This window comes from Pseudomonas helmanticensis (assembly GCF_900182985.1).
Lineage (GTDB): Bacteria > Pseudomonadota > Gammaproteobacteria > Pseudomonadales > Pseudomonadaceae > Aquipseudomonas > Aquipseudomonas helmanticensis.
On the sequence record NZ_FXUY01000001.1, the window covers coordinates 3,667,798 to 3,725,468 of the forward strand.

A 57,671-nucleotide genomic window follows, 5' to 3' on the forward strand; every position below is an offset into this window, starting at 1 on the left:
CTTCACACCGGCATCCGGCTTGATGAACTTGCCGCGCACATACAGCGGCGAGCGCAGGGAGATCAAACGCCAGCCCTTGGATTCCGGCGTCACGGTCAGATCAAGTTGCTCGGTGGCCATGTTCGCCGTGCCATCGATATAGATGATCGCGTTCTCGGTATCGAAGACGAACAGCTGCGTGGTCGCCAGGCCGGTCTTGATGTCGAAGTCGGCCGCCGCACAATTGATCTTCACTTCCTTGTCGCCAAAGATCTTGCCGACCACATAGTTGCCGACGTTGAGCCCGGCCAGTTCCATCAGCTCGCGACTGATGGCGCCGTCATTGATCAGCATCTTCAGCTTGCCGTTGGCGCCGCCCAGCAGCTTGGCGACCGAGTTGCCGCGCCCGCTGATGTCGGCGTCGCCATTGAGCTCGCCGAAACTGGTTTTCATCGGTTCAAAAGTCGGGAACAACTCTTTGAGCTTGAAGCCACGGGCGGTCAGTTTCGCCCGGCCTTCGAGCGGCTCGGTGCGGCCGTTGAGGCGGATCTGCGCATCAAGGTTGCCGCCGGCCACGCCGAAGCGCAGTGGTTCGAGACTGAGTTCGCCATCGTTGAGTTTGAGGTGGGTATAAAGGTCGGTGAACGGCAGCTTCTCGCTATGCACTATACGTTTGCCGGTGAATTCGACGTCGGCATCCATCGCCCGCCAACGGTCGGTCTTGAACTCCTCGACCGGCAGGACTTTGTCGGCCGGTTGTTTGCTCTCGCCGCCGCGAGCCTTTTGCTTATCGTTGGAGTCGGCACCGATCAACGGCGCGAGGTCAGCGAACAGCAGTTGATTGGAGAGCAGCGCGCCGCTGAGCTTGGGTCGCGGCTGACTGGCAACGTAAGTCAGATCGCCATGGATGTCGCTGCCGCCGATCTTGCCGTTGAACTGTTCATAGGTGAATTTCGCGCCGCCAGCATCATGCAGCTTGGCGATCAGATGGCCGTCGGTGGAGTACGGCGGGGTGTCCGGCAGGGTCACGCCGGTCAGCGGATAGAGATTGCCAAGGCTGGCGCCCGCCAGCTTCAGGCGCAGGTCAAGGGCGCCGAGGTTGAGCGGATCGGTCAACGTACCGGCGAGTTCGATGCTGGTGTCGCCGATCTTGGCCTGCGCCTGCAACGGGAACGGCTTGCTGGCGTCCTGCAACGCGAGCAGGCCGCCGATCTTGCCTTGGCCGCTGAGGTTCTGCGCGTGATATTGGCCTTTGACCTTCAGCGCAAAGGCGTAGTCCTGCGGTGCGGCGCCCTTGTCCTGTGCGGTTTTCGCCGCTTTGTCGCCGACGATGTCGCTGTACGGGATTGGCTTGCCCAGCGGATCGATCAATACATCGAGATTGGTCTTCAGTGTCTGATCGTCGAGCGTCACATGGCCCTTGTCGAAACCGATGGCGCCGATGTCGACCACCCAGTTCGACGGCTCGGCATTCGGATCCTTGGGATCGAACTTGAACGTCCAGTTGGCGCGGCCATCGGCCAGGCGCTGCAGCTCGGCATTGGGTTCGGTCAGGTCAATACGCGGGATCACCACGCGCTGTGCCAATAGCGCCAGTGGCGAGATGCGCAGTTCAACGCGCTTGAGCGTGACCATCTGCGGCTTTTTGGACCAGTCCGGGTTGCCCAGGCTCAAGTCCTCGGCCACCACATGCGGCCACGGCACCCAGGCACGCCAGCCACCTTCGTCCGGCTCGCGTTGCCAGATCACCGCGAGGTTGCCATTGATGGCGAACGGTCGGTGCAGTTCTTCCGAGACTTTGGCGTTGATCGGCGGTTTGATCCGGTTCCAGTCGAAGAACACGATGATCAAGACCAGCACGGCGAGTAGCAGCACGAGGATGGCGAAGGTCCAGCTGAATATTTTTCCAGTGCGCGTCATGCACAAAGCTCCTGATCACGTGCGCCCGGACATCGCGGCGCACGGCTGAAACGGCGGGCCAATGCGGCCCCTCTGAATTCTGTGACTGGCAAAAGGCCCGCAGGTTTAATCAAAAGGTTGATCAAAGCGCAAAAAAACCAGCTGAACCTGACTGATCGGTCGAACAGCGTTACCGCGACCCGCACATTTGCGAGGCGCGAGTGAGTCGAAAATACCCACCTCGGTGCAAAACCGTCGCCCTGAAAGGCCTGATCTAGAGCCTTGCGCCAGAACAATCAATTCTGTTGATTATTACCATTGCGTTTATGAACTTTTATATCGACTTATCGAGAGTAGCATTGCCCTCGTACCCACTTTATCGCCCTCCCAAGGAGCAACCCATCATGAAACGCCAATTACTGCTCAGTCTTACCCTGTCGATGCTAGCCAGCACTGCTTTCGCCCTGCCTGCTGCCGACCAAGCGACTCCGCAAGTGAAATCCAGCCATTCGGCATTCAGCCAGACCGTTGCTGCTGACGGCGGCGACCGCACCCCACAAGGCCAGACCCTGGCTGAAAACGGCCGCAACCGCCTGGAAGAAAAAGGCCTGGTGCAAGATGGCTATGACAAGACTCCACAAGGTCAGACCGTAGCCGAAGGTGGCCGTGATCGCCTCGAAGAGAAAGGTCTGGTGCAAGACGGTTCCGATCGCACTCCACAGGGTCAAACCCTGGCGTCTGATGGCAGCGACCGCACTCCACAAGGTCAAACCCTGGCTTCTGACGGCAGCGACCGTACCCCACAAGGTCAAACCCTGGCTTCCGATGGCAGCGATCGCACTCCACAAGGTCAAACCCTGGCCTCCGATGGCAGCGACCGTACCCCACAAGGCCAAACCCTCGCTGAAGGCGGTGGTGACCGTGTGATCGAACGCAACAGCGCTTTGAGCTAAGCCCATGGCGGCCTCGAAAAAAAGCCCAATCAGCGGATTGGGCTTTTGACTTTTCAGCCCCACTGAAATCCTTCGCTGCACCTCCTCCCGTTCGACGCCGACAAAGCCGATTTGCTAGAGTGCGGCGCTTGTCCTGCCGAAGAACACACCCTGCGATGCTGCCCCGCGCCGAACAGAAACAACAGACCCGCAACGCCCTCATGGACGCTGCCCGCCACTTGATGGAAAGCGGCCGAGGATTCGGCAGCCTGAGCCTGCGCGAAGTGACCAAAACCGCCGGGATCGTGCCGACCGGTTTCTACCGGCATTTTGCCGATATGGATGAGCTGGGCCTGGTGCTGGTCAGTGAAGTCGGCCAGACCTTTCGCGAAACCATCCGTTTGGTACGCCACAACGAGTTCGTCATGGGCGGCATTATCGATGCCTCGGTGCGAATCTTCCTTGATGTGGTCAGCGCCAACCGTTCGCAATTTCTCTTTCTCGCCCGCGAGCAGTACGGCGGTTCGCAGCCGGTGCGCCAGGCAATCGGACGTTTGCGCGAGAACATCAGCGCCGACCTTGCGGCGGATTTGACGTTGATGCCCAAGCTCCAGCATCTGGACGCTGCGGGGCTGAGCGTGATGGCTGACCTGATCGTCAAATCGGTGTTTGCCACCCTGCCGGACATTATTGATCCACCCGCCGAAGCACTGCCGGAGCATCTGACGCCGCAGGCGAAGATCACCCAGCAACTGCGTTTCATCTTTATCGGACTCAAGCATTGGCAGGGGCTCGGCAGTACCGAATAAAAGATCAACGGATCGCAGCCTTCGGCAGCTCCTACAGGGATTGATGTAGGAGCTGCCGAAGGCTGCGATCTTTTTTATGCGCCGCAAATTGGTGCATTAAAAAATCTTCACGCACCAAAACCTCTCATATCTCCGCAACATCCTGAAACATCCGCTAGTCTCCGACAGGGATTTCCTACATCTCGTCCGATTGGCAAGGCCCTTGCTCTAGTCTGAGTATTGTCCATAAGCTGGAAGCTTACCGATGCTGGTGATTCACCGCAGAATCGACCCTCAACCCGTCTGGGCCGCTGAGTTGCTCCTGACTTTCGAAGCGCGGAGCAAGAGCCGCCTGCGCTGTTTCAGTGCCGAAGGCGAAGACGTCGGGCTGTTTCTGGAGCGCGGCCAACCGCCGCTGTATGACGGCGAATGCCTGCAAGCCGAAGACGGCCGCATCGTTCGCGTTTGTGCCCGCCCCGAACAACTGCTGCACGTCACCTGCGCCAACGCTTTCGAATTGACCCGCGCCGCCTATCACCTGGGCAATCGCCACGTTGCCCTGCAAGTCGGCGATGGCTGGCTGCGCTTGCTCGATGACTACGTGCTCAAAGCCATGCTCGAGCAATTGGGCGCGCAGGTTGAAGCCATCGAAGCACCGTTCCAGCCGGAACACGGCGCCTATGGCGGCGGTCATCACCATTCCCGCCACGGCGACGAAGACTTCAACTACGCGCCGAAACTCCATCAGTTCGGCGTACGCCTGTGAATCCGGCCTGGGCGCTGCTGCGCCTGGCCAGTCCGCAACTGCCGATTGGCGGCTACAGCTATTCGCAAGGCCTGGAAATGGCGGTGGATAACGGCCGGGTGAAAAACCCGGACGACGCCCGCCGCTGGATCAGCGATCAGTTGCTGCTCAATCTGGCGCGCTTCGAAGCGCCGTTGTTGCTCGCGCATTGCCAGGCGGCGGCGGATCAGCGATGGCCCGAGTTGCTGATTCTCTGCGAAAGCCATCGCGCCAGCCGCGAGACACGCGAGCTGCATCTGGAAAGTCGGCAGATGGGCTATTCGTTGCAGCAATTACTCAACGGTTTGCCGGAACTCGACACGCCCGCGCGCGACTTTCTCGATCAATGCACAGAACCGCATCTGGCCCTGTGCTGGGCGCTGGCCGCGCGCGCTTGGGGCATCAGCCCGCAAGACGCACTCGCCGCGTGGCTGTGGAGCTGGCTGGAAAACCAGCTCGCCGTATTGATGAAAACCCTGCCGCTGGGCCAGCAAGCGGCGCAACGCCTGACCAGCGAACTGCTGCCACTGCTGCAACAGGCGCAGCAGGACGCCAGCCGAATCAATCCCGAACACATCGGCAGCGCCGCGTTCGGCCTGTCCCTGGCGTGCATGGCCCACGAGCGCCAGTACAGCCGCCTCTTTCGCTCCTAGGAGAAACATTTATGAACACACAACCTCTGCGCGTCGGCATCGGCGGCCCGGTCGGTTCCGGCAAAACCGCGTTGACCCTGGCCCTGTGCCTGGCCCTGCGCGAGCGCTACAACCTCGCCGTGGTCACCAACGATATCTACACCCGCGAAGACGCCGATTTCCTCGTGCGCAATGAAGCTCTCGCGCCGGAACGGATCATCGGCGTGGAAACCGGCGGCTGCCCGCACACCGCGATTCGCGAAGACGCCTCGATCAACCTCGAAGCGGTCGATCAACTGAATCGACGCTTTCCGGGACTCGACCTGATTCTGGTGGAGTCCGGCGGCGACAACCTGTCGGCGACCTTTAGCCCGGAATTGTCCGACCTGACCATCTACGTGATCGACGTTTCGGCCGGCGACAAGCTGCCGCGCAAGGGCGGGCCGGGGATCTGCAAATCCGATCTGCTGGTGATCAACAAGATCGACCTTGCGCCACTGGTGGGCGCCTCACTGGAGATGATGGACAGCGACACCAAACGCATGCGCAACGGCAAGCCGTTCGTCTTCAGCAACCAGAAAACCGGTCAGGGTCTGGAAGCCATCATCGCCTTCATCGAACGCCAGGGCCTGCTGACCGCAGCCTGATTCACTTTTCAACAAGGAAGCTTTTCCATGACTCTCAAACGCATTCTTGGCGCGGTTGCGCTACTGCTGACCCCGGCATTGGCCTTTGCTCATCCGGGGCATGGCGACAGTGGCTTGATCGCCGGTATCAGCCACCCGATAGGCGGCCTCGACCACTTGCTGGCGATGGTTGCCGTTGGGTTGTGGGCAGCGCAGCAACAAGGCGCCGCGCGATGGGCGCTGCCGTGCACGTTTGTCGGCACCATGCTGATTGGCGGCCTGCTCGGTTTTGAAGGCCTGCAATTGCCGGCGCTGGAAAGCGGGATTGCTGCCTCGGTGCTGGCGCTGGGCCTGGCGGTGGCGTTGGCTGTGCGTCCGCCGCTGGTGATGGCGGTGGTGGCAACGGCGGTGTTTGCGTTGTTCCACGGTGTGGCGCATGGGCTGGAATTGCCGGACATGAGCAGCCCTTGGGCGTATGCCGCTGGTTTCGTCGCCGCGACAGCTGCACTGCATGCCGCTGGTTATGCCGTAGTGCGTTTCCTGCCTCAGGCTGCTGCACCGTTGGTGCGCCTCGCTGGCGCTGCCTCAGCCATCACCGGCGCCTGGCTGCTGGCTGGCTAAACGGCACATCCCCTGTAGGAGCTGCCGAAGGCTGCGATCTTTTGATTTTGATTAATAAAAGCAAGATCAAAAGATCGCAGCCTTCGGCAGCTACAGGGTTCGTCACCCACCCGGTGCTCTCTGCTACCATGTCGCGCAATCGCCCCAGCCCGTGACGACGTCCGCCCATGCCCCACGCTTCCCGCTCCACCGCCCTGCCTGAATTGACCGCCCTGTTCGGCGCTGTGCAACAGCACTTCGTCAATGTGATCGTGCCCCTCTGGCAAGGCCCGGGCTGGAACGCCGACATGGCGTTGCCCTATGAGGCGCTGGACGCTGCGCACCAACCTTTGACGGCGCAGCGCTATCGCGCGATGGCCTGTGCACGCCAGCTGTATCTGTTTTCCAGTCTGATCGGGGTTGTGGATAACGCTGAGGCTCGCGCAGCGACGCTGTTTCGTTCCCTGCAACGGCACTTCCACGATGCCGAGCACGGTGGCTGGTTCTACAGCATCGATGCGCAGGGCAAGCCGCTGGATCAGCGCAAGGATCTCTACACCCACGCCTTCATTCTGTTCGCCTGCGCGCATTACTGGGCCAGGTCCGGTGATCCGCTGGTCGAGTCGACCTTGAACGCGGCGCTGGAAATCATCGGTCGGCGCTTTGCCACCGGTGATGGCTTGTACGAGGCGTGCCTGGATCGCGACTGGATCACCCTTGAAACCGGTCCGTTGCAGAATCCATTGATGCACCTGGCCGAAGCCTTCCTCGCCACCCTGGCCGTGCGCAAAGATGCACAGACGCAGACAGCGTTGCTGGAGTTATGCACAGCCATGCACAAGCGCTTCATCGATCCGCAACACGGCGTATTGATGGAGAAGCCGCTTGGGGCTGTGGATAACTGGTACGAACCGGGGCATCAGTTCGAGTGGTATTTCCTGCTGGAGTCGTCGCCGCTGTTGCGTGGTTCGAAACTGCATGCGGCACTGGACCGGGCGTTCGCGTTCACCGAGCAATACGGTGTGGTGCAACCGTCTGGCGCGGTGCGGGCGATGCTGGATCTGGAGCTGGATGGAAGGCCGAAGGATTCGACTCAGCGGATTTGGGCTCAGGCGGAATATCTGCGGGCGCTGACGTTGCGTCAGGGCAGCGAAGCCGTGGTGCTGCGCCAGTTACAGGCGTTGCAACAACGCTTTCTGCATGCCGGTGGCTGGCATGAATGCCGGGATGAACAAGGCGAAGTCAGTCGCAAGGACATGCCTTCTACTACGCCTTATCACCTTGCGACCTGCTATCACGGTCTGGCTGAATATTTACGCTGATCTCATGGAAAATGAGATCCAGTGTGCTGAGGAGATCTACTGTGGCGAGGGGATTTATCCCCGTTGGGCTGCGCAGCGGCCCCGCTCTTTTTAGGGCCGCTTCGCGCCCCAACGGGGATAAATCCCCTCGCCACAATAAATCTCCTTCTCCACAAATGTGTTCTCAACAGGAATCAGGGTTACATCAGGCGATCCACTTCTTGTCCCCGGTGAAGCTGATAGTCAACCAGCGCGCCGCATCCGGAGTGCCCAGCTTCGCCGAAATCTCCTCACGTAACGCATCCAGTTGCCCGACATTGCTCAGCGCATAATCGGCCGGCAACACCACATGAATCTCGATAAACCGCGCCCGCCCGTGCTTCTGTACGTACGACACGTAATCATCGAAACCATGCTCGACCTTCGCCGCGTCCATCACCTGGCGCACCTGGTCATCCAGCGTGTCCGGCGCGATCCCCAACACGTCACGCAGTGCCGGCCGAAGTATCTTGAACGCTGGCGGCAACATGGTCAGCGCCAGCACGATCAGGATCAGCGGGTCAACGTACGCCGCCCACTGGCCATAGCCCTGCGACTTGAGCAGCAGCGCTGCGAGGAAACTGATCAACAGGCCCACGGACAGCATCGCGTCCACCAGCCAACTGATGTTGTCGAACTGGATCAGACTGGATTTCAGTTTGCGGTTACGCCGACGCACGTAGAAGAAATAGGCGAACTCGACCACGGTGAACACGCCTGCATAGATGATCACCAGACCCAGTTCGATCTCGCGGCCACCGTTGATAATGCCGAACACACCGTTGAGAAATGCATAGATCGCAATCAACAGGAGAAAACTGCCTTCAATCAGCAGCACCATCGGTTCGAGATGCCAGAAACCGAACTGGAAACGGTGGTTGCTTTCCTTGGCGATCAACTTGGCAGTGATCAGCATCAGGACTTTGATGAAGGTTGCGATCAGCGAGAAAAAACCATCAAAAAGGATGGATTGGGAACCTGAAACAAAACCGGTAACGATCCCGGCGATCGCCACGGCAAACATCAGAATGGTCGATTGTTTGAGCAGCGCCTGCTCACCTCGGTTACTCACTTTAACTCCTCGAAAAACCCTGAAAACCGCGGGATGCGGTGGGGTTGTTGAGAGAGGAGTTTACCTTATCACTGATTTCCACCCGATTTTGTGGCGAGGGCGCTTGCTCCCGCTGGGGTGCGAAGCGCCCCTGCTCTTCAGCTAAAAGCAGGGGCCTGCTGCGCAAGCCAGCGGGAGCAAGCTCCCTCGCCACAGGGTTAAGTGTCAGGCCTTGTTACGCTCGATCGCAAACCCAGCCCAGGTCTGGCTCACCGGCATCAACTCCAGGCTGTTGATGTTGATGTGCGCCGGCGCATTCATCACCCAGAAAATCGTCTCGGCAATGTCCTGCGGCTGGATCGGCTCGGCACCGGCATACGTTGCGTTGTAGCGTTCCTGATCGCCAGCGAAACGCACCAGCGAGAACTCGCTTTCGCACAGCCCTGGCTCGATATTGCTGACACGCACGCCGGTTCCCTGCAAGTCGCAACGCAGGTTCAGCGAAAACTGCTTAACAAACGCCTTGGTCGCGCCGTAGATATGGCTGCCCGGATACGGGTAGTTACCAGCGATCGAACCGAGGTTAACGATGCCGGCGCCTCGGCCATGGGCGATCAGGCGCGGCAGCAGCAGGCGGGTTGCGTACATCAGGCCTTTAACGTTGGTGTCGACCATGGTGTCCCAATCGTCCAGATCGCACTTCGGCGCCGGGTCCACGCCCAATGCCAGACCGGCGTTGTTGATCAGGCCGCGTAGCTTGGCGAACGACGGCGGCAAGTTTGCAATCGCCTCCTCCATCGCCTTGCGATCACGCACATCGAGCACCAGGCCATGCACCTCGGTCTGCTTCGACAGCTCGGCGCACAGCGCATTGAGGCGTTCTTCACGACGACCGGTCAGCACCAGTTTCCAGCCAGCCTCGGCAAAACGGCGGGCACAGGCTTCACCAAATCCGGACGTCGCGCCGGTGATAAACAGGGTGTTGGACATCGTGTTCTCCTTGCTTCGGCCACCGTAGCAGCCCTTGGAATAGAAAATCAGCCAGCAGCATGCCCGGCCCACGAATATCGGGCAACTACCGCCTCCGTGTAGGAGCTGCCGAAGGCTGCGATCTTTTGATGTTGTTTCTGAAGGTCAAAAGATCGCAGCCTTCGGCAGCTCCTACACGGAGGTATTTCAGCTCAAAAAATGATCAATCGTCGGAGCGTCATACAGGGCGTGGCCTGTAGCCATGTGCGCGCACGTTATCCACAGTCCCTTCCACAGTTTCCGGGGGCAAGTGGAAACGCGCAAAGCCGCGCCATACAAGGCTTTGCGGGCGAAATAGAAAGTTTTTTGCTTGACCCTGAAGTGACAGATGTGCGGCACATGGCATTTTGCACGACCGAGCGGTCAGTGCAGTGATTGCGCGAGGCCAGTAATTACGGCCCTTAGCGAGGTCTTTCCAGAGTTTAATCACAGACTTATCCACAGGCTTACCCCTCAGCAACCAACCCCTTTGCCGACTGGATAAAAAGGTTGACAAGAGCGACTCCAGCACGCGTAAAAACGCCTGATCAAAAAACAACCACAACGCTGCAAGCCACGGTTCCAGAGGCTTTCAGCCAGCTACTCCCACGTTATTCACAGCCAGCTCCACAGCAAACGGGGACAAGTCAAAACTGTGCAAAAACAGCCATTTGCAGCGTCTATATGTCGCGCTTTGACAGCTTGGTGGATTTGTTTTCCACAATTAGACGGAACAGCTGTTTTCCCTGTAGGAGCTGCCGCAGGCTGCGATCTTTTGATGTGTTTTTAAAGATCAAGAGATCGCAGCCTGCGGCAGCTCCTACAGGGGGATTGCAAGCATTAAAAAGCCCCGGGACTTGCGTCGCCGGGGCTGTGTATAACGTTGCAGCAATCAGTGCCCGCCCAAATAGGCGTTACGCACCTCCTCGTTCACCAGCAGCTCCTTGCCAGTGCCGGTCAGGCGGATCTCGCCGTTGACCATGACATACGCCCGGTCGGACAGTTTCAGCGCATGGTTGGCGTTCTGCTCGACCAGAAAAATGGTCATGCCGGTTTTCGCCAACTCGCGCAGGGTCGCAAAGATCTGCTTCACCACAATCGGCGCCAGGCCCAGGCTCGGCTCATCGAGCAGCAACAACTTCGGCCGGCTCATCAAGGCACGAGCAATCGCCAGCATCTGCTGTTCACCACCGGACATGGTCATCGCCCGTTGGGTACGGCGCTCTTCCAGCCGAGGAAACAGCGCAAACATGCGCTGCATGTCCTCTTTGGCGTACTTGTCGCCAATCGGGATGGTGCCCATCAACAGGTTTTCCTCGACAGTCATGTCGGGGAACACCCGCCGTCCTTCCGGCGATTGCGCAATGCCGTGGGAGGCGATGTAGTGCGATGACTTCTGGGTGATGTCGACGCCCTGATAAATAATCTGCCCGCCGGCCGCTCGTGGCTGGCCGAAGATCGACATCAGCAACGTCGATTTGCCGGCGCCGTTGGAGCCGATCAGGCTGACGGTTTCCCCCTCATTGATCTGCAGCGAAACACCCTTGAGCGCCTGGATCGGTCCGTAGAACACGTCGAGGTCTTTGAGTTCGAGGATCGGTTGCGTCATACCAGCTCCTCTTCGTCGGCGCCCAGATAGGCGGCAATCACTTTCGGATCGTTACGAATCGCTTCAGGTCCGCCTTCGGCGATGACGATGCCGTGGTCCAGCACCACGATGTGGTCGGAAATGCTCATTACCATGCCCATGTCGTGTTCGATCAGCACCACGGTCAGATCGTGCTCATCGCGCAGCAGCCGGATCATCGCGCTCAGCGCTTCGGTTTCCTGTGGATTGAGGCCGGCAGCCGGTTCGTCGAGGCAGATGATCTGCGGCCGCGTGCACATGGCCCGGGCAATCTCCAGACGGCGCTGCTGGCCGTAGGAGAGTTCACCGGCGAGACGGTTGGCGCAGTCGACCAGATCGACCACTTCCAGCCAGTAGAACGCGCAATCGAGCGCATCGCTTTCAGCCTTGCGGTAGCCCTTGGTGTTGAGGATGCCGGCGAGCATGTTGCGGTTGACCCACATGTGCTGGGCCACCAGCAGGTTTTCCAGCACCGACATTTCCTTGAACAGGCGAATGTTCTGGAACGTCCGAGCCAGGCCTGCGCGGTTCACCAGATGCGTGCCGCCGAACATCTTGTAGTACAGACGGCTGAGGAAGGATTTCGGCGAAACAAAATCGGTCGCTTTGAACGATTCGCCCAGCAACTGGATAACGTTGGTCTGCTGGCCGCGCACGTTGAGTTCGATCTTGCCGCCGGAAGCTTTATAGAAACCGGTCAGGCAGTTGAACACCGTGGTCTTGCCGGCGCCGTTAGGGCCGATCAAGGCGAAGATCGAGTTGCGCTTGACCTTCAGGCTGACATCGCTCAGGGCCTTGATGCCACCGAAATGCATCATCAGTTTTTCAACAGAGAGTACGACTTCACTCATGGCGCAGTCCTCTCATAGTGAATGGCACCTTTGCGTGGAGTGACCCCGGTGCGGCTGATGCGGATCAGCCCACGTGGTCGCCAGATCATCATCAACACCATCAGGATGCCGAACAGCAACACGCGATATTCGGCGAAGCCGCGCAGCAGTTCCGGGGCGACGGTCAACACGAATGCGGCGATCACCACGCCGATGGTCGAACCCATGCCGCCGAGTACGACGATGGCCAGAATCAGCGCTGATTCGAAGAAGGTGAACGAGGTCGGGTTGACGAAGCCTTGATAGGTCGCGAAGAACACGCCCGCGAGGCCGGCCGTCGATGCACCGATGGTGAACGCCGACAGCTTGACCAGCACGTGGTTGAGGCCCATCGAGCGGCAGGCGATTTCATCTTCACGCAGGGCTTCCCAGGCGCGGCCGACCGGCATTTTCACCAGACGATGCTTGATGTACAGCACGGCCAATACCACGAGGAACAACACCGCGTAGATGAAGTAGTATTTCACGTCCGGGTTGTAGGCGATGCCGAAAAACTCGTGGAACGGCACCCCGCCGTCCTTCGCGCGCTTGCCGAACTCCAGACCGAAGAAGGTCGGCAGCGGCGCCGGCATGCCGTTCGGGCCACCGGTCAGGGACAACCAGTTGTTGAGGATCAGGCGAATGATTTCACCGAAGCCCAACGTCACGATCGCCAGATAGTCGCCATGCAGGCGCAACACCGGGAAACCGAGGATGCATCCAGCAAGGCCAGCAGTAATTGCCGCCAGCGGCAGCACGGTCCAGAAACCCAGCCCGAGATACTGGTAACCGAGCGCCAGACCGTAGGCACCGATGGCGTAGAACGCCACGTAACCGAGGTCGAGCAGACCGGCCAGGCCGACCACGATGTTCAATCCCAGGCCCAGCAGCACGTAGATCAACCCGAGAATGACCACGCCCAGCAGATAGGAGTTGGAAACGAACGGCACGATGACCGCCAGCACAATCAGCAGCGGGATGATCCAGCGCAGGCTCGATTTGTGATCGCTTGGCAGTACGTGCACACCGGAACCGGTGCTCTCGAATCCGTCGAGAATTTTCAGGCCCTTGGGCGTTTGCAGGAACAGGCTGAGGGCGAAGCGGCCAATCATGACGATGCCGATGATCCACGCCACGCGGGTCGGTTCGAGATTGAAGCTGTACCCCTCAAGGACGACACCGACAATCGGCCCGAAAACGATCAGGGCAATCAGGCCGGCAAGAATCGCCTCAACCAGGCTTTTTTTGACATCAATGCTTTTTTGGGTGGTTGAAGACATCGCTTACACCTTCGACACAAGAGGACGGCCCAACAGGCCCTGCGGCCGGAAGACCAGAACAAGTACGAGCAGCGAGAAGCTGAACACGTCTTTGTAGTCGGAGTTGACCAGGCCGGAGAACAGCGACTCGGAGATACCGAGGATGATCCCGCCCAACATCGCACCCGGCAGCGAACCGATCCCGCCGAGTACCGCAGCGGTAAAGGCTTTAATGCCGATGACGAACCCGGCGTAGAAGTCGAACGTGCCGTAGTTCATGGTGATCAGCACGCCGGCCAGCGCCGCCATGGCTGCACCGATGATGAATACGTAAGAGATAACGCGGTCGGTGTTGATCCCCAGGATCGAGGCCATCTTGCGGTCTTGCTGGGTGGCGCGGCACATGCGGCCGAGCTTGGTGTACTTGATGACATAGGTCAGCAGGCCCATGCCAACGAACGCGGCGACCAGGATGAACACCTTGGTGTAGGTGAGCTGGACAAAACCGGTGCCGATGTCGACGCGCCAGGCACCGGTGAGCAGTGTCGGAACGCCCTGTTGGCGTGCGCCCTGACTGATCTGGGCATAGTTTTGCAGAATCAGCGAGATGCCGATGGCGCTGATCAGCGGAGCCAGTCGGGTGGAGTTGCGCAGGGGTCTGTAAGCGACTCGCTCAATGACCCAGCCATACACCGCCGTGACGACGATGGTGAAGATCAGTGTGCCGAGCATCAGCAGCGGGAAGGATTCGATACCGAAGTAAGCCAGCAGAGCCAGACTGATTGCCGCCAGGTAAGCGGAAATCATGTAAACCTCGCCGTGGGCGAAGTTGATCATGCCGATGATGCCGTAGACCATTGTGTAGCCGATGGCGATCAGGCCATAGACCGACCCGAGGGTCAGGCCGTTGACCAGTTGCTGCAGGAAAATACCATCCATAACGCAATCTCACGCAGTGAGAACCTGCCCACCTGTAGGCGGGCGGCTCTTCTAGGGAAAATACAGATTTACGTCGGAGCAATGTCAGCCACGATTCACCCGTCACCACCGCCCCCTGTAGGAGTGAGCCTACTCGCGATAGCGGATTAACATTCAACACATGTGTTGCCTGTAACTCCGTCATCGCGAGCAGGCTCACTCCTACAAAGGAGCCGTGGGATCAGTTGATCGCGTCAGCCCTTACTTCTGTTTTTCCAGCTGGTGATATTTGCCGCTGGCGTCCCACTGGTACACCACGTAGTCGGAGACCTTCAGGTCGCCCTTCTTGTCCCAGGCCTTCTCACCCATGACGGTTTTCACCGGATTGGCTTTCAGCCACTCGGCAGCTTTCTCGCCACTGTTGGATTTTGCGCCATTGAAGGCTGCAGCCAGGGTTTGCACCGAGGCGTAGGCATACAGGGTGTAGCCTTCAGGTTCGGTGCCGGCCTTGCGGAAGGCATCGACGACGGTTTTACTTTCCGGCAGCAGACGCGGGTCGGCGCCGAAAGTCATCAGCACGCCGTCGACGTATTGCGGGCCGCCAGCGGTGGTCACCAGTTCGTCGGTAACGATGCCGTCGTCGGACATGAATTTCACGTCTTTCAGGCCTTCGGTACGCAGTTGTTTGACCAGTGGACCGGCTTCCGGGTGCAGGCCGCCGAAGTAGACAACGTCGGCACCGGCGGCGCGGATCTTGGTGACCAGGGCGCTGAAGTCTTTCTCGCCACGGGTCAGGCCTTCGTAGATGACCGGGGTCACACCACGCTTGGTCAACTGCGCCTTGGTGGCATCCGCCAGGCCTTGGCCGTAGGTGTCCTTGTCGTGGATGACCGCGACTTTCTTGCCCTTGAGCACGTCGACGATGTAGTCGCCGGCGACGATGCCTTGCTGGTCGTCACGTCCGCACATACGGAACATGGCGCCCAAGCCGCGCTCGGTCACTTGCGGGTTGGTGGAACCCGGGGTGATCGCGATAACGCCGGCCTCGTCGTAGATTTCCGAGGCTGGAATGGTGGAAGAAGAGCAGAAGTGACCGACTACGCCAGCGACTTTCTGGTTGACCAGGTCCTTGGCGACCGTGACCGCTTGTTTCGGTTCGCAGGCGTCATCGCCTTTGACCAGAACGATTTTCTCCCCGTTGACGCCACCTGCCGCGTTGACCGCATCAGCCGCCGCCTGTGCACCCTTCATGTACTGCTCGCCAAATGCCGCGTTGGCGCCAGTCATTGGACCCGCTACACCGATTTTGACGTCGGCTTGAGCAAACGCAGAAACACCCAACGCAGTAGCCACTGCGAGGGCCAGAAAGCCTTTCTTGTAAAACGTCTGGGACATGAGGTGGTGCTCCAAGGTTTTTTTTAGTTGGCACTGCGACTTCACTTCACTGAAAGCTCAGAGCAAGGCCCGTGCCATCGGTTTTTTATTCTTCAAAAAGTCGCTGCTTTCTTGTTATTTCGACTGTTTCGTTCCCATTTTCATTGGGCGTGCAACCGTCTAAACCGCGGAAGGTGAAACCATTTATTTTTTCAGGCGCAACCCGCACGCGCCATCATTGCAACCGCGGCGCCAAACGACGTGCAACCAGCCTGTAACAGCCCGCGTCACCGAACTGCACACTGCTGGTGCGGGACTGCTACAACCCGCACCATTACAGGCTAGTCGCTGCATCGAAAAGCGCCGCTTCCGGCAACATATTTCAACACTCAAATGACGATGCGCAGGCACTGGCCCGCGTGATACAGCGAGAACCCGGCCTCGTACAGGCAACTGCGCAAGCTCACGCCCGCCAAGGGCTGCATCGGTGCAAAGGGTATCGGCAGGGCCTGTGGATTGCCGTTACACAAGTAATCGGCAAAGGCCTTGCCGACCACGGTGCCGGTGGTGACGCCGCGACCGTTGTAGCCAGTGACGGCCACCAGTCCCGGCGCCGGTTCGAACAGACGCATGAGGTGATCGGGCGTGAACGCGATACGCCCGGTCCAGGTGCATTCCCATTCAACCGGTTTCAGGTTGGGGAAATAATGCTGTTGTACCCGGTCGGCCCAAGCCTTGAGAAACCAGGCCGGTTTCTGGTTGCCGTTGCCAAGGCTGCCGAGCAATAAGCGCCCTTCTTTGTCACGGCGGATACTGCTTAACACTTGTCTGGTATCCCACGAACCCTGCCCGCCCGGAAGGATTGCCTGCGCGGCGTCTTCGCTCAGCGGCACCGAGGCGACCTGATAGTAGTAACCGGGGAAGAAGTTGCGCTTGAGTTCGGTCCAGTCGCCTTCGGTATAGGCATTGGAGGCGATGACCACTTGTTCGGCGAGCACCGAACCGTGCTCGGTTTGCACCGACCATTTCGAGCCCTGACGTTCGAGTCGGGTGACCGGCGAATGGTCGAACATCTGCCCGCCGAGGCCGGTTACGGCGTTGGCCAAACCGCTGACGTAAGCCATTGGATTGAGTGTGCCGGCACGACGATCGAGCAGCGCGGCGGCGATTTTTTGCGTGCCGGTGGCTTGCTCGCAGGCCTTGCCGGTGAGCAATTCGACCGGCGCACCACGGCGTTTCCATTGTTGCTCACGACTGCGCAGATCCGCCTCGCCCTTGGCGTTGTGCGCCATGTGCAGGGTACCTTCGCGGCGCAACTGGCAATCGATGTTGTATTTATCCACAAGGCTGAACACCAGCGCCGGCGCCGCCCCGAGCATGCGGTTGAGCTGGCTGCCGACCGCTTCGCCGAAACCGGCTTCGATCTCGTCCGGCGGGATCCACATGCCGGCGTTGACCAGCCCGACATTGCGCCCGGAACCGCCGTGGCCGGCACGATAGGCTTCCAGCACACAGACGCTTTTGCCTTTTTCCAACAGATGCAGCGCCGCCGACAAACCGGTGAACCCGGCGCCGATCACGCAGACATCAACTTTGACTTCGCCCTTCAGCCCGGTGTTATCCGGCCGTTGTGGCGTGAGCTTTTCCCACAGACATTCTTCGCGTAACGGCATTGCCAGACTCCAACAGAAACCTAACAAACACTGCATACCCTGTGGGAGCGAAGCTATCTGTGACGAAAACCTGTGGCGAGGGGATTTATCCCCGTTCGGCTGCGAAGCAGTCATCGCTTTTAGATTTTCAGGGCCGCTGCGCAGCCCAACGGGGATAAATCCCCTCGCCACAAAGGTTCACTCCTGCAGGGGGGATCTCCACCTGTCAGTCGAACGTGATGCCCTGCGCCAGCGGCAACTCCAGCGAATAGTTCACGGTGTTGGTCTGGCGGCGCATGTACCCGCGCCATGCATCGGAACCCGATTCACGACCACCGCCGGTTTCCTTCTCGCCACCAAACGCGCCACCGATCTCGGCACCGCTCGGGCCGATGTTGACGTTGGCGATCCCGCAGTCACTGCCCACCGCCGACATGAACTGCTCGGCCTCGCGCACATCCGTGGTGAAGATGCACGATGACAGACCTTGTGGCACGGCGTTGTTCAGGCGCAGCGCTTCCTGGAAATCGTTGTAACCGACCACGTAGAGAATCGGCGCGAAGGTTTCGCTGCAGACCACATCACTCTGCTCGGGCATTTCCACAATCGCCGGCGAAACGTAGTAGGCGTTGGGGAACTGATCTTCCAGTTGGCGCTTGCCGCCGAACACCCGACCGCCCTCGCTCAACGCCTGCTCCAGCGCATCCTGCATGTTTTCGAAGCTGTGCTTGTCGATCAGCGGACCGACCAGATTGCCTTCCAGCGGGTTGCCGATGCGTACTTTCGAGTACGCAGCCTTGAGGCGGGTGACAATTTCTTCCTTCACCGACTCATGGGCGATCAGACGACGCAGCGTGGTGCAGCGCTGGCCGGCAGTGCCGACGGCACTGAACAGAATCGCACGCACCGCCATGTCGAGGTCGGCGCTCGGGCCGAGGATCATCGCGTTGTTGCCGCCCAGTTCGAGAATGCTGCGGGCAAAACGCGCGGCGACTTTCGGCGCCACTTCGCGGCCCATGCGCGTGCTGCCGGTGGCGCTGATCAGCGCCACACGCGGGTCGTCGACCAGCGCTTCACCCGCGTCGCGACCACCGATAATCACTTGGCAAAGATTCGCCGGCGCATCGCTGAAATTCTTCACCACACGATCAAACAGTGCCTGACAAGCCAGTGCGGTCAGTGGGGTTTTCTCCGACGGTTTCCACACCACCGGGTTGCCGCAGACCAGCGCCAGCGTGGTGTTCCACGCCCACACCGCGACCGGGAAGTTGAACGCACTGATCACACCGACCACGCCCAGCGGATGCCAGGTTTCACGCATGTGGTGGCCCGGACGCTCGGAGGCAATGGTCAAACCGTACAACTGACGAGACAGGCCGACGGCGAAATCGCAGATGTCGATCATCTCCTGCACTTCACCCAAACCTTCCTGGGTGATCTTGCCCGCCTCCCACGAAACCAGTTCGCCGAGGTCGGCCTTGTATTCGCGCAATACTTCACCGAATTGACGCACCAACTCGCCGCGACGCGGGGCCGGGATCTTGCGCCACTGTTCGAACGCATGATCTGCGCGACTGATGTGCTGCTCGACTTCGGCCGCGCCCTCCCAATTGACGGCGGCAATGCGGCTGCCATCGATGGGCGAATGCACCGGCACTTTGCCGTTCTGATAAAGGGCCGGGTTCACACCAAGACGATCAAGCAATGCGGCAACCATGGGTCACTCCTCAAGCAAAAAACTGAATGTGTGCGGCCGCTGTTTGCACGACCGGGCAGGCCTTTAGTTGTAGCGTCACAATGGCAAGGCAACAAACGACCTTTACGCGAGATATCATTCCGTTTATTCATGCTGAGCATAGAAAGACAAGAAAAGGATCGGTCATGCTGAACAAACGCCACTTGCCCTCGATCACCGCCCTGCAGTGCTTCGAAGCCGTGACCCGGCACCTGAGCTTCACCCGCGCGGCCGAAGAACTGAACCTGACCCAGAGCGCGGTCAGCAAGCAGGTCGCGCAACTGGAGGAATTGTTACAGCACTTGTTGTTCCTCCGCGTGCGCCGGCGTTTGCAGATGACTCCGGCCGGGGATCTGTACCTGGTTGAAGTACGAAAAATCCTCACGCAGGTGGAGATGTCGACCCATTACCTGCGTTCCTACGGCGGCGAAACCGAAGTCCTGCGCGTATCGACGCCATCGACCTTCGGCGCGCGCTGGCTGGTGCCGCGCTTGAAAGGCTGGCGTTTGCGTCACCCGTCGATTCATCTGGATTTGTGCAACGAACAGGAAGCCGATGACTTGCTGCAAGGGCGCAGCGATCTGGCGTTTTATTTCGGTCAGGGTTCGCGGCCCGGCACGGAATGCCTGAAATTGTTCGGCGAAGAGCTGGTGCCAGTCTGCGCGCCGGGCAGCCTGCCAGACACACCGTTTACTGACCCGACGCAGCTCACCGATCTGGTCCTGCTGCAAAATGCCTCGCGCCCACAGGCGTGGCACGACTGGTTCGACAGTCAGGGTTACCAAACCGAACACAGCTATCACGGCCCACGCTTTGAAACCTTCTATATGTGCATCCGCGCCGCGCAGGTCGGCTGCGGCGTGGCGTTGTTGCCACGGTTTCTGGTGGAAGAGGAATTGGCCGACGGCAAATTGGTCATTCCCTGGCAGCATGCAATGCCCAGTCCCGACGCCTATTACCTCGCCTACCCGGAGCACGCGGCGGAAGTGCCGAAGGTGCGCGACTTCGTCAAATGGATGCTCGAACAGATCGACAATCCCTGACCGATCTCCCCGTAGGAGCTGTCGAGTGCAACGAGGCTGCGATCTTTTGATCTTGAAAACCAGCATCAAAAGATCGCAGCCTCGTTGCACTCGACAGCTCCTACAGAGGGCGCTCATTGGGCAATAACAAACAAACCATCAACAACGTGAGCCTGGGCGAGTCGTGAACGCAGGTCATCATCGATAGTGCAATCATCCGGCTTGTACAGCCGCACGCGGCGATAGGCTTCGACCCGATTGATTTCCTGCCCGAGATATTCCCAGACAACCCTCGAGCACGACGGCGCACGATGATCCGCAGCAGAGACCCCCATCTTCAAACCATTGAGCCGCGTGATACAGCTTTTGAAACTCGGGATAAGAATGGTTTGGCTGATTTCGTTTGAAGTGAGCGATTCATAATCGATAAAAAACAGGCGATCCCGTAGGTAGTAGGCGACGCCCAAATATCGATATTGTTCAAACCCTGCCTCCTCACCGGCAATTTGCAAGCGCTCGTTTCGCTCATAAACGATGTCTTCACCGTCCTCTCGCACATGCACAAGCGAACACAGAATGGAACCGGGATCGGTCATTGCGTTGTAGTACTCGTAGTAATAACCGACGTGAGTTTTCAGTTCCGGTGAAGACTCCTGGCGCAGATGGTCATGCATTATTCTTGAAGGCGTCGCCTTTTCGGTAGAGTGGCAATTACTGGATTTCATACAAAGCAATGCGCTGAACTTCTCCGCAGGCAAAGCCAGCTCAAACTCATCCACACCAAAAAAATCGCAAATTCGCTTGAGATTAAAAGGTGTAGGGACACTTTTCCCACAAAGATACTTATTGAATTGCCCACGATTAATACGAATTTTCCTACAAACTTCCGCGACAGATCTGTAGTGACTACAAAGTAATTTCAGATTCACGGAAAGAGACTCGCACATACAATAACCCAACGAAAATCAAGAGAACGCAACCATAGCAGCAACTCGCATCATATTTAAGCAACTTGCGAAATTGCATCGAATGAAATATGGCTGGATATTACGCCCCCTGAAAGGCTTCAGGACTGAAGACACCATCGTTTCGCCAGCACTCTAAATAGCTAGGAGCTTTGAATGCTAGATATCATCAACGACTTTCTGTCGGGCAAAATATTAATACCTTTAGTTCTAGGACTGGGAAGCTACTTCACCGCCCGATCAAGATTTGTTCAGCTCAGATACTTCACCCATATGTTCAGCGTTTTACACGGCAGTTGGCGCGCCGGCAGCCATCAATTGAGTTCATTTCAGGCGCTGACACTCAGCCTTGCTGGACGCGTGGGTACTGGCAATATCGTCGGGGTCGGAATTGCCGTCAGCATGGGAGGACCTGGCGCCGTATTCTGGATGTGGATAACCGCTTTTTTGGGCATGTCCAGCAGTCTTTTCGAATGTACGCTGGGTCAACTCTACAAGCGTAGCGATGGGAACGGACTCTATAGAGGTGGCCCGTCCTGGTACATTCAGCACGGCCTGGACAAACGTTGGCTAGGAATGATCGCTGCAGTGCTTTTGCTCGTGACCTTCGGGTTTGCAATCAATGGCCTTGAGTCCCATGCGGTATCACACTCGCTAAAGGATGCGTTTGGTGTACCGCCTATGTGGTCAGGGCTCGCACTTTGTTTAATGCTGGGGGCCGTGTTCATCGGCGGGATAAAGCGTATAGCCGCAGTGGCCGACCTTTTGGTTCCGCTCAAGGTCCTCGCCTACATTGGCGTGACAACCTACGTGCTGGTTCTGCAGTTCGATCAAGTCCCGACAATGCTGATGTCCATCATCAAAAATGCATTCGGTATGGATGAAGCGTTCGGAGGCCTGATTGGCAGCGCAATCATCATGGGGGTGCGACGTGGAGTATTTTCCAACGAAGCAGGCTTGGGCAGCGCTCCCAATGTTGCGTCAGTAGCGAAGGTCGGCCACCCGGTTGCACAAGGCGTGGTCCAGGCATTGAGTGTTTTCATCGATACATTCGTGATCTGCACGTGCACTGCCCTGCTGATTTTGCTATCCGGTTTCTACACTCAAGGATTTGAAGGAGACGGAATTGCTCTGGCACAAAACTCGCTGGCGGCCGTTGTTGGTGAGTGGGGGCGGATGTTTATAAGCGTGGTGCTGGCATTGTTCGTATTCACGGCAATGCTCTACAACTATTACCTTGGAGAAAATAGCCTGCGGTTCATGTTTGGTGAGCCCAGGAAAACGCTAATACTTTATCGCCTGCTGGTATTATTTTTAGTGTTATGGGGTTCCATCGAAGATCTGTCCACTGTTCTGGCTTTTGCCGATATCACAATGACTTTATTGGCACTTGTCAACCTGATAGGGATGGCCCTGCTGTTCAATATATGCCTGCGCCTTTTGCGTGATTATGACGAACAGCGTCGCGCCGGAATCCAGGCACCCGTTTTCGACCCAACGTTGTTTTCTGATCTGGATCTCGATCCTGGAGCATGGCCACCGCTGGCCGATCACGCTGGTACATCAGTGCTTGGCAAGCCCGCAAGGAGACAGCCAGTTTAAACTTAGATAGAAATTGCAGAGCCATTAAACCAAGTTACGGCTCTGCCCTGCTGCAACCGCAACCAAAACAACAACAGACTCTTCGATCTGGCGCACCTAAAACAACTTAAGGACTTTTCCCATGAGTCGATTCCACCCCCTCAAAGCAAGCGCAACCAATACCCCGACCTTCTTTATAGATTCGTATGCCGCACCTAATCAGTTATTTGAAGACGCCTGTTTCAGAATCCGCGCCGCCGCCAGTCTGTTGGAGACTTTCACATCGGTCACCATAAAGGGCACTAACGACTCTGACTTTTATCGAATGATACTTCCTGCTTATGTATTACTTCAGGACGGCGTTGACACACTGGAGCAGATCTCTTTCAAGGGTGGTGTCATCCATGTATAAAATAGCAACCCACACAATGATTAGAGCAGCGATGATTAAAGCAGTTGAAATAAATCTGATACCGAGACACTCACTACTCTCCGAGTATTTAAAAAGCTGGGAGCATATTGAAAAAGTCCTTCACGCCGCACTTGAGGTGCAACCGAAAATAGATAATTTTTGCGGGCTAAGGTGTATGGCCTCTAAGGATCTTTCACCTGAAAGCAAAAAAGCGCTGGCAATCCCCACCGCTGATATGCGCCACTAGCGCCATTGATTGAGACCGCGCCACGGCGCGGCGCACCTGGAGACCCCGTTATGAGCGAGAGTGTGTTTGCCGATCGCATCGTGCAGAACCTGCTCGACACCGACTTCTACAAACTGACGATGATGCAGGCGGTGCTGCACAACTACCCCAACGTTGAAGTCGAATGGGAGTTTCGTTGCCGTAACAGCGAGGATCTGCGCCCGTATCTGGCCGAGATCCGCTACCAGATCGAGCGCCTGGCCGAACTGAGCCTGAGTGCCGATCAACTGAATTTCCTCGAGCGCATCAGCTTCCTCAAACCGGATTTCCTGCGGTTCCTCGGGTTGTTCCGCTTCAACCTGCGCTACGTGCACACCGGCATCGAGAACGGCGAACTGTTCATCCGTCTGCGCGGGCCATGGCTGCATGTGATTCTCTACGAGGTGCCGCTGCTGGCCATCGTCAGCGAAGTGCGCAACCGCTATCGCTACCGCGAAACCGTGCTCGAACAGGCGCGCGAGCAGCTCTATCGCAAGTTCGACTGGCTGACCGCCAACGCCTCGGCTGACGAATTGTCGCAACTGCAGGTCGCCGATTTCGGCACGCGACGCCGGTTTTCCTACCGCGTGCAGGAAGAAGTGGTGAACGTGCTCAAGCACGATTTCCCTGGCCGTTTCGTCGGCACCAGCAATGTGCATCTGTCGCGCGAACTGGACATGAAACCGCTGGGCACCATGGCCCACGAATGGATCATGGCGCACCAGCAACTCGGCCCACGGCTGATCGACAGTCAGATCGCCGCGCTCGATTGCTGGGTCCGTGAATACCGCGGCCTACTCGGTATCGCCCTCACCGATTGCATCACCACCGATGCCTTCCTCGGCGATTTCGATCTGTTCTTCGCCAAGCTGTTCGACGGTCTGCGCCACGATTCCGGCGATCCTGTGGTCTGGGGCGAAAAATGCATCGCCCACTATCACCAGCTCGGGATCGACCCGATGAGCAAGACGCTGGTGTTCTCCGACAGCCTGACCCTGCCGAGGTCGCTGGAAATCTTCCGCGCGCTGCACGGCCGGATCAACGTCAGCTTCGGCATCGGCACCAACCTCACCTGTGACATTGCGGGTGTTGAACCGATGAGCATCGTGCTTAAAATGACCGCCTGCAACGGCCAACCGGTGGCGAAGATCTCCGACGAGCCAGGCAAGTCCCACTGCAAAGACCCGAATTTCGTCGCCTATTTGCGACATGTTTTCCAGGTTCCTGCCGATTCCAGTCTATCTAGCAAGGAGTGAATTCATGCAAGCCGTACAGCGTGAGATTGCGCAGCAGCTCAAGGTGCAACCGCCGTTCGCCGACTACAAGGCCCTGCAGGCCGAAGTCGCCCGGCGCATTACCTTCATTCAGGATTGCCTGGTCAATTCCGGGCTCAAGACCCTGGTGCTGGGCATCAGCGGCGGTGTCGACTCGCTGACCGCCGGCCTCTTGGCCCAGCGCGCCATGCGCGAACTGCGCGACCAGACCGGCGACAACAGCTACAAATTCATCGCCGTGCGCCTGCCGTACGAAACCCAATTCGACGAACACGACGCTCAGGCTTCGGTGGATTTCATCGCTCCGGACGAGCGCCACACTGTCAACATCGGCCCGGCCGTGAAGTCGCTGGCCGCTGAAGTCGCGGCCTTCGAAGGCAAGCACGCGGTGTCGGTGGATTTCGTCCTTGGCAACACCAAGGCGCGGATGCGCATGGTCGCCCAGTACACCATCGCCGGCGCGGCGCACGGTCTGGTAATCGGCACTGACCACGCGGCGGAAGCGGTGATGGGTTTCTTCACCAAGTTCGGTGACGGCGCCTGCGACCTCGCGCCGCTCAGTGGCCTGGTGAAAAATCAGGTTCGGGCGATTGCCCGCAGCTTTGGCGCACCGGAATCGCTGGTCGAGAAAATCCCGACGGCGGATCTGGAAGACCTGTCACCGGGCAAGCCGGACGAAGCCTCCCACGGCGTGACCTATACCGAGATCGATGCCTTCCTGCACGGCGAACCGGTGCGTCAGGAAGCGTTCGACATCATCGTCGCGACCTACAACAAAACCCACCACAAACGCGTAATGCCGTTCGCCCCGTAAGTTGAAAGCCCCCCCTGTAGGAGCTGTCGAGTGAAACGAGGCTGCGATCTTTTGATCTTCAAAAACAAAATCAAAAGATCGCAGCCTGCGGCAGCTCCTACAGAAAACAAAAAAGCGTCCCGTGGGACGCTTTTTTTGTGCCTGACTCGATTACTTGACGGTAATCGTGCCTTTCATCATCGAGATGTGGCCAGGGAACGAGCAGAAGAAGCCGTAGCCGCCGTCTGCAATCTTCGCCACGTCGAAGGTCAGCGAGTCGGTTTCCTTGGCGCCGATGATCTTGGTGTGAGCGATGATGCGTGCGTCACCTTCCGGCAGATAGTTCTTGTCGATACCGGCGGCCAGGCCTGCGGTAGCGATTGGCTGCATGTCAGCTTCTTTGCTGATCACCAGGTTATGGCCCATGACATTCTTCGGCAGGCTGCCGGAGTGGGTCAGTTCGACGGTGAAGGTCTTGCAGCTCTTGTCGATCACGATTTCCTTGGTGTTGAAGGACATCTGATCGGTGGAGTCAACGGTGGTTTTGCACTCGGCAGCCATCAATTGGCTGCTGGCCAGCGCCAGCAGGGATACCGCAACAACTTTGGAAAACATGGTGAATCTCCAAGGCAGGGTTAACAAAAACACTAATGGTGGAAAGACTGCCTGAAATCTTCGCAAGTTCCTATGACTTGAGTTAAAAATTGTATACAACTTTCAGGCTATGACACTCATCGAGACAATCTAACGGCCAGATTCCCCGGCCCGCCGTATGATCGGCGCATCTACTGAGACGGAGTGCCTGTCATGTTCTTTAACGGTCTGTTGTGCAGTTTGCTCGCCGCCTACGCCTGTGGCGCCAGCGGCACCTTTGAATCACCGGAACGCGAAGTTTAGCCCTTGGATCGAGGCGTGCCAGCCATTACCCTGTGACTGATTGACCCAGGAGAAAGGCATGTCTCTGAAATCCGTGTGTGTATTTTGCGGTGCCAATGCTGGCACCGTCCCGGCTTATACCGAAGCTGCAATCGCTCTTGGCCGGGCGTTGGCTGAACGCAAGCTGACCTTGGTCTACGGCGGTGGCGCCGTGGGTCTGATGGGGATTGTCGCCGACGCCGCACTGGCCGCTGGCGGCGAAGTGATCGGCATCATCCCGCAAAGCCTGATGGACAAGGAGATCGGCCACAAAAGCCTGACACGTCTGGAAGTGGTCGACGGCATGCATGCGCGCAAGGCACGGATGGCTGAGCTCAGCGATGCGTTCATCGCCCTGCCCGGCGGCCTCGGCACGCTGGAAGAGCTGTTCGAAGTCTGGACCTGGGGCCAGCTCGGTTACCACGGCAAACCGCTGGGGCTGCTGGAAGTGAACGGCTTTTATAGCAAACTCACTGCATTTCTTGACCACATCGTCGGCGAAGGCTTCGTTCGCGCGCCACACCGTGACATGCTGCAAGTGAGCGAATCACCACAAACGCTGCTCGATGCCCTCGATCAATGGAAGCCGACCGTCACGCCAAAATGGGTCGACCAAAAACCCAGCTAACCACCGGGCACCGATACAGGGCAGAATACGCGCCGCTCAACCTCACCTTCGACCAAGAGGAACGCCCATGGCCAAACCCAATTACTCCTTCGCCAAACGTCAACGAGACCTGGCAAAGGAACAGAAGAAAGAGGAAAAGCTTCAGCGCAAGAAACAAACAGCTGAAGAAGCAGCACTGAACCCTGAGGGTGAAGTGGCAACAGATGACGATGTTGATGCAACTGAAGCACCGAAAGATCAGGCGCCTGACGCCTGAGCCCCACCGGGTTTGAAGATCGAATCAGACCCAGCGGATTTGTGACGGGGCTGGCGGTTTCACTGCCGGCCCTCACAGCCCTTCCCAGAAACACCCCCAATTCCCCTGTAGGAGTGAGCCTGCTCGCGATATCGGTGTGTCATACGAAATATTTGCTGCTGACACACCGCTATCGCGAGCAGGCTCACTCCTACAGTTTGATTTGCATTAATTCAGGGGCATTACGGTTACGCGCACTTCCGGGTCATGATTGCCGCCGCCGAGGATCACTCCGCGTAATGGCGAAACGTCAGAGAAGTCCCTGCCCCACGCCAATGTGATGTGTTCCAGCGCCGGCTGCACGTTATTGGTCGGATCGAAATCCACCCAGCCCAGCACCGGACAAAACACCGACACCCAGGCGTGGGACGCATCAGCGCCGATCAGACGTGGCTGTCCCGGTGGTGGCTGCGTCAGCAGGTAACCGCTGATGTAGCGCGCCGCCAGGCCTCGCGAGCGCACGCAGGCGAGCATCAAGTGCGCGAAGTCCTGACAGACCCCACGCCGCCGCTCCAGCACTTCCACCAGCGGCGTCGCCACCTGGGTCGCCTCTGCATCGAAGGTGAATTCGCTGAAGATCTTCTGCATCAAATCCTGCACACCGAGCAGTAATGGCCGCCCCGGCGGGAAACAGCTGTGCGAGAACTCGACGAAGCTACTTTTCAAATGCACATAGGGAGACTGAAAACGATAACGACAAGCCTCAAGCACGTCGGCGGACAACGGCTGGCTGCTGTAGGTCAGCGCATCGCGGGTCTGCTCCCATGCCGGCGACTGATTGAAATCCAGCGCTGGTCGCGCCAGCACTTCGACCGTCAGTTGTGCATTGACCTGCAATTCATCATGCGGCCGCTCGAAGGCCAAGCGGGTCAGCGGATTGCCAAACACATCCAGTTCATCGCGCCGCGCCGTAGGCTCCGGGCTGATCAGCAGTTGCTGCTCGGTGCAGCGTTGCCAACGGCACTCGCGCGGCCACAGGTGCGCCAGTTGCTGCGCCAGCGAGACCGGGCTGTCGTAGTGATAACAGGTGTCGTGGAAGATCTGGTAATGCGCGCTCATCAGACCGACACCGTACGCTGGCTGACGTCGTCGACGTGAGCGAAATGGCGCAACGCCAGACGATCGGAGACCTCGCCGCTGGCCTCGGCGACCTCTTGCAGCAGATCCGCCAGGCCATCGAGTGCCGCACGCACACTGGTCTCGCCGAACAGCGGGTTTTCCAGGCAGCCCAGATCGAACCGCGCCAGACGCTCGACCAATGGCGGCAGCCCAGCCTCACGCGGCACGCCGAAATCATCGTTCAGGCGTTTCAAGGTGCGCGTGACCAGTTTCAACTGGAACAACACCGCATGTGGGTTTTGTTCATCGAGCAACAACAGGTCGAGCACCGGAATCAACTGCGCTACGGCCAGATAACGTGAGCGGTAGGTGATGCTGCTGTTGCCCAGTTCGAGAAGCCATTCCAGCCCCGCCTGATCGAACGCTGCGGCGCCGCGCAGAAATGCCGCCAGACTGCGGCTGAGAAATTGCAGACGCTCGATACGCCGCCCGATCATCAGGAAACGCCAGCCTTCGTCGCGCGTCATGTCGTCCAGCGCAAACCCGGACAACGCCGCCAGCGACATCACCAGACGGTTGAGAAAATCCAGCAGTTCGCCGAAATCCGGCTCTTCGGTATCCAGCTCTGTGGCTTCGCGCTGCAACTCGACCAACGCCTGCCAGTTCTCCCGCGAGAGTTTGCCGCGTACCTGCGAGGCTGCCCACTGCAAACGTTGCAGGTTGGAGCGCAGGCTGAACGACCAGTCATCGCCAAGCAGCGCGGCCAGCAAGCGTTCCGGCAATTCGCCTTCGTCCGGTAACAGCGTCAGGCGCTCGCCGAGATCGACGGCTGCCTGCAAGGCTTGCGGGTCATCGCCATCGACATACCGCGCGAGCATGATCCGCAGCAGTCGCGCGCTGTCATCGCAGCGCTCGCAATATCGGCCGAACCAGAACAGGTTTTCCACCACTCGCGAGGGCAGATAAGGATCGCGCCGCACGAGGTCATGCACGCCGACATTGCGCTGGGTTTTCCATTGCTCGCCGCTCGGCGGACGATCACCGAGCACCCAGGTGTCCTTGCTGGCACCGCCGCGTTGCATCGACACCACTTCGGCATCGGCCTCGGCGGCCACGCGGGTCAGGCCACCGGGCAGCACTCGATAACCATCGCGACTGGCGACGGCGTACATGCGCATGCCGATCGCCCGGGGTTGCAACTGACCGTTTTCGGCTTGCCAGATCGGCGCCTGCGACAGCTGCGCCAATTCTTGCGCCACATAGGCGTATGGTCGTGCCCGCATGCGTGCGGCGAGCTCATCGCGCTGTTTTTCACTCAAATCACGGCCGAATACCGGGGCGAAGCTTTGTGAAGGAAACGCCGGTTTGATCAACAGTTCAGGCAGTTTTTCCAGCGCCTGAGCCAACACAGGCGCCTCACCGCACCACCACGTTGCGATGGACGGCAGGATCAGTTCTTCGCCGAACAGGTATTGATTGATCTTCGGCAGAAACCCGAGCAATCCGGGTGATTCGAGCACGCCACTGCCCAGCGCATTGGCCACCAGGACCCGGCCCTGACGCACCGCTTCGAGCAGCCCGGGAACGCCGAGCGCCGAATCCGTGCGCAGCTCCAGCGGATCGCAGAAGTCGTCGTCGAGGCGGCGCATGATCGCGTGGACGCGGCGCAAACCGCTGAGGGTTTTCAGGTAGACCGTGGCGTCGCGCACGGTAAGGTCACCGCCCTCGACCAGCGGATAACCGAGCTGGCGGGCCAGATACAAATGTTCGAAATAACTTTCGTTGAAGCGCCCCGGCGTCAGCAACACCACCAGCGGCGCATCATTACCGGCCGGCGCCTGACGCGCGAGGGTTTCCTGCAAGGTGCGGAAGAATCCGGCCAGATGCTGCACCTTCAGATCGCGGTACAGCTCGGGAAAGGCACGGGAAACGATGGTGCGGTTTTCCAGCGCATACCCGGCGCCCGACGGTGCCTGGGTACGATCGGCAGTGACCCACCAGCGGCCGTCCGGCGTGCGCGCCAGATCCACCGCGTAAAGATGTAGAAAGGCGCCTTCCGGCGGCGCAATGCCCTGACACGGCCAGAGAAAATTGTTATGCCCGAACACCAGCTCAGCGGGCAGCAAACCTGCGCTGATCAGCCGCTGCGGCCCATACAAATCGGCCAGCACGGCATTGAGTAATCGCGCCCGCTGAGCAATTCCGGCCGACAGTTGTTGCCATTCATCCGCCGCAATCACATGCGGCAGCAGATCCAGTTCCCACGGCCGGTCCGCGCCTTTCGGGTCGGCATAGACGTTATAGGTGACGCCGTTTTCCTGAATCTGCCGCGCCAGCAACGCTTGGCGCTGCACCAGTTGCGCCGGGGTGCTGCGTTGCAACTGATCGAACAGTCGCCTCCAGTGCGGACGCACCGCGCCGCAGCCGTCGAGCAGTTCGTGATAAGTGCCCGCCGTCAGCGGGTAGCGGTCTAGCAGGTCAGGCATGGAAAGCTCGGCAGACAGCAGGGAACGGTCAGACTAACGCAGGCACATGACGCGCGGATATACGAAAAATCCGCGTGTCGTGTAGGCCCTAGAAACGTCGTAAATCGATTGTCATCGGTAGCTCGTCACTGATTTCCACATTCGGTACAGGAAGTTTCCCCGGCGTGTGTCCGACACGGAAAAAACGCGCCATGCGCCGGCTCTCGGCTTCGTTGGCATTGACCGGCAGCGTCTCGTAATTGCGCCCGCCCGGATGCGCGACATGGTATTGGCAGCCGCCCAGCGAACGGCCCATCCAGGTGTCGAGCACATCGAACACCAGCGGCGCGTGCACGGGTATTGTCGGTTGCAGACAGTTGGCCGGCTGCCAGGCGCGATAGCGCACCCCGGCAACGAATTCGCCAACGCGCCCGGTCGGGTGCAACGGCACGGCGATGCCGTTACACGTCAGCAAATAGCGCTGCGGTGGCAGGCCTTTGATCTTGACCTGCAAGCGCTCCAGCGAAGAGTCGACGTAACGCACCGTGCCACCCGCCGCACCCTCCTCGCCGAGCACATGCCATGGCTCCAGTGCCTGCCGCAACTCCAGCTCGATACCGTTGACCGCATAATCGCCAACCTTGGGAAAACGAAACTCCAGATGCGCGGCGAACCATTCCGCCCTTAGCGGAAAACCGGCGCTGTTCAGTTCGACGATGACGTCGGCGAAGTCCTGCTCGATAAAGTGTGGCAGCAGAAAACGGTCATGCAGCTCGGTGCCCCAGCGCGCCAGTTTCGGCGGCGCATAAGGTTCGCGCCAGAAGCGTGCGACCAATGCTCGCAGCAGCAACTGCTGAGCGAGGCTCATGCGTGCGTGCGGCGGCATTTCGAACGCGCGCAGTTCCAGCAAGCCAAGACGCCCGGTGGCGCCGTCCGGCGAATACAGTTTGTCGATGCAGAATTCGGCACGATGAGTATTGCCGGTAACGTCGATGAGCAAGTTACGCAGCAGTCGATCGACCAGCCACGGCGCGCATTCTTCGCCCGGCGCTGGCATCTGCGCGAAAGCGATTTCCAGTTCGTACAAGGCATCGTTGCGCGCCTCGTCGACACGCGGTGCCTGCGACGTCGGGCCGATGAACAATCCGGAAAACAGATACGACAACGACGGATGGTTGTGCCAGTAACTGATCAGGCTGCGCAGCAGATCCGGGCGGCGCAGGAACGGTGAATCCGCCGGCGTCGCCCCTCCGAGCACAAAGTGGTTACCGCCGCCGGTGCCAGTATGGCGACCATCGATCATGAATTTTTCGGTAGTCAGGCGGGTTTGCCGCGCCTCCTCATAGAGAAATTCAGTGCGCTCGACCAATTCGTCCCACGTCGCCGATGGCTGCACGTTAACCTCAATCACGCCCGGATCCGGGGTGATGCGGAAGTTGCTCAGGCGCGGATCGCTTGGCGGCTCGTAGCCTTCGAGCAATACCGGGCAATGCAATTCTTCGGCAGTGGCCTCGATCGCCGCGACCAGTTGCAGATAATCCTCGACCTGCTCCAGCGGCGGCATAAACAGGTACAACCGCCCTTCGCGGGCTTCGGCGCAAAACGCGGTGCGGGTCAGCCAGTCAGCAGATTCGTCGATCTTCGGCGCACGGTCCTCAGCCGTCGCCGGTTCGCCGTGACGGTTGAGCTGTGCGGTTTGCGGCAGCTCGGAAAAATCCTGATTGGGATCCCGGGGATGAATAAACGGATACTCGGCGGCCTTCACCCACGGCTGCGAACCGAGCGGCAGGCGATAACCCAGCGGCGAATCACCCGGCACCAGACGGCAGTGCTTGTCACGTAGATACCAGCGCCCGCTCTGCCATTGATCACCCTTGGCGGTGCGCGCCAGCGGCAATACCTGGCCGATTACTTTGTTCAGGCCCTGGCTGAAGACTTTGCGCAAGCGTGCGCGCTCCAGAGGTTCCTCAAGACGCGAATCTTCGGCGCTGACGTTGCTCGGCAACGTGCCCTCACGCCAGAGGTAATAGAAATTGTCTTCGTAGGCCGGGAACACAAAGCGCACAGGCAATTTCAGGCGTTCGGCGACACTGGCCAGAAAGCGTCCGGCGAGTTCGCCGTCGGCGCCGTAGTCCTGTTGCTCATCGGCGATCAAGGCGTCGTTGTGCCAGATCGGCACGCCATCACGACGCCAATAGCAATTGAGCGCCCAGCGCGGCAGTTGCTCACCGGGATACCATTTGCCCTGCCCAAAATGCACCAGCCCCTGCGGTGCGTAATGTTTGCGCATGCGCTGGAACAGTTCGGCAGAGAGCCGACGTTTATCGTCACCCAATGCAGCGGTGTTCCACTCGGCACCGTCCGGGTCATCGATGGACACGAAGGTTGGCTCGCCGCCCATGGTCAGGCGCACATCGCCCTCCAGCAGGTCGGCATCGATCTGCCGGCCCAATGCCTGAATCGCCAGCCATTGCTCATCGGTGTACGGCTTGGTGACGCGTGGCGCCTCCCAGATTCGCTCAACCGACATTTCATGGCTGAACACACACTCGCACGGTTCGACCAAGCCGCTGATCGGGGCTGCCGAGGAAGGATCGGGACTACAAGCCAACGGGATATGCCCTTCGCCGGCGAACAGCCCTGACGTGGCATCGAGACCGATCCAGCCCGCACCCGGCAGATACACCTCGCACCAGGCATGCAGGTCGGTGAAGTCGACTTCGGTGCCGGACGGACCGTCGAGACTTTTCACGTCGGCCGTCAGTTGAATCAGGTAGCCGGAAACAAATCGCGCGGCCAGGCCGAGGTTGCGCAGCAATTGCACCAGCAACCACGCCGAATCGCGGCAGGAACCAGAGGCGTGTTCGAGGGTGTGTTCCGGCGTCTGCACGCCCGGCTCCATGCGGATCAGGTAGCCGATGTCTTCGCTCAGGCGTTGATTGAGCGCGACCAGAAAGTCCACCGCCGGTAGCGGCGTGCGGTCGATGGCGTCCAGATAGGCTTTGAATTTCGGCGTCAGTGGCAGGGTTTCGAGGTACGGCGCCAGCTCCTTGCGCTCATCGGCGGCGTAGGCGAAGGGAATTTTTTCGGCGTAGGGTTCGAGGAAGAAATCGAACGGATTGAACACGGCCATTTCGGCGAGCAGATCGACTTCAATGCGCAGCTCAGCGGTTTTCTCGGGGAATACCAGTCGCGCGAGGTAGTTACCCTGCGGGTCTTGCTGCCAGTTGATGAAATGCTGCTCGGGCGAGACTTTCAGCGCATACGACAGAATCCGCGTGCGGCTGTGGGCGGCCGGGCGCAGGCGAACGATCTGCGGGCCGAGTTCGACAGCGCGGTCGTAGCGGTAATGCGTAACGTGATGCAATGCGACATGAATCGACACGGCGTGCCTCCTGCGAGCCTAAGCGTATTCGAAAGCGCGCAAGACTTATGCCATGCAGAGGCTTGGGCGCTTTCCCGGAATGCTTAAGGCAGTACAGCACCAAAATCGGGCGATGCGGGGAAATGGTTTGGCGAAGTTGCGCCTAAATGTGGCAGGCAGGTGTTGATGAGGTGTCTGCGCTGGCCTCTTCGCGAGCAAGCCCGCTCCCACAGGAGGTTCGAGCTAGACACAAACAGGCGAATCACCGCCGATCAAATGTGGGAGCGGGCTTGCTCGCGAAGGCGTCAGTAGCCTCAACACATTTCCTGAACCATGAAACGCAAAACGCCAACCCAAAGGTTGGCGTTCTGTTCAGCTAAAAAGCAACTTAGCGCGGTACGACCGGCTTGCGGGTCGGCTTCGGCCCTTTGCCTTTCGCGGCGTCCTTACGTTCCTTGGCCGCCTGCTGGTTGCGGGCGAACGCCGCAGCCTTGGCCTGCTCACGCTTGTCCCACGGATTACCGCCATCACTGGCACGTGGCGGCAAGCCAGTGTGCTGAGTGAGGATCTTGGTGGTCTTCTCTTTGCCTTCCTTCGCCACTTTATGGCTGCCGGCCGGCGTCGAGTTCTTGCGACGGGCGCTCTGGTAGCTGTCGGTGGTCGGCTGGTGCGTCGGGATCAACTGATCCTTGCCTGAACCGATCAGGTCAGCGCGGCCCATGCGAGTCAGCGCTTCACGCAGCATCGGCCAGCCTTTCGGGTCGTGATAACGCAAGAACGCCTTGTGCAGACGACGCTGCTCTTCGCTCTTGACGATGGTCACGGCGTCACTCTTGTAAGTGACTTTGCGCAGCGGGTTCTTGCCCGAGTGGTACATCGCGGTGGCGGTGGCCATCGGCGACGGGTAGAACGCCTGCACCTGGTCAGCGCGGAAGCCATTGCCCTTGAGCCACAAGGCCAGGTTCATCATGTCTTCGTCGGTGGTGCCCGGGTGAGCGGCGATGAAGTACGGAATCAGGTACTGCTCTTTGCCCGCTTCCTTGGTGTACTTCTCGAACATGCGCTTGAACTTGTCATAGCTGCCAATGCCCGGTTTCATCATCTGGTTGAGCGGACCTTCCTCGGTGTGTTCCGGGGCGATCTTCAGGTAACCGCCAACGTGGTGGGTCACCAGCTCTTTGACGTACTCCGGCGACTCGACCGCGAGGTCGTAGCGCAGGCCGGAGGCGATCAGGATCTTCTTCACACCCGGCAAGGCACGGGCGCTGCGGTACAGCTGAATCAACGACGAGTGGTCGGTGTTCAGGTTCGGGCAGATGCCCGGGAACACGCAGGACGGCTTGCGGCACGCCGATTCGATTTCCGGCGTCTTGCAGGCGATGCGGTACATGTTCGCGGTCGGGCCGCCGAGGTCGGAGATGACGCCGGTGAAGCCTGGCACCTTGTCGCGGATCTCTTCGATTTCGCGAATGATCGACTCTTCGGAACGGTTCTGGATGATCCGGCCTTCGTGCTCGGTGATCGAGCAGAAGGTGCAGCCACCGAAGCAGCCACGCATGATGTTCACCGAGAAACGGATCATGTCGTAGGCCGGGATTTTTTCCTTGCCGTAGGCCGGGTGCGGAACACGGGCGTAAGGCATGCCGAACACGTAGTCCATTTCTTCAGTGGTCATCGGAATCGGCGGCGGGTTGAACCAGACGTCGACTTCGCCATGCTTCTGCACCAGCGCACGGGCGTTGCCCGGGTTGGTTTCCAGGTGCAGCACGCGGTTGGCGTGGGCATACAGAACAGCGTCGCCACGGACCTTTTCAACCGATGGCAGACGAATCACCGTCTTGTCACGGGTCATGCGCGGGCTGGCCAGGATCTGCACGACCTTGGCTTCCTGCGGATCTTCAACCGGACCTTTTTCCTGCTCGATGGCGCAGGCCTGGGTGTCCTGGGTATTCACGTACGGGTTGATGATCTTGTCGACCTTGCCCGGACGGTCGATACGCGTCGAGTCGACTTCGTACCAGTCTTTCGGCGTATCGCGACGAATGAACGCGGTGCCGCGCACGTCAGTGATGTCTTCGATCTTGTGACCGTAGGACAGGCGCTGGGCGACTTCGACAATCGCGCGCTCGGCATTGCCGTACAACAGAATGTCGGCGCAGGCGTCGATCAGGATCGAGTTACGCACGCGATCCTGCCAGTAATCGTAGTGCGCGATGCGGCGCAGCGAGGCTTCGATGCCGCCGAGGACGATCGGCACGTTTTTGTAGGCTTCCTTGCAACGCTGGCTGTAGACCAGGCTTGCACGATCCGGACGTTTGCCGGCCATACCACCTGGCGTGTAGGCGTCGTCAGAACGGATCTTTTTGTCGGCGGTGTAGCGGTTGATCATCGAGTCCATGTTGCCGGCCGCGACGCCGAAGAACAGGTTCGGCTCGCCGAGCTTCATGAAGTCGTCTTTCGACTGCCAGTTTGGCTGGGCGATGATCCCGACGCGGAAGCCTTGCGACTCCAGCAGCCGGCCGATGATCGCCATGCCGAACGACGGGTGATCGACGTAGGCATCACCGGTGACGATGATGATGTCGCAGGAATCCCAGCCAAGCTGATCCATCTCCTCCCTGCTCATCGGCAGGAATGGCGCTGGCCCGAAACATTCGGCCCAGTACTTTGGATAGTCAAATAACGGCTTGGCTGCTTGCATGTCGATAACCGGTGTTGGCTTTCATTGAATTTCGCGGGCGCGGAATATAGCACAAATTTTGACCAATTCCGACGGCTGTGGTCGGAAATTGTGCCGACCCCATTCGCGAGCAGGCTCGCTCCCACATTTGAACGCATTCCAAATGTGGGAGCGAGCCTGCTCGCGAAGAGGCCAGATCAGGCGACGACGATTACTCGTCGTCGTCGAAGTTGTAGCTGCCCGGCGCGAGGTTTTCGAAGCGCGTGTACTTGCCGATAAACGCCAGGCGGATAAAGCCGATCGGCCCGTTCCGCTGCTTGCCGATGATGATCTCGGCGATGCCTTTGTGCTCGGTTTCCGGGTGATACACCTCGTCCCGGTACACGAACATGATGACGTCAGCATCCTGCTCGATCGCTCCGGATTCCCGGAGGTCGGAGTTGATTGGCCGTTTGTTCGGTCGTTGCTCGAGGGAACGGTTGAGCTGGGACAGCGCCACCACCGGGCAGTTGAATTCCTTGGCCAGGGCTTTCAGGGAACGCGAAATTTCCGAAATCTCATTGGTCCGGTTGTCGCCGCCGGATCCTGGAATCTGCATCAATTGCAGGTAGTCAATCATGATCAGGCCGATGTCACCATGCTCACGCGCCAGGCGTCGGGTACGCGCACGCATTTCCGACGGGCTGATGCCGGCGGTATCGTCGATGAACAACTTGCGGTCATTGAGCAGGTTGACCGCCGAGGTCAGGCGCGGCCAATCATCGTCTTCCAGTTGACCGGAACGCACTTTGGTCTGGTCGATGCGACCCAGCGAGGAGAGCATACGCATGATCAGCGATTCACCTGGCATCTCGAGGGAATACACCAGCACTGCTTTGTCACTGCGCAGTACGGCGTTTTCCACCAGGTTCATGGCGAAGGTGGTTTTACCCATCGAAGGACGACCGGCGACGATGATCAGGTCGGCTGGTTGCAGGCCGCTGGTTTTCTCGTCGAGGTCGGTGTAACCGGTGGACAGACCAGTGATGGCGTTGTCGGTGTTGAACAAGGTGTCGATGCGGTCGATGGCCTTGGTCAGCAACTCATTCACACCCACCGGGCCGCCGGTTTTCGGGCGGGCCTCGGCAATTGCGAAGATCTGCCGCTCGGCTTCGTCGAGGATTTCCTCGGCGGTGCGACCTTCCGGGTTGAAGGCGCTGTCGGCGATCTCGGTGCTGATGCCGATCAGTTGGCGCAACGTCGCACGCTGGCGGACGATCTGCGCATAGGCCTTGATGTTGGCGACAGACGGCGTGTTTTTCGCCAGTTCGCCAAGGTATCCGAGACCGCCGACTTGCGAGGTCTGACCTTCCTTGTCCAATTGCTCGGCAAGGGTCACGACGTCGATCGGAGAGTTCTGATCGGCCAGTTTGGCGATCGCACGGAAGATCAGGCGGTGGTCATGTCGATAGAAATCGCCGTCGGAGACTTGATCAAGCACGCGTTCCCAGGCGTTGTTGTCCAGCATCAGACCACCGAGTACAGCCTGTTCGGCCTCGATGGAATGCGGCGGCACCTTCAGGGCAGCGGTTTGCAGATCGTATTGCTCGGGAGCGGAGATATCGTTCATGGCCACTTGTGTTGTTTGGAAAAACGGGGAATTCAGAAAGACAAAGGGCACGACCTGTAAACAGGATCGTGCCCGATGTTAACCGTCTGACGGGCAAGCCGCCAGCCGATCAGGTGTTGCTTAAGCTGCTACCACGACAACGCGTACGGTGGCTTCAACTTCGGCGTGCAGGTGCACAGCCACGTCGAATTCACCCACGTTGCGGATGGTGCCGTTCGGCAGACGAACTTCGCTTTTCGCAACTTCAACGCCGGAGGCGGTCAGTGCGTCAGCGATGTCGTGAGTACCGATCGAACCGAAGAGCTTGCCTTCGTCGCCAGCGGTGGCAGTGATGGTCACTTCCAGCTCGGCCAGTTGGGCAGCACGGCTTTCAGCCGATGCTTTACGGTCTGCAGCAGCTTTTTCCAGCTCGGCACGACGCTCTTCGAACGCAGCGATGTTCGCTGGGGTCGCGGCGGTAGCTTTGCCGTAAGGCAGCAGGTAGTTACGACCGTAACCGGCCTTAACGTTCACTTTGTCACCCAGGTTGCCCAGGTTGGTGACTTTTTCCAGAAGGATCAGTTGCATGTGAAAATCCTCTTAACTTTTAACCTTCACCGTTCGCGCTGTCGGTGTCTTTCGACACATGACGACCGCGAAAATCAATCAGGCTGTCGACAATGGCCAGGACCACGAGCAACGGATAGATCAGCTGCATGAACAGCAACAACGTGACGTACAACCCCACCAGCCAGAAACCGGCCAGTCGCTTCTGCCCGACCAGCCCGTGAATCAGGGCAAGTCCGGCGAACACCAGCGGTACACTGCACAACGGCGTCAACATGGCCATCTGTGCACCGAGATTCGGGCCCAGAAGCATCAACGCCAGCAGTAACATCGCCGGCCCCAGCGGGATCCGGATGGCGCGAAACTCGCGACCAAAACCACCCGGGTTGTACAACAACGCCTGCCAATGACGCCCGACAATCAGGCTCAGCACGCTGACGATCTGCAACAAGGCCGCAATCAGTCCGGTCAGGACCGGTGCAATCAGGGACGCGAAACGCGCTTGCTCTTCGACCGACAATTGCTTGTAGGTCTCACCGAGAAGCGCCGGCATGACCTTTATAAGGGCCTGCGCGAGCATCTCGATCTGGGCTGCAAACGCTGCCCCGAGCACCACCGAAAACACCACCCCAATCACTACGCTGACCAGCAGCGTACGAACCCAGGACTCACTTGCGCGCAAAACCAACGCAAGCCCCGAAGACCCCAGCAGCACCAGAAGTGCCCGTGGGTCATCGGCGTATAGCCACCAGATCAACGCTGGCAGCAGCCCCAGAGACAGAACACCCAGGGCGTCCGTCAGTCCGCGCCGCAGCAGCACAAGGCTTGCGGCGGCAGCACCCAACCAATACAACAACGGCAATGTTGCACATCCGGCCACCACGAGAGCGGCCTGCATACGGCCTCGCATGATGAACTCAGCTAAGGCACGCATGCATTCAATCCTTTGCTACTTGTCGACTGCCCGGTCTCAGCGGCCGTGGCTGTCGGTGTAGGCCAGCAGGGCCAGGAAGCGGGCGCGCTTGATAGCGGTGGCCAGCTGACGCTGATAACGAGCTTTGGTACCGGTGATGCGGCTTGGAACGATTTTGCCGGTCTCGGATACGTAGGCTTTCAGAGTGTTGAGATCTTTGTAATCGATCTCTTTCACGTCTTCAGCGGTGAAGCGGCAGAATTTACGACGACGGAAGAAACGTGCCATTTGATAGGCTCCTTAAAAGGTCCGTGGATTACTCGTCAGCGTTATCGCTGTTGTCGCTGTCATCACTATCAGCGCTATCAGCGCCTTCGTGCTCAGGACGGTCGCGACGCTCACGGCGCTCACTGCGGTTTTCTTCAGCCTTGAGCATCTCGGACTGGCCAGTTACGGCTTCGTCGCGACGGATGACCAAGTTACGGATCACTGCATCGTTGTAGCGGAAGTTGTCTTCCAGCTCGGCCAGGGCCTTGCCAGTGCATTCAACGTTCAGCATCACGTAGTGAGCCTTGTGAACATTGTTGATTGCGTAGGCCAGTTGACGACGGCCCCAATCTTCCAGACGGTGGATTTTGCCGCCGTCTTCTTCGATCAGCTTGGTGTAACGCTCAACCATGCCGCCGACTTGCTCGCTTTGATCCGGGTGGACCAAAAAGATGATTTCGTAATGACGCATGAATGCTCCTTACGGGTTGTAGCCTGCCGCTCAAAAACGGTCAGACAAGGAGTGAATGACACTTATGGACTTGCTGGCGCGGGGCACATGCGTGCCTGCCGTCACAGCAAGGGGCGCAATTGTAGAGAAGGGACAGAAGAGGTGCAAGGCAATTGGTGATTATTTGAACAATCACCGAGAGACACCTGTAGGAGCTGCCGAAGGCTGCGATCTTTTGATTCTGTTTTAAAAGACAAGATCAACAGATCGCAGCCTGCGGCAGCTCCTACAGGAGGCTTATTTCTTCGCGCCTGACTTGGCTTTTACGCCGCGCTGACGCTGAGCTTCGAACAGACAGACGCCCGTCGCGACCGAGACGTTAAGGCTGCTGACGCTGCCGGCCATCGGCAGTTTCACCAGGTAGTCGCAGTGTTCGCGGGTCAGGCGACGCATGCCTTTGCCTTCGGCGCCCATGATCAGAATGGTCGGGCCCGTCAGATCCTGGTCGTAGATGCTGACTTCAGCTTCGCCTGCTGTGCCGACAACCCACAGACCGCGCTGCTGCAGTTTTTCCAGGGTGCGGGCGAGGTTAGTCACCGCAACCAATGGAATCACTTCTGCCGCGCCGCAAGCAACCTTACGCACCACCGGGGTCAAGGTCGCCGACTTGTCTTTCGGCACGATCACCGCCAGCGCGCCGGCCGCATCGGCCGAACGCAGGCAAGCGCCGAGGTTGTGCGGATCGGTCACGCCGTCAAGCACCAGCAACAGCGGTGCGCCGTCAGTGCGGTCGAGCAACTCGTCGAGCATTGCTTCGCCCCAGACCTGGCTCGGGCTGACTTCCGCAACCACGCCTTGGTGAACGCCTTCAACCCAGGCGTCCATTTCGCGGCGCTCGGCCTGACCGACCTGGACACGATTTTCGTTGGCCAGCTCAACCAGGGTCTGCACGCGCGGATCGTTGCGGCTTTCAGCCAGCCAGATCTGCTTGACGCGTTTCGGGTGGTGACGCAGCAACGCTTCTACCGCGTGAACGCCGTAGATTTTTTCCAACTGACTCATGACTTCGCCTTCGGTTTACGCGCCCCGCCACTTTTGGCTGGAGCAGCACCCGCTTTTGGCGGGCCTTTACGGTGTTTGCTCGGTTTCGCTGGCTTGCCGCCGGAGGCCTTTTCAGGCGCCGACCGCCCGGTCTTTCCCCCAGGCGCCGCTTTACCACCGTTTTTGGCGTCGGAAAGCAGAGCTTTCTTCATTTCACGGCTTTTGCGCAGTTCGGCGTTTTTCGCCACGGCGTCGCTTGGGCGATAGGCTTCGGCAGCCTTTTCCTTGGCCGGACGGCGACCAGCAGTTTTCGCTGGCGCCGCTTCGGCTTTTTCCTTGGCGGCTGGCGCGGCAGTTTCAGCGCCGCGTTTTTTGCGACCGATCGGCGCGCTGATGGTTTTTTCAGCCATCTCGAAGTCGATCTTGCGCTCGTCGAGGTCAACGCGCATCACGCGCACTTCAACGGTATCGCCAAGGCGGAAGCTGCGACCGGTGCGCTCGCCCGCCAAGCGGTGATGCACAGGATCGAAGTGGTAGTAGTCACCCGGCAGCGCGGTGACATGCACCAGGCCTTCGACGTAGATATCGGTCAGCTCGACGAACAGGCCAAAACCGGTCACGGCGGTGATCACACCCGGGAACGATTCGCCCACGCGATCCTTCATGAACTCACACTTGAGCCAGTTCACCACGTCGCGGGTCGCTTCGTCGGCACGGCGCTCGCTCATCGAGCACTGCTCGCCGAGTTGCTCCAGCGCCGCTTCGTCGTACGGATAGATACGCGCCTTCGGAATGGTCATCGCCCCGGCACGACGAACGTGCGGGGTGTCCTGTTTCGAATGGATCACGCTGCGGATTGCGCGGTGCGTGAGCAGGTCCGGGTAACGACGGATCGGCGAAGTGAAGTGGGTATAGGCTTCGTAATTCAGGCCGAAGTGGCCCTGATTGTCGGCGCTATACACCGCCTGGCTCAGCGAACGCAGCATCACGGTCTGGATCAGGTGGAAATCCGGACGATCCTTGATGCTCGCCAGCAATGCCTGGTAGTCCTTCGGCGACGGGCCGTCCTTGCCTTTATGCAGGGACAGGCCGAGTTCACCAAGGAAGGCGCGGAGTTTTTCCAGACGCTCCGGCGGCGGGCCATCGTGGACGCGATACAGCGCGGGAATTTCGTGCTTCTTGAGGAATTCAGCGGTAGCGACGTTGGCCGCCAGCATGCATTCTTCGATCAGCTTGTGCGCGTCGTTACGGGTGGTCGGACGGATTTCGGCAATCTTGCGCTCGGTACCGAAGATGATTCGGGTTTCCTGCGTTTCGAAATCGATCGCGCCACGTACGTGACGAGCAGCCAGCAGCACCTTGTACAGCGCATAAAGCTGTTTGAGGTGCGGCAGAACGTCGTTGTACTCACCGCGAAGCTGACGCGCCTCGGTGACTTTAGGCGTTTCCAGCATCGCGCTGACTTTGTTGTAAGTCAGACGAGCGTGGGAATGGATCACCGCTTCATAGAAGCAGTAGTCGGTCATTTCGCCGGACTTGGAGATGGTCATCTCGCAAACCATGGCCAGACGATCGACGTGCGGGTTCAGCGAGCACAGGCCGTTGGACAGTTGCTCAGGCAGCATCGGCACAACACGCTCGGGGAAGTACACCGAGTTACCGCGCACTTGCGCTTCGTTGTCCAGCGCCGAGCCGATCTTCACGTAGCTGGAAACGTCGGCAATCGCCACGTACAACTTCCAGCCGCCGGAGAACAGGCGCAGCTTGCCCGGTTTGGCTTCGCAATAAACAGCATCGTCGAAGTCGCGAGCATCTTCGCCGTCAATGGTGACGAACGGCAGATGGCGCAGGTCGACGCGCTTCTCTTTGTCTTTCTCTTCGACTTCCGGCTTGAGCTTGGCCGCTTCTTTCAGCACGGCTTCAGGCCAAACGTGCGGAATGTCGTAGGTGCGCAGGGCAACATCGATTTCCATGCCCGGTGCCATGTAGTTGCCGACCACTTCGACGATATCGCCTTGCGGTTGGAAACGTGGCGTCGGCCAGTGGGTGATTTTCACTTCGACGAACTGACCGATCTGCGCGTTGGCATTGCGGCCCGGGGTGACCAGCACTTCTTGCTGGATCTTCGGGTTGTCAGCGACGACAAAACCGATGCCGCCTTCTTCAAAGTAGCGACCGACGATGGTTTCGTGTGCACGCGACACGACTTCGACGATCACACCTTCGCGACGACCGCGACGGTCGAGACCGGAAACACGGGCAAGCGCACGGTCACCGTCGAACACCAGGCGCATTTGCGCCGGGCTCATGAACAGGTCATCGCTGCCGTCGTCCGGCACCAGGAAGCCGAAACCGTCACGGTGGCCGCTGATGCGACCGAGGATCAGGTCGAGCTTGTCGACCGGCGCATACGTGCCACGACGGGTGTAGATCAGTTGAGCGTCGCGCTCCATGGCGCGCAGGCGGCGGCGCAGGGCTTCAATCTGGTCTTCTGTGGTCAGACCAAATTCTTCAACCAGTTGCTCACGGGCAGCAGGCGAACCCCGATCGGCGAGATGCGCCAGGATCAGTTCGCGGCTAGGAATAGGGTTTTCATATTTTTCCGCTTCACGAGCGGCCTCGGGATCGAGGGACTGCCAATCGGCCATTAGAGAGTTTTCACCTTGTCTATATGCGGGTTAGTTTGGCATAGGCGCCATGAAACGGGAAATTTCCGACTATATAAGGCCCAACAGAGGCCCTGTATCGACACTGAGAAGCCGTTTTGAACACCGCTGGTAAAAAAAATCATGTTTTTTGCTGACAGGGGTTTACAGTTAAAAAGACGCTCCGTATAGTGCGCGCCATCGACGACGTACAAGCGTTGCCGATACTGCCCAGATGGTGAAATTGGTAGACACGCCAGCTTCAGGTGCTGGTGACCTTACGGTCGTGGAAGTTCGAGTCTTCTTCTGGGCACCAATTTCGAGTTTGAGACTAGATCAGTTTCAAGACTCACACAAAAACCCGCGAAAGCGGGTTTTTTGCATTCTAAGCCCGGGTTTTCTTAAAACCGATTTATTAAAATTAAATCAGGGGTTTACAGATCAAAAGGCGCTCCGTATAGTGCGCCACATCAACAGCGGCAACGCTCGCGATGATTGCCCAGATGGTGAAATTGGTAGACACGCCAGCTTCAGGTGCTGGTGACCTTACGGTCGTGGAAGTTCGAGTCTTCTTCTGGGCACCAATTCAAATTCAAGGTTACGACCCTGGATTTCACAAAAACCCGCGAAAGCGGGTTTTTGCGTTTCTGCCCTCCCGAAACCCTGATATCTCCATGCAGGAGCTGCCGAAGGCTGCGGTCTTTTGATCTTGTTTTTCCAAAGAGCAAGATCAAAAGATCGCAGCCTTCGGCAGCTCCTACGGTTCAACACAGACGCCGTATCAGAGCTGGCAGCCTCTCGCAAGGCGCACTTGAGAAACAATATCGTTTATCATTGTTGCAAGTTTTTGCAATGCGACAGTGAGGAACCCTGCGAATGACGTTTCGAAATACCCTGCGCCGAGGCCTGACCTTCACCCTCCTCGGCCTGGCGCTCGCCACTCCCCTCACCCAGGCTGCCGATGCGGTTTCCCTGACTCTCTACAACGGCCAGCACAAGGAAGTCGGCGACGCGATCGCCAAAGCCTTTGAAGCCAAGACCGGCATTCACGTCAATGTCCGCAAAGGCAGCAGCAATCAGCTCGCCAGCCAGGTCATCGAAGAAGGCGGGCGCTCCCCCGCCGACGTGATCTACACCGAAGAATCGCCGCCGCTGAACAACCTTGGCGAACTGGGCCTGCTGGCCAAAACCGATGACGCCACCCTGGCGGTTTTGCCGGAAAAATACGTCGCCGGTAACGGCACCTGGATCGGCGTGACGGCGCGCGTTCGCGTGGTCGCCTATAATCCGAAACTGGTCGACGAAAAAGACCTGCCAAAATCGGTGATGGAATTTTCCGACCCGAAATGGCAAGGCAAAGTCGGCTTCGTACCGACCAGCGGCGCCTTTCAGGAACAAGCCGTGGCGATCATTAAAATGCACGGTCGCGACGCCGCCGAAGAATGGCTGACCGGCCTGCGCGCATTCGGCAAGACCTACAGCAACAACATGGTCGCCCTCAAAGCTGTGGAAAACGGCGAAGTCGCCACCGTGCTGGTGAACAACTACTACTGGTTCGCCCTGCAACGCGAGAAAGGCAAACTCGACTCCAAGCTGCACTACTTCAGCGGCGGCGACGTCGGCGGCTTGATCACCGTGTCCAGCGCGGCCGTGCTGAAATCCAGCAAGCATCCAAAAGAAGCCCAGCAATTCCTCGCCTACATGGCCAGCGAAGAAGGCCAGCGCGTAATCACCCAGACCACCGCCGAATACCCGCTGCACAAAGGCATGGAATCGGATCGCGGGCTCAAGCCGTTCAGCGCGCTGGAAGCGCCGAACGTAACACCGGCCGATCTGGGCAATGCCGAAGAAGCGCTGGAGCTGGAACGTGAAGTTGGCTTGAACTGATGACCGCATCGTTATCCGCCCCCGCCGCGCGCGGGGGTTATGTGCCAAAGCGCAAGCGGCCATCGATCTGGCTGGTACTGCCGGTGTTGCTGCTGGTGGTCATGAGCCTGTTGCCGCTGGCGTACGTCGGACTCAAAGCCTGGCAGGCCGGCTGGGCCGAGGCACTGCATTTGTTGTGGCGCCCGTATGTGTTCGGACTGCTGCGCAACACTTTGGCATTGATGGTCGGCGTGACGCTCACTTGCGGCGTGATCGGCCTGTCGCTGGCCTGGCTGCTGGAACGCAGCAATCTGCCGGGCCGACGCTTGTGGGGCGTGATCCTCTGCCTGCCGTTCGCGGTGCCGGCGTTTGTCAGCAGTTTCACCTGGGTATCGCTGAGCGCGCAGTTCGAAGGGCTTGGCGGCGCGATTCTGGTGATGAGCCTGTCGAAATATCCGCTGATCTTTCTGCCAGTGGCGGCCACCCTGCGTAATCTTGATCCGTCCCTTGAAGAGTCGGCGCGCACGCTGGGGCAGAATCGTTGGGGGGTGTTTTTTCGCGTCACCCTGCCGCTGCTCTGGCCGTCGCTCTTGGCCGGCTCGCTGCTGATTGCCTTGCACATGCTGGTGGAGTTCGGCGCGTTGTCGATCATCGGCCTGCAAACTTTCACAACTGCCATCTACCAACAATTCGAACTGGAATTCAGTAACGCCAACGCGGCGATGCTTTCGGCCGTTTTGCTGGCGTTGTGTCTGCTGTTGTTGTGGCTGGAATTACGCGTGCGCGGCAAGGGTCGACATGTGCGCACCGGTCAAGGCGCAGCGCGTCAGGCCGAGCAAGTTCGACTGGGGCCATGGGCCACGGTCGGTCAGTTGTATTGCCTGATACTGGCGATTGTTGGCAGCGGGATTCCGCTGGGGATGCTGGCGTACTGGCTAGCGGTCGGCTCATCGGCGGCATTCCCGGTGGCGGCGATCACTGAGGCTTTGCTGTCGTCGCTGGCGTTGTCGCTCGGCGGCGCCGCGTTGTGCCTGGTACTGGCGGTGCCGGTCGGGTTGTTGGTGGTGCGTTACAAAGGCCAACTGGCGATCTGGGCCGAACGCCTGCCTTATCTGCTGCATGCGCTGCCAGGGTTGGTGATTGCGCTGACGCTGGTGTATTTCGCCCTGCATTACGTGCCGGCGCTGTACCAGACGTCGGGATTGCTGCTGATCGCTTATGCGCTGCTGTTTCTGCCGCTGGCACAGGCGCCGATCCGCACGGCCCTGAACAAGGCTGCGCCGCAACTTGAAGAGGCTGCACGCACGCTGGGCGCTTCGTCGTTCACGGCGTTTTGCCGGGTGACGCTGCCGATCATCTTCCCGGCATTGGGCGCCGCGTTTGCGCTGGTGTTTCTCGATGCAATGAAGGAATTGACGGCGACGTTGCTATTGAGCCCGACCGGGCTGAATACGCTGGCGACCGAAGTGTGGGCGCATACCGCGAATGTCGAGTTTGCGGCGGCGGCGCCTTATGCGGCGTTGTTGATATTGGTGTCCGGCTTGCCTGTATATCTGCTGACGACCCGGATGTATCTGAGCCGCTGAGATCGCCTTCGCGAGCAAGCCCGCTCCCACATGTTGACCGTATTCCAACACTGGAATGCGATCAACATGTGGGAGCGGGCTTGCTCGCGAAAGGGCCCTGAATTACACCATCAAGCCCTGAACTGCCCCAAGCTCGCCTTCAGCTGCGCCGCCAGACCATCCAGCACCTTGCCGCTCGCCGTGGTCTCCACCACCGCCTGCGCGGCTTTCTCGGCCTGTGCATGAATGGTCTCGACCCGCCCGCGCACAGCCTGTGCACCCTGCGCCTGATGCGCCGCCGCTTGCGTTGCCAGACCAATCGCTGCATGCACCTGCTCGACCGACACCTGCACCGACTGCTGCAACCGCGCACTGTCGCGCAACACCAGCAAACCTTCGCTGGCCTGACGCCCGGCCTGACCAATCGCCTCGACCGCTTCACGCGCGCCCTGCTGCAACGCGACGATGTGCGCCTGAATATCGCCGGTGGAGCTTTGTGTCTTGCTCGCCAGCGCCCGGACTTCGTCGGCCACCACCGCAAAACCCCGCCCGGTTTCACCGGCACGCGCCGCCTCGATCGCCGCGTTCAAGGCGAGCAAGTTGGTCTGCTCGGCAATCCCGTGAATCACCGTCAGCACCACTTCAATCTGTTCACTCTGCTGCGCCAGACGCTCGATCACCTTGGCTCCGGTATCGACCTGCCCGGCCAGCGCTTCGATCAAATTGCCAACTTTGGCCGAGGTGCGGGTGTTTTCGTCAGTGGCCTGACGGATATCCACCACCTGCTTCAGCGCCGCCTGCATCGCGTGGCTTTCCGACTGCGCCTCATCGGCCATTTGCGACAGTGCGCGCAGACTTTCCGCCACTTCATCACGCTGCATGCCGGCGGCCGCATCGGCGCCAGCATTGCGCAAGGTCATTGCGCCAATCTCGACACCGGTTCGCTGCGCAACATCGCCCGCCTCGCGCACGATCGGCTGCAACTTATCTACAAAGCGATTGACCGCCGAAGCCATGTCACCGATTTCGTCTTTGCTGTTGATCTGTACACGCTTGGTCAGATCGCCCTCGCCCGCCGCCAGATCGTCCATGGCCGCGTTGAGCATTTTCAAGCGATTGACCACGCGATGGCCGAGCACCACGGCCAGTAACAGCAACACGCCGCAACCCACCAGCGCCAGGCCCATACCGATTCGCCAGCGCAGGGTCGCGGCGGCCTCCTGAACGGTATTGGCGGTGTTGGATTTCATCTCGACCGCGGTGGCTTGCGCCGACTGCAGGCGCGCCTGCATTGCTTTGGCGCTGTCCGCCGCCGCCCCTTGCAGGCTCGCGCCGACCAGTTGATCGCTGCTGGCGATCAACGCCGAGAAGCGTTTATCCAGCGCCGCCAGATCGGTGTCCACCGAGGCCGTGGAAACCCCCATCAGCACCTTGCCGATTTCCACACCATTGGGATTGATCGAGGCTTCGAGGTAGTAGACCGACGGATCGTGTTTCGCCGCATCCAGCACTTTATCCAGCGCACGCTCGCCCTGACCTTTTTCCAGCAAGGCCTTGTTGATCGGGTTTTCGCGGTTGAGATAACGGGTCAGGTGCTGACCGGTGGCGTCGTCATACACCACGAACAGCACGTTGGGATTGCGCTGGGCGCGCCGGGCGAACTCGGACAGGGTCGGTACGTCACTGTCCCACATCGCGCGCGGGGCGACGGAAGCGAGTAATTGGGCCATGTCATTGGCCGAATCTTTCAGGTCCTTTTCCAGGGTCGCACGCAGTTGTACCTGCTCGTCCTTCAGACGCGTGGATAAACCCGCAGTCAGACGCTGACGGGTACTGCTCGAGAGGTTGTCCAGGCTCGACGTGACTTCGCGTCCGGCCTGCTCCAGTTCGCCGGAGAGTTTCTGACTGTCGGCACCGAGGCGCACGGCCAAATCAGCTTCCAGCGCAGTGACAGTGCTCCGCGTCAGGGCGACGGCGACCAGCACTTGCACCAAAAGGGCGATACCAAGGGTAACGAATACCGGGCGCAACAAACGGCTTTGTAACAGTGAGAGAACGGCCGACACTGTGAATACCTCTACTTCTGACGCCATTAATTTGATGGCACTCTTGTAGGAAGATTCACAGCAAAGGTCATGCCGTCCAACAGGCATAAACGACAAAGGCCCCGATCAAGGGGCCTTTGTTTTTTTACATCAACAACTTATCAAGCAAACGGATGACGCAGAACGATGGTTTCGTTGCGGTCCGGGCCCGTCGAAATAATGTCGATCGGCGCGCCGATCAACTCTTCAACGCGCTTGATGTAGGCACGAGCGTTGGCTGGCAGCTCTTCCAGGGTCTTGGCGCCCACGGTCGATTCGGTCCAGCCCGGCACTTCTTCGTACACAGGCTGCAGGCCTACGTAGCTGTCAGCGTCGGTCGGGGCAACGGCATTGCCTTGCGCGTCTTTGTAACCGACGCAGATGTTGATGGTTTCCAGGCCGTCGAGGACGTCCAGCTTGGTCAGGCAGATGCCCGAGATGCTGTTCACATCGATCGCGCGACGCAGGATAACGGCGTCGAACCAGCCGCAACGACGGGCACGGCCGGTGGTAGCGCCGAACTCGTGACCTTGCTTGGCCAGGTGTGCACCAACTTCGTCGAACAGCTCAGTCGGGAATGGACCGGAACCGACGCGAGTGGTGTAAGCCTTGGTGATGCCCAGGATGTAATCGAGGAACATCGGGCCAACGCCCGAACCGGTCGCCACGCCACCTGCGGTGGTGTTGGAGCTGGTCACGTACGGGTAGGTGCCGTGGTCGATGTCGAGCAACGAACCCTGGGCGCCTTCGAACATGATGTCTTTGCCGGCGCGACGCAGGTCGTGCAGCTCAGCGGTGACGTCGAGCATCAGCGGCTTCAGCAGCTCAGCGTATTCCTTGCACTCGGCGAGGGTTTTTTCGAACTCGATAGCCGGCTCTTTGTAGTAACCGACCAGCATGAAGTTGTGGTAATCCACCAGTTCACGCAGCTTGTCTTCGAAGCGCGGCATGTTCAGCAGATCGCCAACACGCAGTCCACGACGTGCAACCTTGTCTTCGTAAGCCGGGCCGATGCCGCGACCGGTGGTGCCGATCTTCAACTCGCCACGGGCCTTTTCACGGGCCTGGTCCAGCGCCACGTGGAAGGACAGGATCAGCGGGCAGGACGGGCTGATACGCAGGCGCTCACGCACCGGTACGCCTTTCTCTTCCAGCTTGGTGATCTCGCGCAGCAGGGCGTCAGGTGCAACCACCACGCCGTTGCCGATCAGGCACTGCACGCCTTCGCGCAGCACGCCCGACGGGATCAGGTGCAAGACGGTTTTTTCGCCGTCGATCACCAGCGTGTGACCCGCGTTGTGGCCACCCTGGTAGCGCACTACGGCGGCAGCATGTTCGGTCAGCAGATCAACGATCTTGCCTTTGCCCTCATCACCCCATTGGGTGCCCAGGACTACGACATTCTTACCCATAACACTTGTCCTCATTCGCGCAAACTTGGTGCCGGCGATGGCCGGCAGGAAAACTCAAGAAGCCAGTGGCGATACTTGCCAAAGCCCGTTCTGCTGAATCAATTGCCGGTCGCAGTCCGCATCACGGGCGGCGGCCAAAGGTTGTCCAGGCAACGCCTGAACGACACGCTGACCCTCACTGCGCAACTGGCAAACCTGCTGCCAGAGTGCCGCATCCGTACTGTCAGGCATCCAGATACCGCCAGACGGTAGCTCGATCTCAGCACGCCCCAGGGTCACCAGGGTTTTCAAATCGGTGGAGAAGCCTGTCGCCGGACGCGCGCGACCGAAGTCCGCGCCGATGTCGTCATAACGACCGCCCTGAGCGATGGACTGGCCAACGCCCGGTACGAACACCGCGAACACCACACCGGTGTGGTAGTGGTAGCCGCGCAATTCGCCCAGATCAAAATACAGCGGCAGCTGCGGGAAGCGCGCCGACAGACGCTCGGCGATCGCCAGCAAATCTTCGAGTGCCGCCAAAACCGGCGCCGGCGCATTGGCCAGACGCTCGCGCGCAGCGCTCAACACTTCACGGCCACCGCACAGGTCAACCAGCGCACGCAGCATGCCGGACAGATCGGCCGGCAAGCCTTCGGTCAAGGTAATGACCTCGTCGATGGCCTTGCGTTGCAACGCATCGAACAACTGCTGCTCGACTTCACCGGACAGACCGGCGGCACGCGCCAGACCACGGTAGATGCCGACATGCCCAAGGTCCATGTGCACATCCGGCACATCGGCCAGTTGCAGCATGGCCAGCATCAGGCTGATCACTTCAACGTCGCTGCTCGGGCTGGCGTCGCCATATAACTCGGCGCCCAACTGGATCGGGCTGCGCGAGGACGACAAGGCACGCGGCTGGGCATGTAGCACGCTACCGGCATAGCACAGACGGCTCGGGCCTTCGCGACGCAGGGTGTGCGCATCGATGCGCGCCACTTGCGGCGTGATGTCGGCACGGAAACCCATCTGCCGGCCCGATTGCGGGTCGATGACCTTGAAGGTACGCAGATCCAGGTCCTGGCCCGCGCCGGTCAGCAGGGATTCCAGGTACTCGATATGGGGAGTCACGACAAACTCGTAACCCCAGCTCTGGAACAGATCCAACACCTGACGACGCGCGACTTCAATGCGCGCCGCTTCCGGTGGCAGTACTTCTTCGATGCCATCTGGCAGCAGCCAGCGGTCTACCGTTGCCATTACGCCATTCCCCTTTGATCCGGGCGGCCAGCCTGCGGGCGAGCCTTGAGTGAAGCAGAAAATGACCGACCCGTTCAAAACGCACGCGCATGAACGACGCGGCGAAAGGCCTGTTACCGGCTTCGCCCATCACTTTCCTCGAAATACTCTCGGGCCATTCAACCCGATGCCTGCAACAAAAAACAGCAATCAAACGTGCAGACGCAAAAAAGCCGGGAATTTCCCGGCTGCCGCATCATACACACGTTTTCCCAAAGGATCACCCCGCCCGAGGTTTTAGCCGCCGGGCGGAATGATTCAGGTCAACGTCGTATCAAGGCTTGGACTTTTCCAGGTAACGGAAGAAGTCGCTGCTTGGGTCGAGGACCAGGACGTCGGATTTGTTCGCGAAGCTTTCACGGTAGGCGCGCAGGCTACGGTAGAAACCGTAGAACTCCTGATCCTGACCATAAGCCTTGGAGTAGATCGCAGCGGCCTGGGCATCACCATCACCGCGAACCTCTTCGGATTCACGATAGGCTTCAGCCAGCAACACGCGGCGTTGACGGTCGGCGTCGGCACGGATGCCTTCAGCCAGCTCGTTACCCTTGGCGCGGTGCTCGCGAGCTTCACGCTCACGCTCGGTGCTCATACGTTCGAACACGCTGCGGTTCACTTCTTTCGGCAGATCAATGGCCTTGACCCGGACATCGACGACTTCGATACCCAGCTCTTTTTCCGCCATCTTGTTCAGCGACGCGGTGATGTCAGCCATCAGCGCATCACGCTCACCCGACACCACTTCGTGCAGGGTGCGCTTGCCGAACTGGTCACGCAGGCCGGATTCCAGACGACGGGACAGACGCTCGTCGGCGATTTGCTTGAGGCCGGAAGTCGCGGTGTAGAAGCGCTCGGCATCTTTCACGCGCCACTTGGCGTAGGCATCGACCATCACGGCTTTCTTTTCCAGGGTCAGGAAGCGCTGCGTCGGTGCATCAAGCGTCATCAGACGTGCGTCGAATTTACGCACCTGGTTAACGTAAGGCACTTTCACATGCAAGCCTGGCTGAACATCGGCCTGAACCACACGACCGAATTGCAGCAGCACCGCACGCTCGGTCTGAGCGACGATGTAGAAGCAGTTCCAGCCGACCAATACCACAACGACGCCAACGATCAGGGCGATCAGCGATTTATTGCTCATCAGCGGGTCTCCCTTGTGCGCGACTGCGGCAGGTCAGTGACGTGCGGCGTGACATCCGTGTTGTTGCCGGCGGCGGCCGAACCGGTCACAGGCCCACTGTTACCTGGATTGTTCTGAATCATTTTGTCCAACGGCAAGTACAACAGGTTGCTCTGGCCGTTCTTGTTGCCGGTCACGAGTACTTTGCTGGTGTTGCTGAAGACTTCCTGCATGGTGTCGAGGTACAGACGCTGGCGGGTCACTTCGGGTGCCTTGCGATACTCGGCGACCAGTTTGGTGAAGCGGTCGGCCTCACCCTTGGCGCGCGAGACCGTTTCGTCACGGTAGCCGTTGGCATCTTCGAGGATGCGCTGGGCCTGACCACGGGCTTCCGGCACGACGCCGTTGGCGTAGGTTTCAGCCTGGTTGCGCGAACGCTGCTCGTCTTCACGGGCGCGGATCACGTCATCGAAGGCTTCCTGTACTTCACGCGGTGCGGCTGCGCTCTGTACGTTGACCTGAGTGACGGTGATACCGGTGCGATAGGTATCGAGGAAACGTTGCAGACGCTCCTTGATTTCGCTGGCCATCAATTCACGACCTTCGGTCAGCACCTGGTCCATGGCGGTAGAACCCACCACGTGGCGCAGGGCGCTGTCGGTCGCATGCTGCAGGCTGATTTCCGGCTGATCGACGTTCAGCACGAAATCCTGCAGGTTGCTGATCTTGTACTGCACGGTCAGCGGCACTTCGACGATGTTCTCGTCTTCGGTCAGCATCTGGCCCTGCTTGGTGTACGCACGCTCACGCGTTACGTTTTCCATGTACTTCTTGTCGATCGGCGGGAAGTAGATGTTCAGACCCGGGCCAACGGTTTCGTAGTACTTGCCGAAGCGCAGCACCACGGCTTGCTCCTGCTCGTCGACCACGTAGACCGCGCTGTACAGCCAGACGGCCGCCAGCACGACGAGGCCGATGCCGAGCAGACCGCCGAAGCCGCCACTGCTCTTGCCCGAACCACCGCCGTCATCACCACGTTTCTTACCACCACCGAACAACCCGTTCAGGCTTTCCTGCAGCTTTCGGAAGGCCTCGTCGAGATCTGGTGGCCCCTTGCGGTCGCCGTTATTGCGGCGTTTGCCACCCCAAGGATCCTGATTATTCGAGTTGCCACCCGGCTCATTCCAAGCCATAGCGCTCTCCATCTGATAAAGCAAAGACGCACCCACGGCGCGCCGACCAATGCTACAGAATGCCTGCCGTTACGGCACAACCGCTTTTTCAGGCTTTTATTGCAAAGTGTGTTGCTCGATGAATTCCATCGGCTGCAATCCTTCGCGACTTACCAGTCGATTCAACTCGACACGGGGCAAACGAACGGCCAGCAAACTGATGCCTTCTTCGTCGTGTTCTTCTTTCTGCACCGCACCGAGTTCGAAGAACTGCGCACGCAGTCGGGCGAATCGTTGCGGCAAGCGCAAGGTACCGATGAACAAATCACTGCCAAGTAACTCGGCAATCGCTTGTTCAAGCAGCTCCAGACCCGAACCATCACGCGCCGACAGCCAGACCCGCTGGGGCTTGCCGTTTTCGTCGCGCTGGATTTGTGGCTCAACGCCTTCAAGCAAATCGAGTTTGTTATAGACCTCGAGGATCGGCAAGTCCTGGGCGCCAATCTCGCCCAGCACCACCATCACCTGTTCAATCTGCAACATGCGATCCGGTTCGGCCGCATCGATCACGTGCAACAGCAGGTCGGAATTGCTCGACTCTTCGAGCGTAGACCGAAATGCCTCGACCAGCTTGTGCGGCAAGTGCCGAATGAATCCCACCGTGTCGGCCAGGACAATCGGCCCCAGGTCGTCAATATCAAGACGGCGCAGGGTCGGGTCGAGCGTGGCGAACAACTGGTCAGCCGCGTACACGTCGGACTTCGTCACGTTGTTGAAGAGTGTGGATTTACCGGCGTTGGTATAGCCCACCAGAGACACGGTAGGGATATCCGCACGGGAGCGGCCACGTCGCGATTGCTCGCGCTGGCTGCGCACTTTCTCCAGTCGGCCCTTGATCTGGCGCAGACGCACGCGCAGCAAACGGCGGTCGGTTTCGAGCTGGGTTTCACCCGGGCCGCGCATACCGATACCACCACCCTGACGCTCAAGGTGAGTCCAGCCACGAACCAGCCGCGTGCTCATGTGGTCAAGCTGGGCCAGTTCTACCTGGAGCTTGCCTTCATGGGTACGGGCGCGCTGGGCGAAAATATCGAGAATCAGACCGGTACGGTCGATCACGCGACACTCGAAAACACGTTCGAGGTTACGTTCCTGACTGGGCGTGAGGATGTGATTGAAAATCACCAGATCGGCTTCTTCGGCTTTGACCAGGTCGCGCAACTCCTCGACCTTGCCGCTGCCAATCAGGAACTTGGCGGTAGGCCGATGACGCGGCACGTTAAAAAACGCAACGGTCTCGGCGCCCGCCGAATTAGCCAGTTCCTGAAACTCCTGCGGATCTTCGCGCGCCTCAGGGTCCTGTCCATCCAAGTGAACGAGGATGACCCGTTCACCACCACCGTGGCGCTCAAAGAACAAAAGGAGACTCCTATCAGGCGTTACCTGGCTCAGCGTCACCTGCTTCGGATTCGGTTGCGCTAGGCAGACGAATTGGACGCACTGGCACTACTGTCGAGATAGCGTGTTTGTAAACCATCTGGCTTACGGTGTTTTTCAGCAGGATCACGAACTGGTCGAACGACTCGATCGTGCCTTGCAGTTTGATACCGTTGACCAGGTAGATGGAAACCCCAACTTTCTCTTTACGTAAAGTATTCAAGTAAGGGTCTTGTAGCGAATGCCCTTTTGACATGTGCCGCACTCCTTTAAGGATTCAATAATAAAAAATAGGTAATTCAGATGGCTTTAGCCGCCACACCCCCAAGGATAGACGGCAATTGCAAGGACTCAGCTCAATATGGAGATGGTCCCAAGGTATTTCAAGGCGCGTGGCAGATTGTCGCAATCAAGACTGTCCAGCCAGTGTAAATCTTCCCAGCTGCGCAGCCAGGTGAACTGGCGTTTGGCCAACTGACGCGTGGCAATGATGCCGCGTTCCTGCATTTCAGCTAACGACAGCGTGCCATCCAGGTAATCCCAGACTTGGCGGTAGCCTACCGCACGTATAGACGGCAACCCCGAATGCAGGTCACTTCTTTTACGCAGGGCTACGACCTCGTCGATGAATCCCTGTTCCAACATATTTGTGAATCTTTGTTTAACGCGCTCGTGCAGTACCTGCCGATTTGCCGGAGCAATGGCCAAGTTCGCGACAGTATAGGGCAATTGTTGCAGTCCCGAAGCGGCTGCTTCAGTACTTTGCGCAGATTGTTGCTGGCGCAGGGCAGTCATGCTCTGACCGCTGATTCGATAAACTTCCAGCGCGCGACTCAAGCGTTGCGGATCGTTCGGGTGAATCCGCGCCGCCGACACCGGGTCGATGACCGCCAATTGATCGTGCAAGGCCTGCCAGCCAAGGCGTGCAGCTTCTTCTTCGATCTGCGCGCGGATCTCCGGATCGGCCGCTGGCATATCCGCCAGGCCTTCGACCAAAGCCTTGTAATAGAGCATTGTGCCGCCGACCAGCAGCGGAATTTTTCCGCGCGCGGTGATTTCAGCCATGGCCTGCAAGGCATCGCGACGGAAATCCGCAGCCGAATAGGCTTCGGCCGGATCGAGAATATCGATCAGACGGTGCGGAAATTCGGCCAGCAGTTCTTTCGAAGGCTTGGCGGTGCCGATGTCCATGCCGCGATAGACCAGCGCCGAATCGACACTGATCAGCTCGCAGGGCAGCACTTTGGTCAGTTCGATGGCCAGGTCGGTCTTGCCCGCAGCGGTCGGGCCCATCAGGAAAATCGCTGGAGGGAGCTGGTTCATCAACGACCGCGCAGGAACAGTTTGTCGAGATCGTCCAGGCCCAGTTGGGTCCAGGTCGGTCGGCCATGGTTGCATTGACCGCTGCGCTCGGTGTTTTCCATGTCACGCAGCAGGCCGTTCATTTCCGGCAGGGCCAAGCGCCGGT

Annotated in this window: 49 protein-coding genes and 2 tRNA genes (2 of these 51 only partly in view); 19 read left to right on the top strand and 32 right to left on the bottom strand. The window is 59.1% G+C overall.

Features of this window, described 5'->3' with window-relative positions; genetic code table 11:
- Positions 1-1,899, bottom strand: partial view of an AsmA family protein gene (locus tag QOL84_RS16440; RefSeq protein ID WP_283437885.1) — the 5' portion only. 177 nt of this gene lie to the left of the window's left edge; only the first 1,899 of its 2,076 coding nucleotides appear in the window; the start codon lies at positions 1,897-1,899; its stop codon lies off the left edge, out of view.
- 383 nt (positions 1,900-2,282) lie between these two features.
- On the opposite strand from QOL84_RS16440, the gene QOL84_RS16445 reads away from it, so the two are divergent.
- From QOL84_RS16445 to QOL84_RS16475, 7 genes are all read left to right on the top strand, one after another.
- Entirely contained in the window at positions 2,283-2,831 is a 549-nt protein-coding gene (locus QOL84_RS16445; RefSeq protein WP_129388392.1) for a hypothetical protein, read from the top strand.
- A 155-nt stretch (positions 2,832-2,986) separates the two neighbouring features.
- Positions 2,987-3,619, top strand: coding sequence for a TetR family transcriptional regulator (locus tag QOL84_RS16450; RefSeq protein WP_129388389.1), 633 nt, complete (start codon positions 2,987-2,989; stop codon positions 3,617-3,619).
- A gap of 244 nt (positions 3,620-3,863) precedes the next feature.
- Positions 3,864-4,364: an urease accessory protein UreE gene (gene ureE / locus QOL84_RS16455; RefSeq protein ID WP_129388386.1), complete on the top strand. Its 501-nt coding sequence runs from the start codon at positions 3,864-3,866 to the stop codon at positions 4,362-4,364.
- Complete coding sequence (locus QOL84_RS16460; protein ID WP_283437886.1) at positions 4,361-5,035, top strand: urease accessory protein UreF; 675 nt, start codon at positions 4,361-4,363, stop codon at positions 5,033-5,035. The genes ureE and QOL84_RS16460 overlap by 4 nt, the downstream gene beginning before the upstream one ends.
- Before the next feature lie 11 nt (positions 5,036-5,046).
- Positions 5,047-5,661 carry an urease accessory protein UreG gene (gene ureG / locus QOL84_RS16465; RefSeq protein WP_053116815.1) on the top strand — a complete coding sequence of 205 codons (615 nt, stop codon included), beginning with the start codon at positions 5,047-5,049 and terminating at the stop codon, positions 5,659-5,661.
- Between the two features lie 27 nt (positions 5,662-5,688).
- Positions 5,689-6,261, top strand: coding sequence for a HupE/UreJ family protein (locus QOL84_RS16470; RefSeq protein WP_283437887.1), 573 nt, complete (start codon positions 5,689-5,691; stop codon positions 6,259-6,261).
- Between the two features lie 167 nt (positions 6,262-6,428).
- Positions 6,429-7,562 (top strand): AGE family epimerase/isomerase, encoded by a 1,134-nt coding sequence (locus tag QOL84_RS16475; protein ID WP_283437888.1) that lies wholly within the window; start codon positions 6,429-6,431, stop codon positions 7,560-7,562.
- A gap of 184 nt (positions 7,563-7,746) precedes the next feature.
- Here the strand turns inward: QOL84_RS16475 and QOL84_RS16480 are convergent, their stop codons facing one another.
- The 9 genes from QOL84_RS16480 to amaB all read right to left on the bottom strand — a co-directional run bounded on the left by QOL84_RS16480 (position 7,747) and on the right by amaB (position 19,055).
- Positions 7,747-8,652 (bottom strand): cation diffusion facilitator family transporter, encoded by a 906-nt coding sequence (locus tag QOL84_RS16480; protein ID WP_129388371.1) that lies wholly within the window; start codon positions 8,650-8,652, stop codon positions 7,747-7,749.
- Between the two features lie 204 nt (positions 8,653-8,856).
- Complete coding sequence (locus QOL84_RS16485; protein WP_008087168.1) at positions 8,857-9,621, bottom strand: SDR family oxidoreductase; 765 nt, start codon at positions 9,619-9,621, stop codon at positions 8,857-8,859.
- A gap of 910 nt (positions 9,622-10,531) precedes the next feature.
- Positions 10,532-11,248, bottom strand: a complete 717-nt coding sequence (locus tag QOL84_RS16490) for an ABC transporter ATP-binding protein (protein WP_283437889.1) — start codon at positions 11,246-11,248, stop codon at positions 10,532-10,534.
- Entirely contained in the window at positions 11,245-12,117 is an 873-nt protein-coding gene (locus tag QOL84_RS16495; RefSeq protein ID WP_283437890.1) for an ABC transporter ATP-binding protein, read from the bottom strand. The genes QOL84_RS16490 and QOL84_RS16495 overlap by 4 nt, the downstream gene beginning before the upstream one ends.
- Complete coding sequence (livM, locus tag QOL84_RS16500; protein ID WP_283437891.1) at positions 12,114-13,415, bottom strand: high-affinity branched-chain amino acid ABC transporter permease LivM; 1,302 nt, start codon at positions 13,413-13,415, stop codon at positions 12,114-12,116. The genes QOL84_RS16495 and livM overlap by 4 nt, the downstream gene beginning before the upstream one ends.
- A gap of 3 nt (positions 13,416-13,418) precedes the next feature.
- Positions 13,419-14,333 carry an ABC transporter permease subunit gene (locus QOL84_RS16505; protein WP_129388361.1) on the bottom strand — a complete coding sequence of 305 codons (915 nt, stop codon included), beginning with the start codon at positions 14,331-14,333 and terminating at the stop codon, positions 13,419-13,421.
- A 240-nt stretch (positions 14,334-14,573) separates the two neighbouring features.
- A complete protein-coding gene (locus QOL84_RS16510; RefSeq protein WP_129388358.1) occupies positions 14,574-15,707 on the bottom strand; it encodes a branched-chain amino acid ABC transporter substrate-binding protein in 1,134 nt (377 codons plus the stop codon).
- 368 nt (positions 15,708-16,075) lie between these two features.
- Positions 16,076-17,359, bottom strand: a complete 1,284-nt coding sequence (gene amaA, locus QOL84_RS16515; RefSeq protein ID WP_283437892.1) for an L-pipecolate oxidase — start codon at positions 17,357-17,359, stop codon at positions 16,076-16,078.
- Positions 17,360-17,564: 205 nt separating this feature from the next.
- Entirely contained in the window at positions 17,565-19,055 is a 1,491-nt protein-coding gene (gene amaB, locus QOL84_RS16520) for an L-piperidine-6-carboxylate dehydrogenase (protein ID WP_283437893.1), read from the bottom strand.
- Between the two features lie 164 nt (positions 19,056-19,219).
- Here amaB and QOL84_RS16525 point away from each other — a divergent pair, with 164 nt between their 5' ends.
- The gene (locus QOL84_RS16525; RefSeq protein ID WP_283437894.1) at positions 19,220-20,116 is read left to right on the top strand and encodes a LysR family transcriptional regulator; all 897 of its coding nucleotides are present in this window, start codon (positions 19,220-19,222) and stop codon (positions 20,114-20,116) included.
- 113 nt (positions 20,117-20,229) lie between these two features.
- Here QOL84_RS16525 and QOL84_RS16530 read toward each other — a convergent pair whose 3' ends face one another.
- Positions 20,230-21,042, bottom strand: coding sequence for a helix-turn-helix domain-containing protein (locus QOL84_RS16530; RefSeq protein ID WP_283437895.1), 813 nt, complete (start codon positions 21,040-21,042; stop codon positions 20,230-20,232).
- A gap of 174 nt (positions 21,043-21,216) precedes the next feature.
- Between QOL84_RS16530 and QOL84_RS16535 the strand changes: the two genes are divergently transcribed.
- The 5 genes from QOL84_RS16535 (at position 21,217) to nadE (ending at position 25,406) form a co-directional block, all read left to right on the top strand.
- Positions 21,217-22,662 (top strand): alanine/glycine:cation symporter family protein, encoded by a 1,446-nt coding sequence (locus tag QOL84_RS16535; RefSeq protein WP_283437896.1) that lies wholly within the window; start codon positions 21,217-21,219, stop codon positions 22,660-22,662.
- A 121-nt stretch (positions 22,663-22,783) separates the two neighbouring features.
- Positions 22,784-23,053, top strand: coding sequence for a hypothetical protein (locus QOL84_RS16540; RefSeq protein ID WP_283437897.1), 270 nt, complete (start codon positions 22,784-22,786; stop codon positions 23,051-23,053).
- Positions 23,046-23,300 (top strand): hypothetical protein, encoded by a 255-nt coding sequence (locus QOL84_RS16545; protein ID WP_283437898.1) that lies wholly within the window; start codon positions 23,046-23,048, stop codon positions 23,298-23,300. The genes QOL84_RS16540 and QOL84_RS16545 overlap by 8 nt, the downstream gene beginning before the upstream one ends.
- 50 nt (positions 23,301-23,350) lie before the next feature.
- A complete protein-coding gene (gene pncB, locus QOL84_RS16550) occupies positions 23,351-24,574 on the top strand; it encodes a nicotinate phosphoribosyltransferase (protein ID WP_129388346.1) in 1,224 nt (407 codons plus the stop codon).
- A 4-nt stretch (positions 24,575-24,578) separates the two neighbouring features.
- Complete coding sequence (gene nadE / locus QOL84_RS16555) at positions 24,579-25,406, top strand: NAD(+) synthase (RefSeq protein WP_283437899.1); 828 nt, start codon at positions 24,579-24,581, stop codon at positions 25,404-25,406.
- Between the two features lie 150 nt (positions 25,407-25,556).
- On the opposite strand, the gene azu is transcribed toward nadE, so the two are convergent.
- Positions 25,557-26,000 carry an azurin gene (gene azu / locus QOL84_RS16560; protein ID WP_008078296.1) on the bottom strand — a complete coding sequence of 148 codons (444 nt, stop codon included), beginning with the start codon at positions 25,998-26,000 and terminating at the stop codon, positions 25,557-25,559.
- A 340-nt stretch (positions 26,001-26,340) separates the two neighbouring features.
- On the opposite strand from azu, the gene QOL84_RS16565 reads away from it, so the two are divergent.
- Positions 26,341-26,928: a cytokinin riboside 5'-monophosphate phosphoribohydrolase gene (locus QOL84_RS16565; RefSeq protein ID WP_283437900.1), complete on the top strand. Its 588-nt coding sequence runs from the start codon at positions 26,341-26,343 to the stop codon at positions 26,926-26,928.
- Positions 26,929-26,995: 67 nt separating this feature from the next.
- Positions 26,996-27,184, top strand: a complete 189-nt coding sequence (locus QOL84_RS16570; protein ID WP_129388337.1) for a hypothetical protein — start codon at positions 26,996-26,998, stop codon at positions 27,182-27,184.
- A gap of 207 nt (positions 27,185-27,391) precedes the next feature.
- Here the strand turns inward: QOL84_RS16570 and QOL84_RS16575 are convergent, their stop codons facing one another.
- The 11 genes from QOL84_RS16575 to rnr all read right to left on the bottom strand — a co-directional run bounded on the left by QOL84_RS16575 (position 27,392) and on the right by rnr (position 44,266).
- Positions 27,392-28,282 carry a transglutaminase family protein gene (locus tag QOL84_RS16575; protein WP_283437901.1) on the bottom strand — a complete coding sequence of 297 codons (891 nt, stop codon included), beginning with the start codon at positions 28,280-28,282 and terminating at the stop codon, positions 27,392-27,394.
- Entirely contained in the window at positions 28,282-30,768 is a 2,487-nt protein-coding gene (locus tag QOL84_RS16580; RefSeq protein WP_283437902.1) for a circularly permuted type 2 ATP-grasp protein, read from the bottom strand. Before QOL84_RS16580 ends, QOL84_RS16575 begins: the two co-directional genes overlap by 1 nt.
- Before the next feature lie 88 nt (positions 30,769-30,856).
- Complete coding sequence (locus QOL84_RS16585; protein ID WP_283437903.1) at positions 30,857-34,132, bottom strand: transglutaminase family protein; 3,276 nt, start codon at positions 34,130-34,132, stop codon at positions 30,857-30,859.
- A 367-nt stretch (positions 34,133-34,499) separates the two neighbouring features.
- Entirely contained in the window at positions 34,500-36,812 is a 2,313-nt protein-coding gene (locus QOL84_RS16590; RefSeq protein WP_129388324.1) for a YgiQ family radical SAM protein, read from the bottom strand.
- Between the two features lie 190 nt (positions 36,813-37,002).
- Entirely contained in the window at positions 37,003-38,400 is a 1,398-nt protein-coding gene (gene dnaB / locus QOL84_RS16595; RefSeq protein ID WP_042557399.1) for a replicative DNA helicase, read from the bottom strand.
- A gap of 120 nt (positions 38,401-38,520) precedes the next feature.
- Positions 38,521-38,967 carry a 50S ribosomal protein L9 gene (gene rplI / locus QOL84_RS16600; RefSeq protein ID WP_008078307.1) on the bottom strand — a complete coding sequence of 149 codons (447 nt, stop codon included), beginning with the start codon at positions 38,965-38,967 and terminating at the stop codon, positions 38,521-38,523.
- A gap of 19 nt (positions 38,968-38,986) precedes the next feature.
- On the bottom strand, positions 38,987-39,880 hold the full coding sequence (locus QOL84_RS16605) for a hypothetical protein (protein WP_283437904.1): 894 nt from the start codon (positions 39,878-39,880) through the stop codon (positions 38,987-38,989).
- Positions 39,881-39,916: 36 nt separating this feature from the next.
- The gene (gene rpsR, locus QOL84_RS16610) at positions 39,917-40,147 is read right to left on the bottom strand and encodes a 30S ribosomal protein S18 (RefSeq protein WP_002551829.1); all 231 of its coding nucleotides are present in this window, start codon (positions 40,145-40,147) and stop codon (positions 39,917-39,919) included.
- Positions 40,148-40,175: 28 nt separating this feature from the next.
- Positions 40,176-40,598 carry a 30S ribosomal protein S6 gene (gene rpsF, locus QOL84_RS16615; protein WP_038360383.1) on the bottom strand — a complete coding sequence of 141 codons (423 nt, stop codon included), beginning with the start codon at positions 40,596-40,598 and terminating at the stop codon, positions 40,176-40,178.
- Between the two features lie 276 nt (positions 40,599-40,874).
- A complete protein-coding gene (rlmB, locus tag QOL84_RS16620) occupies positions 40,875-41,639 on the bottom strand; it encodes a 23S rRNA (guanosine(2251)-2'-O)-methyltransferase RlmB (RefSeq protein ID WP_283437905.1) in 765 nt (254 codons plus the stop codon).
- Positions 41,636-44,266, bottom strand: a complete 2,631-nt coding sequence (gene rnr, locus QOL84_RS16625; protein ID WP_129388314.1) for a ribonuclease R — start codon at positions 44,264-44,266, stop codon at positions 41,636-41,638. The genes rlmB and rnr overlap by 4 nt, the downstream gene beginning before the upstream one ends.
- A gap of 226 nt (positions 44,267-44,492) precedes the next feature.
- Here rnr and QOL84_RS16630 point away from each other — a divergent pair.
- The 4 genes from QOL84_RS16630 to QOL84_RS16645 all read left to right on the top strand — a co-directional run bounded on the left by QOL84_RS16630 (position 44,493) and on the right by QOL84_RS16645 (position 47,715).
- A tRNA-Leu gene (locus QOL84_RS16630) sits at positions 44,493-44,579 on the top strand.
- A gap of 181 nt (positions 44,580-44,760) precedes the next feature.
- Positions 44,761-44,847 (top strand) — tRNA-Leu (locus tag QOL84_RS16635).
- 292 nt (positions 44,848-45,139) lie between these two features.
- On the top strand, positions 45,140-46,150 hold the full coding sequence (locus tag QOL84_RS16640; RefSeq protein ID WP_283437906.1) for an extracellular solute-binding protein: 1,011 nt from the start codon (positions 45,140-45,142) through the stop codon (positions 46,148-46,150).
- Positions 46,150-47,715 carry an ABC transporter permease gene (locus QOL84_RS16645; RefSeq protein ID WP_129388308.1) on the top strand — a complete coding sequence of 522 codons (1,566 nt, stop codon included), beginning with the start codon at positions 46,150-46,152 and terminating at the stop codon, positions 47,713-47,715. Before QOL84_RS16640 ends, QOL84_RS16645 begins: the two co-directional genes overlap by 1 nt.
- A 110-nt stretch (positions 47,716-47,825) precedes the next feature.
- On the opposite strand, the gene QOL84_RS16650 is transcribed toward QOL84_RS16645, so the two are convergent.
- From QOL84_RS16650 to mutL, 9 genes are all read right to left on the bottom strand, one after another.
- Entirely contained in the window at positions 47,826-49,760 is a 1,935-nt protein-coding gene (locus QOL84_RS16650) for a methyl-accepting chemotaxis protein (RefSeq protein WP_129388305.1), read from the bottom strand.
- A 140-nt stretch (positions 49,761-49,900) separates the two neighbouring features.
- A complete protein-coding gene (locus QOL84_RS16655; RefSeq protein WP_027921980.1) occupies positions 49,901-51,190 on the bottom strand; it encodes an adenylosuccinate synthase in 1,290 nt (429 codons plus the stop codon).
- Positions 51,191-51,244: 54 nt separating this feature from the next.
- Positions 51,245-52,432: an ATP phosphoribosyltransferase regulatory subunit gene (locus QOL84_RS16660; protein WP_123470915.1), complete on the bottom strand. Its 1,188-nt coding sequence runs from the start codon at positions 52,430-52,432 to the stop codon at positions 51,245-51,247.
- 313 nt (positions 52,433-52,745) lie between these two features.
- Positions 52,746-53,615 (bottom strand): protease modulator HflC, encoded by an 870-nt coding sequence (gene hflC, locus QOL84_RS16665; protein ID WP_034151639.1) that lies wholly within the window; start codon positions 53,613-53,615, stop codon positions 52,746-52,748.
- The gene (gene hflK, locus QOL84_RS16670) at positions 53,615-54,787 is read right to left on the bottom strand and encodes an FtsH protease activity modulator HflK (protein ID WP_129388302.1); all 1,173 of its coding nucleotides are present in this window, start codon (positions 54,785-54,787) and stop codon (positions 53,615-53,617) included. Before hflK ends, hflC begins: the two co-directional genes overlap by 1 nt.
- Before the next feature lie 96 nt (positions 54,788-54,883).
- Positions 54,884-56,185 carry a ribosome rescue GTPase HflX gene (gene hflX / locus QOL84_RS16675; RefSeq protein WP_122593812.1) on the bottom strand — a complete coding sequence of 434 codons (1,302 nt, stop codon included), beginning with the start codon at positions 56,183-56,185 and terminating at the stop codon, positions 54,884-54,886.
- Positions 56,186-56,198: 13 nt separating this feature from the next.
- The gene (gene hfq, locus QOL84_RS16680) at positions 56,199-56,459 is read right to left on the bottom strand and encodes an RNA chaperone Hfq (protein ID WP_007902656.1); all 261 of its coding nucleotides are present in this window, start codon (positions 56,457-56,459) and stop codon (positions 56,199-56,201) included.
- A gap of 95 nt (positions 56,460-56,554) precedes the next feature.
- Complete coding sequence (gene miaA / locus QOL84_RS16685) at positions 56,555-57,526, bottom strand: tRNA (adenosine(37)-N6)-dimethylallyltransferase MiaA (protein ID WP_283437907.1); 972 nt, start codon at positions 57,524-57,526, stop codon at positions 56,555-56,557.
- On the bottom strand, positions 57,526-57,671 hold the 3' end of the coding sequence (gene mutL / locus QOL84_RS16690; RefSeq protein WP_174823959.1) for a DNA mismatch repair endonuclease MutL. It continues 1,756 nt past the right edge of the window; 146 of the gene's 1,902 nt are visible here — the last part of the coding sequence; its start codon lies off the right edge, out of view — the gene reads right to left on this strand; it ends in the stop codon at positions 57,526-57,528. Before mutL ends, miaA begins: the two co-directional genes overlap by 1 nt.

Coding starts and splice junctions, on each gene's coding strand:
- QOL84_RS16640 (WP_283437906.1), top strand. CDS start 45,140: ATGACGTTTCGAAATACCCTGCGCCGAGGCCTGACCTTCACCCTCCTC.
- ureG (WP_053116815.1), top strand. CDS start 5,047: ATGAACACACAACCTCTGCGCGTCGGCATCGGCGGCCCGGTCGGTTCC.
- QOL84_RS16570 (WP_129388337.1), top strand. CDS start 26,996: ATGGCCAAACCCAATTACTCCTTCGCCAAACGTCAACGAGACCTGGCA.
- QOL84_RS16540 (WP_283437897.1), top strand. CDS start 22,784: ATGAGTCGATTCCACCCCCTCAAAGCAAGCGCAACCAATACCCCGACC.
- hfq (WP_007902656.1), bottom strand. CDS start 56,459: ATGTCAAAAGGGCATTCGCTACAAGACCCTTACTTGAATACTTTACGT.
- hflC (WP_034151639.1), bottom strand. CDS start 53,615: ATGAGCAATAAATCGCTGATCGCCCTGATCGTTGGCGTCGTTGTGGTA.
- QOL84_RS16565 (WP_283437900.1), top strand. CDS start 26,341: ATGTCTCTGAAATCCGTGTGTGTATTTTGCGGTGCCAATGCTGGCACC.
- QOL84_RS16605 (WP_283437904.1), bottom strand. CDS start 39,880: ATGCGTGCCTTAGCTGAGTTCATCATGCGAGGCCGTATGCAGGCCGCT.
- dnaB (WP_042557399.1), bottom strand. CDS start 38,400: ATGAACGATATCTCCGCTCCCGAGCAATACGATCTGCAAACCGCTGCC.
- rnr (WP_129388314.1), bottom strand. CDS start 44,266: ATGGCCGATTGGCAGTCCCTCGATCCCGAGGCCGCTCGTGAAGCGGAA.
- rplI (WP_008078307.1), bottom strand. CDS start 38,967: ATGCAACTGATCCTTCTGGAAAAAGTCACCAACCTGGGCAACCTGGGT.
- QOL84_RS16470 (WP_283437887.1), top strand. CDS start 5,689: ATGACTCTCAAACGCATTCTTGGCGCGGTTGCGCTACTGCTGACCCCG.
- QOL84_RS16505 (WP_129388361.1), bottom strand. CDS start 14,333: ATGGATGGTATTTTCCTGCAGCAACTGGTCAACGGCCTGACCCTCGGG.
- QOL84_RS16535 (WP_283437896.1), top strand. CDS start 21,217: ATGCTAGATATCATCAACGACTTTCTGTCGGGCAAAATATTAATACCT.
- amaB (WP_283437893.1), bottom strand. CDS start 19,055: ATGGTTGCCGCATTGCTTGATCGTCTTGGTGTGAACCCGGCCCTTTAT.
- QOL84_RS16485 (WP_008087168.1), bottom strand. CDS start 9,621: ATGTCCAACACCCTGTTTATCACCGGCGCGACGTCCGGATTTGGTGAA.
- QOL84_RS16495 (WP_283437890.1), bottom strand. CDS start 12,117: ATGAGTGAAGTCGTACTCTCTGTTGAAAAACTGATGATGCATTTCGGT.
- QOL84_RS16660 (WP_123470915.1), bottom strand. CDS start 52,432: ATGGCAACGGTAGACCGCTGGCTGCTGCCAGATGGCATCGAAGAAGTA.
- QOL84_RS16545 (WP_283437898.1), top strand. CDS start 23,046: ATGTATAAAATAGCAACCCACACAATGATTAGAGCAGCGATGATTAAA.
- ureE (WP_129388386.1), top strand. CDS start 3,864: ATGCTGGTGATTCACCGCAGAATCGACCCTCAACCCGTCTGGGCCGCT.
- nadE (WP_283437899.1), top strand. CDS start 24,579: ATGCAAGCCGTACAGCGTGAGATTGCGCAGCAGCTCAAGGTGCAACCG.
- miaA (WP_283437907.1), bottom strand. CDS start 57,526: ATGAACCAGCTCCCTCCAGCGATTTTCCTGATGGGCCCGACCGCTGCG.
- QOL84_RS16530 (WP_283437895.1), bottom strand. CDS start 21,042: ATGTGCGAGTCTCTTTCCGTGAATCTGAAATTACTTTGTAGTCACTAC.
- QOL84_RS16510 (WP_129388358.1), bottom strand. CDS start 15,707: ATGTCCCAGACGTTTTACAAGAAAGGCTTTCTGGCCCTCGCAGTGGCT.
- hflK (WP_129388302.1), bottom strand. CDS start 54,787: ATGGCTTGGAATGAGCCGGGTGGCAACTCGAATAATCAGGATCCTTGG.
- rpsR (WP_002551829.1), bottom strand. CDS start 40,147: ATGGCACGTTTCTTCCGTCGTCGTAAATTCTGCCGCTTCACCGCTGAA.
- QOL84_RS16490 (WP_283437889.1), bottom strand. CDS start 11,248: ATGACGCAACCGATCCTCGAACTCAAAGACCTCGACGTGTTCTACGGA.
- QOL84_RS16580 (WP_283437902.1), bottom strand. CDS start 30,768: ATGCCTGACCTGCTAGACCGCTACCCGCTGACGGCGGGCACTTATCAC.
- rlmB (WP_283437905.1), bottom strand. CDS start 41,639: ATGAGTCAGTTGGAAAAAATCTACGGCGTTCACGCGGTAGAAGCGTTG.
- QOL84_RS16475 (WP_283437888.1), top strand. CDS start 6,429: ATGCCCCACGCTTCCCGCTCCACCGCCCTGCCTGAATTGACCGCCCTG.
- rpsF (WP_038360383.1), bottom strand. CDS start 40,598: ATGCGTCATTACGAAATCATCTTTTTGGTCCACCCGGATCAAAGCGAG.
- QOL84_RS16590 (WP_129388324.1), bottom strand. CDS start 36,812: ATGCAAGCAGCCAAGCCGTTATTTGACTATCCAAAGTACTGGGCCGAA.
- pncB (WP_129388346.1), top strand. CDS start 23,351: ATGAGCGAGAGTGTGTTTGCCGATCGCATCGTGCAGAACCTGCTCGAC.
- QOL84_RS16450 (WP_129388389.1), top strand. CDS start 2,987: ATGCTGCCCCGCGCCGAACAGAAACAACAGACCCGCAACGCCCTCATG.
- amaA (WP_283437892.1), bottom strand. CDS start 17,359: ATGCCGTTACGCGAAGAATGTCTGTGGGAAAAGCTCACGCCACAACGG.
- QOL84_RS16525 (WP_283437894.1), top strand. CDS start 19,220: ATGCTGAACAAACGCCACTTGCCCTCGATCACCGCCCTGCAGTGCTTC.
- azu (WP_008078296.1), bottom strand. CDS start 26,000: ATGTTTTCCAAAGTTGTTGCGGTATCCCTGCTGGCGCTGGCCAGCAGC.
- livM (WP_283437891.1), bottom strand. CDS start 13,415: ATGTCTTCAACCACCCAAAAAAGCATTGATGTCAAAAAAAGCCTGGTT.
- QOL84_RS16645 (WP_129388308.1), top strand. CDS start 46,150: ATGACCGCATCGTTATCCGCCCCCGCCGCGCGCGGGGGTTATGTGCCA.
- QOL84_RS16445 (WP_129388392.1), top strand. CDS start 2,283: ATGAAACGCCAATTACTGCTCAGTCTTACCCTGTCGATGCTAGCCAGC.
- QOL84_RS16655 (WP_027921980.1), bottom strand. CDS start 51,190: ATGGGTAAGAATGTCGTAGTCCTGGGCACCCAATGGGGTGATGAGGGC.
- QOL84_RS16575 (WP_283437901.1), bottom strand. CDS start 28,282: ATGAGCGCGCATTACCAGATCTTCCACGACACCTGTTATCACTACGAC.